Genomic DNA, 48586 nt, shown 5'->3' with positions numbered 1-48586 from the left:
AGAGACAGCCACCCCCCTCTTCACCGACGCCAGCCGCCGTCTCGAACGTGCCCTCAAGTATGTCAACATCTCTGACGATGCCAGCGAGCGACTGCGATCGCCCAAAGCCAGCCTCAAGGTCTCCATCCCCGTCCGGATGGACGATGGCAAGCTGCGCGTATTTGAAGGCTATCGGGTGCGCTACGACGATACCCGCGGTCCGACCAAAGGCGGCATCCGCTTCCATCCCGGCGTTTCGATGGACGAAGTGCAGTCGCTGGCCTTTTGGATGACCTTCAAATGTGCGGCGGTGAATTTGCCCTTTGGCGGGGCCAAAGGCGGCATTACCCTCGACCCCAAAACGCTCTCTAAGTTTGAGCTGGAACGGCTGAGCCGGGGCTACATAGACGCGATCGCAAATTTCATTGGCCCCGACGTTGACATCCCCGCCCCCGACGTCTACACCAACGCCATGATCATGGGTTGGATGATGGACCAGTACAGCATCATCCGCCGGCAGCGCTGTCCGGCGGTGATCACCGGCAAGCCGGTGAGCCTGGGCGGCAGTTTAGGTCGGAATCAGGCGACCGGGACAGGGGCTTTTTACGTGCTTCAGGCGATGATGCGAAAATTTTCGCGATCGCCCGAGCAGACGACCGTGGCCATTCAAGGATTTGGCAATGCGGGTAGCGCGATCGCGCTGCATCTATTTCAGGCCGGCTATAAAGTGGTCGCCGTCAGCGACTCGCAGGGGGGAATCTACGCGCCTCAGGGGCTGGATATTCCCAGTATTCAGCAGTTCAAAGCCGTTAATCACAACGTCAAAGCGGTCTACTGCAAAGACAGCGTTTGCAGCATTGTTGAGCACGACACCATCACCAATGCAGAGCTGCTGAGCCTGGACGTCGATATTCTGATTCCGGCGGCGCTAGAAAATCAGATTACCGCAGCCAATGCCGACCAGATTCAGGCGCGATATATCTTTGAAGTCGCCAATGGCCCCGTTACCGCCGATGCCGACCCGATTTTAGAAGCGAAAGGCATTTACCTCTTCCCAGATATCCTGGTCAACGCCGGCGGCGTGACGGTGAGCTACTTTGAATGGGTGCAAAACCGCAGCGGCCTCTACTGGAGTGAAAAAGAAGTTAACCAGCGGTTGAAAAAACAAATCGTCACCGAAGCTGAAGCGATCTGGCAGATTGCCCAGCGGCAGGCCGTTTCTCCTCGAACTGCGGCCTATATCCACGCCCTGGAACGGCTGGGCGAGGCCCTCGATGCTCGCGGCACCCGCGCCTACTACCTGGCCTAGCTTTATCTCTTCTGCTGGAATTTAGGTCAAATCCCGCAGAAAACGAGGCTGGGATGGCGATTCGCGATTAAGCTATGTAAAAGACGTTTTGCACCCCGATCACCCATGCTAGTTCTTCCCGGCGCCCCTGTTCGCATTACCAACGTTGACGATACCTACTATGGGTTTGAAGGCCAGGTCCAGCGGGTGGCCGATGGCAAAGTGGCCGTCATGTTTGAAGGCGGCAACTGGGATAAGCTCGTCACCTTTAAGCTGTCCGACCTGGAAGTGGTGAAGCCCAAGCGCGGCAAGGGTAAGTAAGTCCATGCGCCTGCCCTTACCTCAGTTTGCGGCGGCGGCTCGCCATCCGGCTCACATTGCCGAGGTGATTGAGACTGCGACGACTGAATTTTTGGCCCAGTGCCTGGAGCCCGAGGATCTGAGCTTCCCGGTGATGCCGCCCTTTGGCAGCTGGGTCAAGTCCTATGACGAAGAAGCCCGCAACCAGATTTACGGTATCGTCTACCACGCGACGACCAGCCCGCTCGACTCGGTGCACCGAGCCCGGGCCTTGGGCCTGTCGCTGGCAGAGCTGCGGCAGCAGCAGCCGCAGATTTTTGCCATGCTGAAGACGGAATTTCGGGTGGCAATTGTCGGGTTTCGGCCTATGCAAGAGGGATATCAGGGGCTGGAGCTGGGCGATCGCATTTTTCAGCATCTGCCGCCCCGCCCGCCGCAGGTGCATCAGGCTGTGTATCGCTGCGAAGCCGACGAGGTTATCGAGTTTACCGAGGAGCTCGACTTTCTGCGGACGCTCTTGCAGGTCAGCGGTGTCCCGACGGAAAGCCTGGCGGCGGCGGCAATCCGCACGGTCTACCAGCAGCGGCATCTGGACCGCGACTGGCTGATCCGGGCCGGGCGCACGGTCAGCGTTTTGCTGAAGGATGACTACGACCGGCTGCGGATGATCCTGAGTCAGATCCACCCTTAGCCGATGCAAACCTACGACTGGATTGTGGTAGGGAACGGGCTGGCGGGAGCCGCCCTGAGCTATGAGCTGGCCAAGGTGGGACAGCGGGTGCTGCTGCTCGACGATGCCAACCCTGACAGCGGTACCCGCTACAGCTATGGCGGGATTCCCGACTGGGCAGGCACCGATGCGCTGACGCGATCGCTCTACCGAGCCGGCATGGAACGGCAGCGTAACCTCTCTTCAGAGCTGGGGGCAGAGACCCAGTTTCGCGAACTCGATCTGCTGCTGACGATTTTGCCCGATCAGGATCCCCAAGCATTGGCTGCCCAGTATGCGCATTGTGACCGACCGCCGCAGCTGATCTCACCGCAGGAGGCCCAGGCGCTAGAGCCGCAGCTTGACCCGGGCGCGATCGCGGCTGCCCTGACCGTCAGGCAAGGCCATGTCCACCCCACTGCGACGGTCGCGGCCTACAATCAGGCGTTTCGGCGGCTGGGCGGACAGCATTTCATCATCCCGGTGACCGGGCTGGTGCGGCTGGGCGCAAAGGTGACCGGGGTGACGACATCATCTCAGGCTTATCCGGCAGGCAATGTCGTACTAGCGGCGGGAGCCTACACCCGCAAATTGCTACAGGCCGTCAAGCTGCCGCTGCCGCTCTGCTTTACCCATGCTGAAATCATCGAAACGCCGCCGCTGGAGCTGTCGCTGAGGACGCTGATCATGCCAGCCTACTCGGCCCGGGCTGAGCTAGAGGAAAAAGCCAGGCAGCCCCAGCAGGCCGATCTCTGGTCAGAACCGGGACGCGCGATCGCGCCGCCAATTCTAGATACCGGCGTCATCCAGTTTTTAGACCGCAGTATTCGCATCGGCCAGATCAGCCGCCTCCACACGTCCTTAGAGCCGATTGCCGATGCCGCCACCAGCGAAGCCCTGCTGCGCGAGGCAATCTCTGCCCAGATGCCCACAATCAAAGACGTGCCTGGTACCTGGCGTCATTGCCTGGTCAGCTTTACAAGCGATAGCCTACCCCTGGTGGGGCCAGTCGCCGACGTAGACGGACTGCACGTATTTACCGGCTTTACCAGTCCCTTTGCAATGCTGCCGCCGATTGCCGAACAGTTTGCCCGGTGGACAGAGGGGACTGACTGGCCGCTGTTGGCCAACCTGTCGCCGCAGCGCCCGCTGGTTTAGAAAATTCAATACCGGCCCCAATAATTTCTCATCAATCAGTTCCGCTTTTACCGATCCCGCCTCCCTGGGTGCCTATAGTATGGGAAAAGCGATTCTAAAGGTATCTCAGCATGACGGCGGCAACCCAGGCTTCTACAGCTCCCAAATTCTGCGCAGGAATTCGCTACTTTGGCGAACCCCCAGCCGAGTTTGAAAAATACGGTCAGACCCCTGCCATTGGTGAAGGTCAGCGGGCGATCGCGTCCCCGACCGACCCCGCCGCTGTCTACCAGACCCTACTGGCTGCTGACGCGCTGCGCTACCTGACCTTGCAGGTTACCGCCAGTAAATCCTCCGGCCACCCGGGCGGCTTTGCTAGCGTCACCGAGGCGATCGCGTCCCTCGTGATGCTGGGCTACAAAAACATCGTTACTGAAGTCGGCCACCACGCCCCCGGCTTTTACAGCAACGTCTTTCTCGACCGTTCCCTAGAAGCCATGGGGATTGAAACGGTGGAGCAGCTGGGCGATCGCTTCCGGGAAACCCACGGGCTGCTGGGCCACCTTTCCGGTCAGATTCCTGGCCTGCTGAGCCCGGCTGGGCCGCTGGGGCAGGGGCAGCATTTTGCCATGGCCGGAGCCAAGCTACACCGCGACCAGCTCTTTCCCGTCACGATTGGCGACGGCGGCCTGGGCGAACCCTACATCGCCAGCAGCCTGGCCCACTTCCATACGGCCTACCCAGAGATTACTAACTTCCTGCCCATCCTGGTTTGGAACGGCTTTTCCCAGGAGCACCACAGCATGGTCTCCACCCAGTCGAACGAGGCGATGATCGCCTACTGGCGGGGCAACGGCTTAGAAGATGTGATCTTAGTAGACGCTAAAGACTATGACGATGCCGACCAGCCGGGGCCCTATGTCGATAGCACCGCCTTTTCGATGCCGCAGCGGCTGGCCTTTACCCAGGCCGTGCTAGAAGCCACCGACCGGGCCGCCAGGCAGGCCCTGAGCGGCACCTTCACCGTGCTGATTATCAAGCAGCTGAAGGGGGCGGGCGTTCACAAGCGCGGCGCTCAGGCCCATAACCTCTATGCCGGTGACACGGTGGAGAAGGACTATATTAAGTCGGCGCTGGAGGCGCGATCGCTCCCCCCTGAAGCCTGGGAGCTGGTGCGCACCAACTACGTCCGCTCCAACGGTGGACCGGCGGCGAAAACCGCTGTGACCGAGTCTGAGCTACCGCTGGCGGACCTGGGTCAGCTGCCGCTGAACGAGTTTTCGGTGGAGGGCGACAAGCAGGTGGCGACCACCGCTATGGGGCTGCTGGTGGCCCATGTGGGGCAGCAGGATCCGAACTTTATCGTCACCAATGCCGACGGCAATGCGGCTTCGGGGATTAATAACATCAACCAGGCGCTGAAGATTCTGCATCCTACGGTAGACGAAACCTACTTCCAAGGCCCCGGCGGACAGGTGTATGAGCCGCTGAGCGAAGATGCCTGCGCCGGGCTGGCGGCAGGGCAGGCCCTGTTTGGGGCGCGATCGCTCTGGTGCTCCTACGAATCTTTTGCGGTCAACGGCCTGCCAATTTGGCAGACGGTAACCCAGGCAATGGCCGAGCTGCGGCGTCCGACTCCAGCCACCGTCACCCTGTTTACCGCCGGTGCCCTGGAACAGGGCCGCAACGGCTGGACCCACCAGCGTCCGGAAATCGAGAACTACTTTGCCGCGATGATGCGCAATGGCAATATCTTTCCGCTGTTCCCAATTGACGCCAATAGCATTCAGGTCTGCTACGACTGGGCGGTGACGCAGAAGAACAAGGGCATCACCATCACCGCCAGTAAGTCACCGCTGCCGATCCGGACGACCTTTGCCCAAAACCGTGAGGCGCTGGAGCGAGGCGCGATTGAGCTTCAGGAAACGCCCGGAGATAAAACCGTCGTATTCGCAGTGGTTGGCGACATGATGCTGATTCCGGTGCTGGATGCAGTGCGGCTGCTGGCTGAACAGGGCATTGGTTCCAAAGTGACCTCGGTCGTCAATCCCAGACGGCTCTACCGCGCCTCAGACGTGGCCTGGGAGACCTGCGCTGAAGCCGATGGCAAATTCCTGGACGAGGCTGAGTTCCAAACACTGTTTGACGGCGATGCGCTGGTGGGCGTCACCGGCGGGGCCAGCGCCATCCTAGAGCCAATTATGCTGCGCAGTTCTTTACCCAGGGATGTTGCCGCCTGGAAACGGGGAGAAACCGCAGCTAGCCCTGGCCAGCTGTTTACGCTCAACGGCCTGACGGCTGAAAAGCTGGCAGACTGCGCCAAGCGTCTGCTTTGAGTGATTCTCTGCACGCCGGTTCGGTCTAGGCTGCGGACAAGGCAAAAGGGGGCTGCGATCGCGTCCTCACTCCGGCTCGCAGCGAAGTCATCATGTAAAAGGAGTCATCCGGCTCGACCCCTTTACCCAAATCCTGGCGCTTCAGCATGGTTGAGCCAGAGGCGTCATAGTCAATACCCAGCTCCTCCAGCAAAACCTTGACCAGGTCGCCCAAGACTATTTTGGACTTTTCATGACTGAATAGCGGTGTCGCAATAGTTAAGGTTTCGTCACTGTAGGCAATCCGAGTGCTGCGGCTATTGCCCAGCTCTGCCAAAATTTCCTCAAGCTCCTGCCAGCCAACGTTTTCTAAATCAACGCGCTGACCGGGTGGCACTTTGATCTGCCTAATCTGAAGCGTAACCATAAATGCCGAGAAGATGCTTCATCTAACGTAATTCTGTGGCAGAATTTTACTCTAAATATTAGCATTGTCAGCATCAGCTTGATTTTATCAGGAGCGGCATGGCAGTTGTGATCTCAGACGACGTCCTCAAAAATGCTCGGATGACAGAGTCTGAGCTGCTTCAAGAAGTGGCCGTATTACTCTTTCAGCGAGAAAAACTAACTCTGGCCCAGGCCAGCCGACTGGCTCAGCTCCCTCGTATTCAGTTTCAGCATCTGTTAGCTAGCAGACAGATCCCGGTTCACTATGGCATAGCCGAGCTAGAGTCAGATATTCAAACTCTCAAGGAACTAGGAACTCTGTGATTGTTGTTTGCGACACTTCGGCAATCACAAACCTAGCGGCGATTGAATACTTGAACCTTTTGCAGGCGCTGTACGGGGAGATCGTTATTCCTGAAGCCGTTTTCAAAGAATTGGTAGATATACCAGAGCAGGTGCCGGGTGCCGCTGAAGTTCAGTCTCATGATTGGATCAAAACTCAGCCAGTTTTGAATACTGAGCCGTTAGAAAGCCTTTTGTTTGACCTGGATATTGGCGAGGCAGAAGCTATTGTGCTCGCACTTGAGCTGAAGGCGCAGTTATTGGTGATAGACGAACGCAAAGGCTATCAAATAGCTTCTGGCTTAGGGCTTAAAGTCATTGGCATTTTAGGAATTTTATTAGCAGCTAAAGCCCAGGGTATTATCCCAGCAGTTCAACCAGTAATGGATCGGCTAGTTGGCCAGGCAGGTTTTTGGATGAGACGAGCAGTCTACCGCCAGATCTTACAGCTGGCTCAGGAAAGCTAACTTTTTAGCAAGAAATAGGAAGAAAGAGATTTCGCCTGGCTGCCTACTGAAACTATAGCTACTCAAGTGGCATTGCTGCAAAGTGCTTTCGCAGCAAATCATGGATGGAACGATAGCGGCCACCTGTTTTTTGAATAAAGCGGTGCTTTGCAGCGTGTTCAAGAAAAAGTGCATAATTCCAAGGTGCGTAGCCATTCTTAGTCAAAAAGATGCGTAGAATGAGGTGTTTAATAACTTCCGTTAGCCCACCAATCAGCCCCCCATTATCCCAAAAAACAGACCGTAATTCAGCACGAAACTCAGATTAAAAAACGGTTCATTACTCAGACCGGCTAGCAGCCCGCCAATCAGCCCGCCAATCAGCCCACACTTTAACCCATTGTGTAGCGACTTCCAAACTCCTTGATTAGCAATTTCTTTAAATTTGATCTGCTCAGTATCCAACCCGCCAATTAGCCCACCAATCAGTCCGAAAAACAGCCCAGTCATCAGTCAGCTAAGCAACCCACTGCACATCCCACGATTAAATGACCATCCCAGCTTTTCTGCAGGTTGAATCTGTTCACTCCTTATCCCGAAAATCAACCCCTGGTCTTCCATATATAGATCTAGTTTGACTAACTCATGCAGAGAAGTAGCCAGACGACGGTCAACCTCTTTCTTGAGAATTTGAAGAAGCCTGTAGCGAATATTTTGTAAACTCTGCTCTGAAGCCCTAGCGCGTCTGAAATCCCTAGCTCCGGCAGTCGCACTTTCATAGCCATGGCATAGGCGATGCAAGCCTTACCCCGGAGATGATTGACCAGTAGCGCCGACAGATTGCCAGTGATGATTACATGCGTTTTGGTTGCGCCCGCCATGGCGACCATCTGTCCCTGGAGATATTCGTGCTTGATCGGGCTAATGCGCTCAATTTCTAAATAGTCTTCAGGCGTAAAGTAGGCATGGCTTTTGGCAATCATAGGCTTATCCCAAAGTCTGCATGAGCCAGCGGGTAATCGCGCCATCATCTTCGGTGACAGAACGCCTCAGGGCCGTTTCGACTCGGCTCAGCTCCAGACCTGGCAATGCTTCAGAGATTTGGATTTGTCCACTGCGCCCGGCTGCGACGGAGAACGCGATCGCCCGCCGCGCTTTGACGTCGATGACCCAATATTCTGCTATCCCCAACCGTTCGTAAAGCAGGCGTTTGGGACCTAAATCGTCGCTGAGCGAGCTAGCTCCAATCTCAATCACCAGAGTCGGCGGGCCAAAAAGCTCAATATTAATCGGCTGATTGTTCTGAGGGGGGAGCTGAAAGTTTTCTCCCACGTAATAGGCAGCGTCTGGCTGGCATTCTTGCTCTCCGGCTTTGCGAAAACTACAGTTAATAAACCCAACTATCCTCAGCTGGTGCAGCGCTGCATAGAGATCAACGACCTTGAGCACAACCGAATTTTGCCGCCCGTGACCCGCTCCCAATGCAGCCATTTCAATCCTCATGTTGCCAGCATCAAAGTAAGCTCTGCCATCTTTGTAAACAGGCGCATCTGTAATGGCTAAGAACTCATCCCAGGAGGTGCTAACCCAGGTGTCTGTCAGAATTTGCGGCGGAGGAGAAGTGACCATAGCGCTGGACAGGCTAAAGGCGAGTTTGACTCTAGTTTAGCGCTGAGGTTCAGCGCAGTCACGACGACCGCGATACTGAGGCTCGTCAGGGAGAGGATCGCCAGAGATCAGCTGCCAGAGTGCTAGGTGGCGATCCTCAGCAGTGAGCAGCCTGGGCTGATAGGCCGGTTCCAGGCGGGCATTAGTCGGCAGGTTCGTCTGTAAGGCAGCGGAAGGGCTGAGTAGAAAGGTCGGTCGGCAAAGATCCAGGTCGGTAGGGAGCTGGGGCATTGGCAGAATTCGGATGCCGATTGGGTCCCGGAGGCTGTGGCTGAGGGACAGCAGGTCAAAGGTTTGGGCAGATTCGGCAATGAGCAGCGGATTGGAGGCTTGGCCGAGCCGGGCCGCGATCGCACCGTTGGAGCGGCTGCGCGTTTTCAGGTAGTCCGGCGTGTGAGCAAGGCCAACCCAGCAGGAAACCAGGCTGAGGCCAATCAGCCCCGCCGCCAGCCGCCGTCGCCAGGGGCTTGTCGTCAGCCAGTGGGCAACCGCAATCAGCCCGCCGAGCTGGGCCGGAATCAGGTAGCGGGGCGTGGCTGAAGCCTGGCCGCCGGTGATTAAATCGATTAGCGCTAAAGGCACCAGCGTTGAGAGCGAAAAGGCAATCAGCAGCAGCCAAACCCGGCGGGGAGCGGTTCTACACAGGTGAAAAAAGGCTGCCCCAAGTAGCCCCAAAACTGCCAGCGCGATCGCGGCTTCCACCGCCAGCGCTACCGACGGCTCGGGCACGACGGGACAATCAAAAAATAGGATAACCAGACTGTAGAGCCAGGTGCCGACAATCAGCGCCGGAGACAGGGGCTGCTGCATCCAGACCACGTTGGCCTGAAGCAGCGATCGCTGCTGGTAAATCACCCAGAGCCAGGGAGAGAAAAGCGCGATCGCGCTGCCAACCACCAGTAAATAGTGAGAAACGCGATCGCCCAAGACTAAACTTTGACCCTTACTCCGAGGCCACCTCAGCAACCCGACATAGAGTCCTTGGGCTAGCAGCACTGGGGTAGTAAGAATCGACGTATATAGGCCCAGCGTTGCCGCCAGCGCATAGGCTAGCCAGTCCAGGGCGCGATCGCGCTCCAACGCGCTCAGTAATGAACCGCAGGACAGCACCAGCAGCAATGTCCACAGGCTATAGGGACGGGCCTCCTGGGCGTAAGCAACAAAGAAGGGCGAGACCGAGAACAAAGCGACTGCCATGCCGCCTACCGGGGCTGAAAACAGCCGCTGGCACAGGCCATAGAGGGCAGGCAGCACCAGTAGACCAAAGCCCACCGACAGACTGCGAATGGCAACCACCGAGCTGCCAAACCACTCCGCCCAGCCCCGAACGATCAAAAAATACAGCGGCGCATGTTCGGGATTTTGGCTTAGGGCAGATAGCGTGTCGGACCAGGTGCGCTCGGGACTTAGCCGCTGATATTGCAGCAGGTCGTCCCGGCTGAGCTCAGCCCCTGTCGTCACCTGCTCCACCACGGTCGCCAGCGGATAGCCCGAGGCCCGCACGGAGGTCGCAACTTCATCTACCCAGTAGACCCGCTGGTCCAGCGTCGCAATTCGAAAAAAAACGCCGACGAGCATCAAGCTGACGATTAGCCAGCGGGCTAGCGGCCAGCGAGATGAAGCAGACTGGACTGGAGGTCGGGCCTTCATCAACTGTTGTCTGGCGCAGGGATTACAGATCCGCCTTCGGCCTGCGCCGCCCGAGTAATGCAGGTCGCATCCAGCAGGATCAGATCTTTCTCCTCAAAAACGGTGCAGTCATCGATTATTCCAGCTAGCGCTGGCGTCTGGCCGGCCTGAAGCTGGTTAATTTGCTCAGCGACCTCAGCCCGAACGCTGGTATGCATCAGCCAGTCGCGATCGCGCAGATACCCTGCCTGGTCAAACTGACGGCCGAGCAGCCAGAAATCGACGCCGTAAGTTTTAATCACCTCGCTGACCTGCGACAGCTGGGGACTGTATTGAGCCTCAACAATATCTCGCAAGCGCGCCAGCATTGGGGCGTAAAAGCTGGGATGGTAGGGCAGCGCCAGTTCGCGGCTAAATAGTACCGACCGCTGGGCAAAGGCGGGCAGATTGTCGGCCTCGCGGCTAAGGGAAGCCACCAGGCTGCTCTTGGGCTGCCGCGCCAAAAACTCATACAGGCCAGGGTACTGGCCCGCCACCCAGTTATGGCCAGTGAGGAACAGCGAAGGAATCAGCGGCACCGTCACTACCATTACCAAAGCCAACCCCACTAACCCAGCAGTTACTCCTTTGATCCACGGAACGCCGCGAGAACGCCGCCACCAGCGCCAGAACTGCTGGAAGAATAGCGTTATCAAAAGGCCGGTCGCGATCGCCATCACCACTCTGGCGCTGTAGTAGCTGTAGCGGCTGGGCAGGTAGAGCCGGGAGAAGGTCAAATGGGCTAGGCCGAAAAGTCCTATCGAAGCCAGCGATACATCGCGCAGTAGGGCAATCTGAGACGTGATTTGCTTGGTTGGTCGCCAGCAATAGAAGAGCACCGGCAGCGCCAGGCCAGTCAAAATAATCGGCGGAAATAGCGGTATCCGCATGCCACTCGCCCCTCTAAACCAAAAGTAGATGGCCGGAATGCCAAAATACTCCGACCGTCCCCCCAGCTGAAACTCGGGCAGGGCTCGTATCTGTGCCGCCGTAGCGATGGAGCCATACTGAGCCGAGACAGCGCTAGAAAAGACCACCGCTACTATCCCGGCCATAGCCAGGCCGGTTAACCAGAGGGCGTAGTCCTGCCAGCGGCGAGAGAGCCGCGGTCCGCCGCGCCATAGCCGCAGGGTAAGCGTACCGACGCTAACTAGCAGCAGCTGGGGATACACCAGCCCCTGGAGCACTAGGGTCACGCCGCAGCCCAGGTAGGCCCGCCGGGCCAGATAGTAGAGAAAGGCGGTAAACAGCGGGTAGACAAAGGCCCGGGGCGTAGCCGAGATCAGGTCGTCTTTAATCCAAATATTTTGATTGAAGATCAGCGTCACCCAAAAGCCAGCGGCGGCCAGCGGCAGCAGCAGCTGCGCTAGCCGAAACAGATAGACCGTCGCAATCAGGCTTAAAACCGTCGGTAAAACGCTCGCAGTCATCATCGGCCCGATGCCTAGCTGGGCCAAGCCGCCGTAGAGGGCCTGGAAGCCGGGGAGCTGAATGGTGCTGAAGTAGTCCGCGATCTCGTCGTTGGCAAACAGCTGCGGGTCAACCCACCGCTGCATCCAGATCAAATGCAGCCGGGCATCGTCCTGCACGATATAGGCCGCGCTGTGGGCGTAGCGCCATGACCAGAAGCCGTAATGCAGCGGCACCAGCAGGCTGAGGGCCAGCCAACCCCAATGGGAAAAGCCCTTTGGATATGTTAAATTCATCCGCAATTGACTGCTGTGGGTCTGGGGAGAGTCAAAGGTTGAAACTGTCCGTGATTGTGCCGGTCTACAACGAGCTTCATACCCTGGATAGCGTCCTAGCCGAGGTGGCGCGATCTCTTCCCCAGGTGGCCAAAGAGATTATCGTTGTGGATGACGGCTCCACTGATGGTACACGAGAGTGGCTGGCCCACACGATCCAACCCGCGACTGCTGAAGCCGAGCTGCCATCGATGGCGCTGCCGTCCCCTCCACCAGCAGAGTTTAGACCGGTGGTACCGACGATGCCGCTATCCGCTGGCAGCTCAACCGTCACGGAGCAGCGCGATCGCCTGCCTGCCCCAGTTATCATTAGAGCTCTCTTTCATCCCCGCAACCAGGGCAAAGGGGCAGCGCTGCGGACCGGGTTTGCCGCCGCTACGGGCGAGGTGATTGTAATTCAGGACGCCGACCTGGAATATACGCCCCAGGACTGGGAGCCAATGTGGCGGCTGATGGCCGAAGGCCGGGCCGATGTCGTCTATGGTTCACGGTTCTATGGCAACCCCCATCGGGTGCTGTACTTTCATCATTTTTTGGGCAACAAGCTGATCACGCTGCTGGTCAACCTGCTGTGCAACACCATGTTTACCGACATTGAGGTGTGCTACAAAATGTTTCGGGCTGAAGTGCTAAACGGCCTAGCGCTGCGCTGCGATGGGTTTGGCTTCGAGGTGGAATTTACGGTTAAAGTAAGCCGCTCTGCCCACCGCTGGCGGCTCTACGAAAGCGGCGTTTCCTACTACGGGCGAACCTACGATGAGGGCAAGAAAATCAGCTGGAAAGACGGCTTCAGAGCGCTGGGTTATATTATCTGGTTTCGGCTGATGGGCTAGAGATTGAACCGGACGATTCGTTCAGCAGATCAAGAAAGCAGGGAACCCCGTGGATAATCGAGCCCAGACCTTTTGGCTAAATCAGCTCCAGCAGGCGAGCAACTATAACCGGTGGATTTTCTCGCAAATTTCGCCACATCTGGGCCAGCATGTCCTAGAGGTCGGCTGCGGCAACGGCAACTTTACCGAGCTGCTGCGACAGGGCCGTCAGGTTGTGGCAATTGATCTCGATGCGGCCTACGTTGAAGCGGCTCGGGAAAGGCTACAGGGCAACGACGTTAAAATCTACCAGCTCGATGCGACTCAGCTGGCGGCCCAGTCGCAGTGGCACGGAGCCTTCGACAGCGTCGTCTTGCTGGACGTACTGGAGCACATTGCTGATGACTGCGACCTGCTTCAGCAGCTGCGACTGGCCCTAAGACCCGGCGGACGGCTGATTCTGAAAGTGCCTGCCCTGGAGTGGCTCTATAGCCCGATGGACAAAGCAATTGGACACCACCGCAGGTATACGCCGCAGCGACTCAAGTCAGTCATACAGCAGGCCGATCTGTCGCGTTCTCAGGTCTGGTACTTCAACGCCGCCGGGATTCCGGGCTGGTGGCTGAATGGCAGCTTGTTAGGACGGCAAACGCCTCCCCAATCGCAGGTTTCCTGGTTTGACCGCTGCGTTCCGGTGCTGCAAGCTTTGGAGGAGAGGATGCCGCCACCAGTGGGGCTGTCGCTGTTTGGGGTGGGGGTGATGGGGTGATGGAGTATTTAATCATGGGCAGGGACTATGCTGAAATCATCAGTGCTTGATTTAGCCCGGCAGATAAATTTATCTATGGAATTTATCTATGGAATTTCGGATTGGGAACGGCTACGACATTCATCGTCTGACTCGCGATCGCAAACTCATTCTGGGTGGTATTCATATCCCCCATCAGCTGGGCCTGCTGGGCCATAGCGATGCCGATGCGCTGACCCACGCGATCATGGATGCGATGCTGGGGGCGCTGAGCCTAGGCGATATTGGCCTTTACTTTCCGCCTAGCGATCCCCAATGGCGCAATGCCGACAGTCTGGTGCTGTTAGCGCAGGTGCATCAGCTAGTGCGGCAGCGGGGCTGGCAGATCGGCAACATCGACAGCGTGATCGTCGCCGAGCGACCCAAGCTCAAACCCCATATCGAGGCCATGCAGCAGCGGCTTGCCCAGGTCCTGCAGCTGCAGCCTGACCAGGTCGGGATCAAGGCGACAACGAATGAAAAGCTAGGACCCGTGGGTCGAGAAGAGGGAATTGCCACCCATGCGGTTGTTCTTCTCCAGCGGGGAAGCGTGTAAAGAACATTCAAAGCTTGGCGTAGAAAGATAAACATTTTGCAAAGAAAAGTGGGCAAAAGGTCGCAAGGGATACGTAATTTTGCGGGTAATTTTTATAAGATTTGTCAATTGCTGCGGAAGAAACCCCAAAACCACCGAAGTTTTAATGAAGCTCTCGTGAGGGCCGCAGCGCTTTAATGGGAATCTTTTAAGACAATCAATGCTGACCATTATTGCAAGAGGAGCTTGCAAGAGGGACTTGTTTGAAGGTTACTTTTGAGCGCCACTTGTTTTGAGACAGCCGAATTTTTAGGTCAGTCAAGCGTCTTGGGCTGGGGTCAGCGGCGGATTTTGTATTTTTGAGAACCCCAGGCGGCGATCAGTTCAGAACTACGTTGTGAGGTAATTGCTATGGGTGTGTTAGGTCAAGCTGCCATGGGAGCCGTCCCAGTCAAGCCCCAGTTTTCTCTAGGGTCATCCGACCTCTGCTTTCAGACCCTGGGCTTTAGATCCAGCCCGCCTGAGCGGATTGGTTTGTCTGGGGAGTACGACTACTACGGCTTAGCGAATCGGGTGCGCCACGCCTTCCAGTCAATGGCCGACGATTCGCAGCAGTCGCTAAAGGTGCGCCAGCGCGGGCGCGTTATCATTCTCAGCGGCTATGTCTTTTCGCCTGAGCTGCTCGACCGGCTGATTAATCAAGCCATGCAGCTGGAAGGGCTGGACTGGGTAGAGCTGCACGGGGTGACCTTTGCCGATTAAGCGGATGAGTCAGCAGATACCCAGGAGCAGCGCGATCCCAGGCTCATTACAGCAGCGTTTCGGGTGACGCTGGGGCACATTTCAACCGAATTAGAGAGAGCGCCAGGATCACGAGGAATAGCACTAGGCCGATGGTGCAGGCATAGCTCATATCCAGGTCTTGAAAGGCCTGCTCGTAAACGTAGTAGACCACGGTCTTAGAGCTGCTGCGGGGCTCGCCGCGGGTCATGATGAAAACTTCTTCAAACACTTTGGTCGCCGCGATCGCAGAAATCACAGCCACCAGAAAAATATAGGGCCGCATCAGCGGCAGGGTAATGTCCCAATGGCGCCGCCAGCCGTCTGAGCCATCGATCGCCGCCGCTTCGTACAGGTCGTTGGGAATGCCCTGCAGCCCGGCTAGGTAAATCACCATGTAGTAGCCCAGCCCCTTCCAGACGGTCACTGCCATGACGCTGTAGAGGGCAAAGTTGGGGCTGGTCAGCCAGGGTAGGCTGAGGTTGCTACGGGTGACCCATTGCAGCAGCTGATTGAGCAGACCGTTCTCGGCATAGAGCCAGCGCCAAGCAATCCCCGCGACCACCATGGAAATTACCACGGGCGTATAGTAGGCCACCCGAAACCAGCGGACGCCTCGCAGCTTTTGGTTTACTAAAATAGCTAAGACGAGGGGCGCGATCGCTAAAATAGGCACCACCCCCACCAGATAGATCAGCGTATTTTTCAGCGTCTTCCAAAAGATTCTGTCCTTCAGCAGCAGCTGAAAATTTTCGAGCCCAACCCAGTCTGGCGGCTGGGTGATGTCGTAGCCATAGCGGGTAAAGCTTAGGTAAAATGCCTGCGCCGCTGGCCAGAACACCGTGATCCCCAGCACCAGCAAAGCCGGGGCCAGAAATAAGTAGGGCGTCAGCCAGCGTAAGTTAGCCTTCATCGTCCGTGCTCCTGCCTCTAGCTGAGAAATAGCGCCCGCTCTGCGTTACGCCGCCGGGTCAGCCCGGCTAGCACCCGCCCGCCGGCCCGATTCCAGCGGGGAAACTGATCGGCCGCGGCAGCATAGTTACCTTGGTTGAGTCGTTTCAGCAGGGTTGAGCTGCGAAGGGCGCTGGCGCCCACATTGTAGGTAAAGGAGACGAGGGCCGAAAACTGATTCTCGGTGAGCGGTACTTCTACCGCTTCACTGATGGCCTGCTCAAACCGAGTTAAATCACCTTGCAGCAGCGACTCTGCCTGCTCTGGGGTCACTACCATGCCCGGCTTCACACCGCGAGTCGTGCCGTAGCCAATCGTCCAGATTCCGACCGGGTCACGGTAGGCATTCAGGCGCAGGCCCTCGAACGACTTGACCAGCTGGAGCCCGCTGGCGTTGGCCTGTCTGGGTTTGGAGACGATAGGCGGGGGATCGAAGCTGGGCATCGGCTGGGGCTCGAACCCCCCAGGTGAGACGGTCATCCCCCGGGGCGCATCCTCCCGGGCAAACCAGGCTTTCATCCCGACGATATTCAAGACCTTTTCGGTCGGATTGCGCTGAGAAGGATATTTTGAGATTTTTGAAATGTAGTACGCCCCTTCCATTAGGTAAATCGCTTCATCTGTTTCCTTAATCCACGTGGCCATACCTTCCCACTCTGCTAACGGCTCTTTTTACGGACTGTAACCTGGGTGATTCTGTCAAACAGCAGTGTAAAGCAGTCAGCCTGATCCAACGCTGACAAATTCAGGTATTTTGCATCAAACTCTAGCAAATTCAGGTAATTTGCCCCTGCGGCTGGGGGGTGTCGCCCTTTACAATGGAGCAAACTTAACATTGTTTGAACCTATGCCGTCTACCCTGACGTTACCTCAGCTCGCCCTGTCTGCTCCGACTGTTCGCCACCTGCCTAATGGGCTGTCTATCGTAGCTGAGCAAATGCCGGTTGAGGCGGTGAATTTAGATATTTGGTTGAATATTGGGTCAAGGGTCGAGCCGGACGAGATCAACGGTATGGCCCATTTTCTAGAGCATATGATTTTTAAGGGGACGCCGCTGATCGGCTGCGGCGAGTTTGAGCGCCTGATCGAGGAGCGGGGCGCAGTGACCAACGCTGCCACCAGCCAAGACTACACCCATTTTTACATCACTACGGCACCCCAGGATTTTGCTCGCCTGGCACCGCTCCAGGTCGAGCTGGTGCTGAACCCCAGTCTGCAAGCTGAGCACTTTGAGCGCGAGCGTCCGGTCATTTTGGAAGAGATTCGCCGGGCTGAAGACAGTCCCCAGCGACGAACCTTTCGGCATTCGATGCAGCTGTCCTTTAGCCAGCTACCCTACCGTCGGCCGGTGCTGGGCTCAGCTCAGGTGGTTGGGCAGCTGACGGCTGAGCAGATGCGGACGTTTCACCAAACCTGGTATCAGCCCCAGCGGATGACGGCGGTAGCGGTGGGTAATCTGCCGGTGGAGGAGCTGCTGCAAGGGGTTGAGGATAGCTTTGACCAGGCGATGCAGCGCCAGCCGATACCGCCCGCGATCGCGTTTTCCCCGCTGCTGCCCTCAGAACTTCCCTTCGACCAGATCTGCCGGGTGGACTATACCGACAGCGCCCTCCAGCAGGCTCGCCTGATCCTCTGCTGGCGCGTTCCCGGCATGACTGCGCTAGCCGACACCCACGGGCTCGACGTACTGGCGTCGATTTTGGGCCAGGGGCGGACGGCTCGACTGATTCGCGACCTGCGCGAGGAGCGCGGTCTGGTCAACAGTATCTCGGCTAGCAATATGACCCTGGCCCAGCAGGGCGTGTTCTATATCGCCGCTCAGCTCTCCGTTGAAAATCTGGAGCAGGTGGAAGCCGAAATTGTCGCCCATCTTCAGCGGCTGCACGATCAGCCAGTGACGGCGGCGGAGCTGCGGCGGGTACAAACCCAGGTGGCGAATCGTTTTGTCTTTGGCAGTGAAACGCCTAGCGATCGCGCTGGTCTCTACGGCTATTTCCAATCCGTGACGGGCAGTCTAGACGACGCCCTCAGCTATCCTGCGAAGATTCAGTCAGTCACGGCAGAGGACATTCAGGCGGCAGTCCAACAGTATTTGCCGACGGCAGCTTACGGCGTCGTGACGCTGCGGCCAGAGGCGGCATGATCTGGGAGCGAATCGCTGAGCAAATCAGCCAAACCACCGGTCAGCCGTTTGAGATGAGGGATCGCCGCACTATTGGCGGTGGCAGCATCAACCAGGCCTATGCCGTTGGGGATCGCGATCGCACCTTTTTCGTCAAGCTCAACCAGGCCACCCGGCTAGACATGTTCGAGGCCGAGCAGGCGGGCCTACAGGAAATTTACGCCAGCCAGACGATCCGCGTACCCCAGCCGCTCTGCTGCGGCACCGCTGGTGATACCGCTTACATTGTGATGGAATGGCTGCCGCTGGGCCGGGGTAACGACAGCGCCTGGGCACAGATGGGCGAGCGGCTAGCAGCGATGCATCGGGTGACTCACCCGCAGGGCTTCGGCTGGCATCGGGCCAATACGATTGGCGAAACCCCGCAGCAGAATACCTGGTCTGAAAGCTGGCTACAGTTTTATCGCCAGCAGCGGCTGGAATACCAGTTTGAGCTAGCCCGCCGGCGCGGCGGGCGGTTTCCCCAAGCAAAGCAGCTGCTGGCGCATTTGCCGAATCTGCTAGCGGGTCACGACCCAGCCCCAGCCCTAGTCCATGGGGATCTGTGGTCGGGCAATGCGGCCGTGGCGGAGAACGGTGAGCCCGTAATTGTAGACCCGGCGACCTACTATGGCGATCGCGAGGTCGATCTAGCCATGACGGAGCTGTTTGGCCGCTTTTCCAATGCCTTCTATCAAGCCTACGAAGCCGCCTATCCGCTTGACCCCGGCTATGCTCGGCGCAAAACGCTGTACAACCTCTATCACATCCTCAACCACTTCAACCAGTTCGGCGGCAGCTACCAATCCCAGGCCAATGGCATGATTGAACGCCTGCTGACCTAGCTAGAAAACTACCCGATAGCTGCCGTCCAGCTTGGCCTGCAACCGCTCTAAATCTTTTACAGTCAGCGTCATTGAGACCTCCTGAGATTGGCGATAGGCATCGTTTTTTTAATCCTATGCGATGGCCTGAGGGGGATCGCAGCGCGATCGCAGCCTCACCTAGTAGCCGATGCCCCCATTTCAGGCTGACTAGATAAGCGAGCGCGGGCTGAAGGCAGATGAAATTTGGTATATTAGGTCTTCGGATGGCGGCATGGCCAAGTGGTAAGGCAGAGGATTGCAAATCCTTTATCCCCAGTTCGAATCTGGGTGCCGCCTTTAGGGATATAGCCGGTTTAGCGATCGCAGTCGTAAGACGGGCTGTAGGGCTGGGGCGACGACAGCGGCGGCGGTAAAAAAGCGGGCGCCTGGTAGGAGCGATAGGCTGGCGTAGCGGTAGGGGGCGGCATTGGGCTGGGACCGAGCCATCTGGTCGGTAAGCCGATCGATCAGGTCGCGCTTTTTGCGGCTTTGACAGCAAAAAGGCGGCGGTTCCTGAGAGAACCACCGCCTCATGTCGAGCTAGCGCTTGAGCATGGGCCTATTCGACGATGATCTTGCCGACCATGCCGGCACCGCGGTGAGGCGCACAGTAGTAGGTGTATTCACCGGCGGGAACGTCGAACGTGGAGGAGTAAGACTCACCCGGCGAGAAGGTCAGTTTGTCGTGGGATAGCTCATCGGCCGTCGCCTTATCGGCGGGAATATTGTTGGGGTCGAAGATGACGTTATGGGGGGCCATCTTGTTGTTGACCCAGGTGACCGTATCGCCCTGCTGAACCGTTAGCGTAGCGGGTACATAGACGAGCAGTCCGGCATCCGAGCCCATTTTGACTTCATAATCAGCCGCTGCCGCAGGAGAAGCCATTAGGATGCAGCTGCCGATGACCAGAGCAGTCGTTAGGAAAACGGCCCCTAGGCGACGGCATACTTGAGAAATAAAGTTCATAGAGTGACCTCGATTAATAGATGTAATAGGCTTACGTCAGTAGTACTATATCTCGATTTGAGGGCGTTTCACGTCCCTACTAGGGTAGGTTTTCCGTACTTTTCCATACCGATACCGTCAGCATTTGAGTCCATTCCTAAACCCGGCTGACCCGATCCCCATCCGATCCCCGTTACCTTTCTACAGATAAACGTAATAAAGCTTAAATGATTCAGGAATAACGCCGCAGAACCCGATGAAAGTTTCTAGGATTGAAGCTGTCAATCATCAATCTAAGTGAATTCCTATGGATATTTTGCAAGCCCAGGTCCGCGACCTGACGGATAAGGTCGATTCGCTTTACAGCCTCATGCAGCAGCTGAATGACAAGGTTTCGGGCCTGGAGGGATTGCCCCCGAGTGTCGCTCAGCCCATCCCGGCTGACGCCGGTGTCCAGGGCCTAGCCGTTCGCCGGGGCCTAGACCGGGTCCTAGAACACAAGGATGTGCTGCTCGACGATGCTCCAACCGAAGATAAGACCAGCCCCTATCCCACTCTGTCGCCCGAAATTCAGATTCAGCGCCTGACGGCACAGCTGACCGCTGCCTATAACCGGATTGCAACCCTGGAAGAACAGCTGTTGACCCACCGCAGCTATTAGGCTAAAGCATCGGGCCAAAGCATCGAGTAGCTTCATCGACAGCTGGCCAACACGGCTTCGACGGCGGCTAATAGCTGCATCAGCGTCCAGCCGCGATAGAGCTGGGCCGAGATCGCGCAGCCCCCTGCCCCAACGCCTTCTTTTACAAATCCCTGCTCATAGGCTCGCAGCTGCGGATAGCGAGACGGGCCAAAGCTAAGCTGGCTGGCGATTAGAGGAACGTCACCGATCGTCTCAGCTAGCCCCACTGCCTGACTGCTGGGGTCTTCCGCTACCCAGCGGGTGGTGCCGACCACAATTTGCGCTGGCTGCCAGGTCAGCGCCTGTTCCTGGGCAATCGCCCGGGCGATCGCGAATACGGCCAGCATCTGACTGCCGCCCGCTAGCATCACCCCGCCGTAGCGACTGGCCGCGATCGCCATCCCTGCCGCCACTGCCTGCATGGGGTCGCCAACTGCCGCGATCGCGGCTAGGGCCGCTTGCCCGGCGGGAACATTCGGGCGATAGCCGGGCCAATGGCGCAGCCCCGCCGTGACCAGAGCTGCTTTCTGAGCGTGATTGCATACCGCATGACTGCTGCCCATACGGCCGCTGACGGCATAGCCCAGCGCGGTCAGTACGGCCTGAGCCGTTGTCGTTCCACCTACTACACATTCGCCCAAGATCAGATAGCTGTGGGGATTCTTCTGGGCGAGCAGCGCGCCCCATTGCAGGCCCTGGGTAAAAAGCGCTTCAACGCGATCGCGCGGCAGCGCCTGACCGGTTTGGAGCGACCGGGCGGGCAGACCGGCCAGGTCGATGTGGGGCACGACCGGCGGCTGCGGCAAACCCGCATTAAACAGATAGAGTGGAATTTCCTGACCCGTCAGCACCGCCCGCGAGATCATCGCTGGTGATGCGCCCGCCGTCAGCGGCGGCAGGGCATGGTGGGGAGCGGGATAGGCACCGTCGTAGAGAAACTCTGCATCCGCGATCGCGGTATAGCGCCGCTGGTCAGGCGTCGCCCCGGCGGCGGAAATCTGGGGCAGCAGCCCGGTCTCGGTAAATCCTAAAATGCAGGCAAACAGCGGTCGCAGGCCGCAATAGTGCTGAAGCCAGGTTTGACCTGTCACGGTAGCCGTATAGACCTTAACCGCAGCCGCTAGCGGTGGGGCTAGCCTCACGGGCTCATTCATCGAGAATCGCCTGCACCCAGTGGGGCGGCCCAGGCATCGATTCACCCAGGCGAGACAGCACCAGCCAGGCCGCCAGATGCACCGTAAATAGATAGACGATGCTGCTCAGCAATACCGACACCACAGCCAGTGCCTGAATCACCGTCAGGCTGGGCTGCCCGATCGCCCCTAGGCCCACCAGCCCCCAATCCACCAGCCGGTTCGTGCCCCAAGCTAGAAATTGCGTAATCTGTGCCGTCAGATAGCCCCAGAGGTCTTCTCCGGCCATCAACGAAAGTAGCCAAATGCGAAAGAAGACGCCTAGCGAAACCACCAGTGCGCCTAGCCCAATCGAGATTGCCCAGCTCGCCCGACGGCGCCAGAGAAAGCCCAGCTGCACCCCTAGCAGCCCGTAGGGCATGACAAATAAAAGGCTGCGGGGCGGCCCCATCAAAATCGCCAGCAGCAGTCCCGCGGTCAGCGCCGACATCCAGGCCGCCCGCTGGTTCCAGCGCAGATAGACGAGCGCAATAGGAAGGGGGAAAAGGATACGCAGTAGCGGACCGGGGGGAAAGTAAAAGTTGACCAGCCACATTAGGCTAGCCGCACTGGCCAGAAACGCCGTTTCGACCATCGCTAGCGGTCCCTTATGTGTCCGCACCGGGCGGCGAGGCGAACCGACTTTGGCGACCGGGACTGGCGGGTCGTCCTCAATCCAAGGCGCACTGTCACCGACTTCTGAACCAGAGGCCGAGGCAGGCAGATTGTCGGGTGGAATAGTCATGCGGGGCTAACTGGAGCGCTAAATCAAAAAACGTTCTAAAGCGGTGAGGTCAAAAATTCTTAGGACGGCGCGATCGCGCTCAATCAGGCCCTTTTTTTCGAGCTTGCTGAGCACCCGGGTGACCGTCTCGCGAGCTAGGCCGCTGAGGCTGCTCAGTTCCCGATGGGGCAGGTTAGGAATCTCAGTTCCGCGCTGCGCTGCTCGCCCCTGACCCTCGGCCAGAAAAAGTAAAATATCGACCACCCGGGCCTGACTGTCTGATTCGCGCAGCCGCAGCCGCCGGTTCACCTGCCGCAGGCGTCGAGCCATCAGCTTGGCCAACCGAATGCCCGCTAGGGGCTCTGATTGCATCAGCTGCACAAAGCTCCGGGCTGGCATGCTGCCGATTACAGTCGATGACAGCGTAATCACGTCGGTTGAGCGGGGCACCTCGTCGAGCGGGGCCATTTCACCAAACAGCTCGCCCTTACCCAGAATGTTGAGCGTAACTTCTTTGCCGTCCAGGTTGTAGGTGCAAATTTTGACCCAGCCGTCCAGGATAAAATAAACTGAGCTGCCCCAATCATTTTCGCGCAAAATCACCTGATCGGCTGGATGGCGGAGAGTCACGACCTGAGCCACGGCCCGATCGATTACCTCATCCGTCAGCTCAGCAAAGAAAGGAGCTGAGCGAATCAGGTCGCTTTCGGCGGCGCGATCGCCAGAGCTGTAACGGACGTCCATAAGCAATACTAGGCTGTATCGGGCCGCATTGGGTTGCTCACTCAAGATAACCGCTAGCGCACCAGGTCGGGAACTTTCGGAAAATTGCCTACATCTGAGTGATTTCGTCTAAGATTCGGTCAAATTCAGAAAAGAACGGGAATCTTGTCGCGAGACTATGACTTTTTGGCCTGCCTATCCTAAACTTTGAGCATTCGACCTGGAGATTGCCTTTTTTCTTCAAACATGTTATCTGAGCTATCCTTATCGGGCTATCGAAAATTGACAATCTTAGGCACAATCCCCAGATTAATCCCAGCGTACAAACCAGAGTACAAAAGACCGCTTACTCCCATCGCTAGCATCAAGGGCATTTATTGTGACTTCTCAGAAGGATCAAATTCAGACGCTGATTGCCGAAATCAACGCGGCCTTAAGCAGCCAGGCCAATCCTCGCTTACCGTGGGTAATGTCCAGCGAGACCACGCAGCAGCAGGAGGTTTTAGCCCATACAAAAGAGTACCTACAGTCGCTTCAGCAGGTCCTCGAGACGCCGGGGGGCTGGGGGCCGATCAATCCCACGACTGGTCAAATCGCTTCTCCATCCTCGACGGCAGGTGCCAATGCGGTGACGCCCGGCGATACGGCTGAGCATGTGCTGCAAGCGCTGCTAGTTGAGATGCAGCATCTGAAAACGCATACGCTACAGCCGCTGCGATCGGAGATTGAGTCTCTGAGTCAGCAGCGAGATGCGCTTCAGGCCGAACTCAGGCAGCTTGCTGACCAGCGCACCCAGCCCAGTGCTACGGCAGGCATGGGCGAAAGCGTCAATCAGCAGCAGCTCAACCGCTTCTTAGAATCTCTGATGGCCCGCCTGCAGGCAAACCTGTCGGCCCAAGTCGCAGGGACCTTGGCCAAGCTAGAGGCAGGTCGAGCCGATGATTTACTGCTGGCCCCCAACGCGACTGCAGCCGAGCTTACCGCCGCTGAACTAAGGCTGCATCCGGCCCAGCGCTTAGAACAGCTGCGGCTGCTCCAGGCTCAGTCAGACCAGCTCCTACTCAAGCTAGATTCGACCCTGCAAGTCGTGTTTGAAGCGCTGCAAAAGAGCGTTAGCAGCTATCAGGAGTCTCTGGCTGAGGGGTTGGAGAGTATGCACGGCCTGGGTCGTCAGGGTGAAGGCGTGGTGCGCGCCCTGGTCAGCTATCTGGCTCAGCAGCTGGGTCAAGAAGCTTCAATTTACCTGGCTGCTGAAACCGCTGAAGCGGCTAATGCGGTCACCGTCAGCTCCCGGCCGCTCCAGCCGCCCGCCGCCTCAGGCAACATCCCAGATGAAACCTCGTCTGCGCCTGAGCCGCCTGATCCGGACAATACGCTCAGCGCTGCTGAGGCTAGCCTAGCCGCCGACCTCGATATTGGCCCCGATCTTGATCTGGCCGATGACGATATCGAAATGGAGACCTTCGATTTTGACCTTGACGACGACTTTGATGAATCTCTGGATGAGCCAGTCCAGCTAGAGAACGATGATCCGGATGCCGGCCTTAATCTAACCGCGGCGGAGTCTGATAACCTCGACGCTGAGATCCTTGACCTGGACCTCAACGCCGGCTTTGACGAGAGATTCGACCCACCCGATCCGCTCGACGACGATCTGGATTTTCTCGAATTTGATCAAGAGACAGCGGCTCAGTCTGAGCCAGCCGCCGCTGCTCCAGGGGCAGCAGCTCCCGCTGAACCGCCGGTGACGACAGCACCGGCAGCGGATGCCGATGATGACGTACTCGAGCTGCTCGATGCCTCTCTGGCTGATGACGCTGACAGCGAACTGCCCAGCAGCAGCGATTTGCCGGGGTCTATCACCGGTGAGCTGGACAGTGACGAAGGCGCCGAAGGGGAAGATCTAGATGCGCTCTACCAAAACCTGTTTGAGGCTGAGGCCGCGGATGATTTGGCCGAGAATAGTCTGGCTGACGATCGGGCCGCTGCTGCAGGGATTGCCCCTCAGCTGAAACGGGACGAGCCGGAAGCAGCCGTAGAATTTGAGCAGGCCGTGCCTAAAGTTGAGCGCAGCGATGATGCCAATCAGAGAGGGGCTGAAGCCTCCGACATCGCTACTGATACTGCTCCAGAGACCGCAGATTCCGATCTGGCTGAAGCCGAAACCTGGCTGTTTGGTCTAGAGCCTGACTCTGCGATGGCAGTCTCGCCGACGCCCGACTGGCTGAATCCTGAATCTGATGACAGCCCCGACCCGGTTGCTGAGGACGCCGACGAAGATGCGCTGGAAGCCCTTTTTGGACCCGATTTGACGATGCCGTCAGAGCCACCAGAACCGGCGGCTGAAACAATAGAGTCGCTATCTGAGCTGCTACCCGATCCGAATCAGGCCGCCTCGGTAGAATTCTCTAGCGTCAATGATAGTTTTGAATCGGTTAGCGAAGCGGATGAAGCAACGCTGGACGACGTCTATATTGCCGCTCCGGCGGGTGAAGATCTACTCGGCTCCGAAGCTGCTGGGGGGGATGAAGAAAATAGCCTCGATTTTGAATTTGGCCAGGACTTATCCAGTCAGCTCGATCAGGATTTACTCAGCCTCGACCCGGTTCAGCCGCCCGAGCTTGACCCAGAACTCGATCCAGCCGCACTGGCAGACTGGTATCAGTTTCGCGCTGACGATGAGAACCCCGCCGCGATTCCCGAGCCGGAATCGATCGCTGAGCCGGTTGCTGAGCCAACCCAGATAGATGAACCTGACCCGTTAGCCCTCGATCTGGAAGATGAGGCCGCTACCGAGCCTCCAGCGGAGCCCGTTCAAACTTCAGCAGAGGTTTTGGAGGATGAGGCACCGCTAGCGCTGGAAGATCTAACGTTGGAGGATCTGGTCTCTGAAGTCAGCGAAGACGATATCGATTTTGAGGATGAGCCCATCGATCAGATCTTTGCAATGGACGCTGCGTCGGCCGAGCTGAGCGCCAAACCGACCAATCTGGATACAGAACTAGATGATGATTTCGACCTCGACCTGGAGCTGGCGGATGACGCCGCTTGGTCAGCCTGTTCAGATTCTGACGCAGAACGTCTGGAGCTAGATGACTCAGCCCTGGAGCCGGTTACCCAAGGTCAGGCTAGCTTTGCTGAGATGGGCTTCGAGGAATCTTTCCCGCCAGAGCTGCCTGAGTCGGCCATGGTGCCGGATGCGCCTGAACCCGAAGAATTCGATAGCGAGTCGGCTGAGTCAGCACCGCCCCCGGTCCCTGCCGATGATTTAACCCAGTCAGAGCTAGCGGGCGAGATGCCGACGGATCTCGCCGCTCAGCTAGAGGCCCTAAACCGTGAGGCGGCCCGGGCGGCCGAGTTAGAAACGGCTTCGTCGAATGTCCTCGACCAGATGCTGGCAGACTTTGAATCGCCCATTGCCCCCGCTGCGCCCGTGACAGAGCCCAGGATAGAGTCAGAGCACAGGATAGAACAGCCGGAGCCCGCTGCCGAGGTCACCGAGCAGCGATCGCCGATCTCCCCCCCTGATTCCGCCGCGCCCGGTGCTGAACCGGACTGGTTTCTGGGACTTGACCTGGGGTCAACGGGGCTATCGGCGGTGTTGATGAATCGGACCGACGGTCAGGTCTATCCGCTTTACTGGTATGAGTCTGGCGACCCGGCGACGAAGCGCTTTCGACTGCCGACGGTGGCCTGGCTCTCAGCAGACCACCAGGTTTTAGCGGTCGGAGCGGCGGCCTGGAATCAGGCCAGCCAGATCCAGTCGTCTGACCCGACGCAGGGCAGCTACGCCGTGCGACAGCTGAAGCCGCTGCTCAAAGTTGGCGTACCGCATCGGACGGCAGACGCTGATGAGCCCTTAATCCAATGGACGGAGCAGCGATCGCTGCCCTTAGTCGCGGTGCAGTCGGCCCTGGAAAAACTACTGTCAAGCCTGGTAGACCAGGGACAGTCCGATCAGCCCCAGTGCGGAGCAGTCGGGTTAGAAGCGGAACAGCTCCAGACCGTGATCGCCGCCCTGCAAGGGGCGATTGTTGGCTATCCTACTAACTGGCCCGATACCTACAGCTTCAATATTCGTGAGGTGCTGCTGACGGCTGGGCTGGTGGACCATACAGAGCAGATTTTCTTTGTGGAAGACGCGATCGCGGCTGTTCTGTCGGGGCTGCCCGATCCGCAAACCGGCGCGGCTGACCCCGGTACCCCATCGCACCAGCCCAGTCTCTATAACTGCGACTGGCAAGGCGGTACGGCGATTATCAGTGCTGGAGCTGTGCTAAGTGAGATTGCCCTGGTCGATCTGCCCGAGCGGCTGAGCGACCTGAGCTATTCCGCCTTTACGCTGCGTAGCTTTGCCTACGCTGGTAATAGCCTTGACCAGGATATTATCTGTCAGCTGCTGCATCCGCCGGAAACGAATCAGTCCCTGGTGCCAGCGCCTTCCTCAGCTGACCCTAATCAGGACTGGCACTGGCACGCCGACCTGCCCGACTGGGCCGATCAGGACTGGCAGAGTCTGGGGCTGGATCAGCTGACGTTACCCCAGCCAGGCGAGTCAGATATCGCTAACCGCTACCGGCTACAGCAGCGGTTGGAAAGCTCTCCCCTCGGCCAGAGCCTACTGGAAGCAGCCCACTATCTCAAGCTAGTCCTCCAGCATCAGCCCCAATGCCAGCTTGATTTGGGCAATCATCGCTGGCTGGTTAAACGGCGAGAGTTGGAAAGCCGAATCTTCCTGCCTTACATCCAGCGGATTAAGCGGCATTTGAACATTCTGCTGAGCCAGCAGGGGCTTTCGGCCCAGGCGGTTAAGCAGGTGATCTGCACCGGTGGTTCAGCCTCGCTGGCGGCGCTGGCGCGGTGGCTACGGCAGAAGTTTCCCAATGCCACCATCATTCAAGATACCTACAGCGGCAGCTTCCCCAACAGCTGTAGCCGCGTTGCCTACGGCTTGGCCAACCTGGCTCGCTATCCCCAGGTGCTCGACGTTCACCGCCAGCAGTACAGTGACTATTTCCTGCTCATGGAGCTGCTGCGGTGCTTTCCCCAACAGCCTCAGCCGGTCAGCAGGATTATGCAGCTGCTGGAACAGCGCGGTATCAACACGCAGGTCTGCCAGCTACATATTTTAGCGCTGCTGGGCGGCCATCTGCCGCCGGGACTGATTCCCTCTGGTGCTGACCGGGTACTGATTAGCCCACAGTCCCAAGAACTAGGGCTCTACCAGGCCTTCGCTGAAGCGCCGCTGTTTGAGCGCCAGGACGGTCAGATCTATGTTCCTAATCTGGAACAGCGCAAGCGGCTGCGCGCTTACCTAGAGCAGATTCTTTCAACTAAACATCAGCAGCTGTCGGAGCCGCTAATCTCTCAGCTGGCGCCGACAGCTGAAGCGGCATCCTAAGCCACTGGTAAGCTAGGATGCTGCTGGTCCAAAATAATCAGGCGTATAGCTGCCGTGCAGTCCGTAAGGAATATGGTGCTTCAGCAACAGCCGGGTGACCGGGCCGGGAGTGATGTCCCGGGCATCGAAGATCGCCAGGTCTGAGCAGCGGCGTTCGGCATTGTAGAGCATGAGCAGCACCCAGCCGTCGTCTTCGGCGCTGCTGCCCGGCCTCGGTACGAACAGCGGCTCGCCCGAAAATCCCCGGGGAGCCGCGCTCCACAGCTGCTCCTGACCCGTATGCAGGTCTTGCTTTAGCAGGGCCTGGAGCGGCGCATTGCCCTGAGCCGAATGGGCCGCTCCAATGTAGAGATAGCGATAGGGCTGGCCCACCCGCTGCGGATGGATGTGGGGAAACTCACAGCAGCGCTCAATCAGCACCTCAGTCGAGACCTGACTGTTGTCTAGGTTGGCCCTAAATCGCCAGAGCTGTCCCGCTGGAACATGGTCAAAATCGACTTCGCTATAGTCAGCCGAGTCGTCCAGGCTAGGAAAGCGGTCATAGCGAATCGAGTCGAGCACCAGCTCACCATCGGCTTCGTAGGCGTTGGCATGGTGAAAGACAAAGCTGGCGTCGGTCTCGAACCGGCGCACCGGGCTCTGACCGTCCCTCGGAATGGCAAAGATTTGGGTCGGCTGTTTGGGGTTAAAGCCAATACATTCCCCAGCCCCTTTTAGACCCAAAATGAAGGGCAGCGGGTTAAAGCTGACCGGATTCTGGACGAAAATTGCGTAGTCGGGGGTGATGGCAAAATCGTGCATAAAGGCAAAGCCTGGAATCGTATGGCTGCACTGATGCACCAGGCGACCCGCCGGGTCGAACTCATACAATATGATTTTGCTTGAAAGGCCGGTCTTAACAGCGAAGTTGACCAGGCAGGGCTGACCCTGAGCGCGATCGCAGCTCGGGTCAATTTTGGGATGGGCTGCAAACGGGTCGCCCGCTTGCAGCAGGCCGTCCAGGTAGTCCAGTCCCAGGGTCTCTAGGGTATGGGGGTCGAGCCGGTGGGGCTCAGCCGCCTCCCACAGGGCCAGCAGCTTGCCCCCCCAGTAGATAATGTTGGTATTGGCAATATTTTTGAGCCGCAGGTCGAAGGCATTGGCCAGCGGGCCGCCCGGCTTCTGGGTACCAAAGACGCCGCGGTAGAGCGGCTTACCGGCGGCCTGCTCAGACACGTAGCCCGCCGTCCGCACAAAGCGGCTGCGGTAGAAGGCCCGCCCCTGAGAAAAGGCAATAGAGCTGATCAGGCCGTCCCCATCGAACGGATGCCGCACCGGGTAGCCGCCGATGTCGAGCAGCCCTGGCCCGTTACGAAAAATCGTTCCGCTGAGCGCTGGAGGAATCGTCCCTTCGACCTCGTCAATCCAGTAGGCAAACTCCTGGGGTTGGGAGCGGTAGCCGCTGCGCCAGTCGTCCATGGCGTAGGCGGTAGCAGCTGGATTGGTATTGTTGATCGTCTGCATGGCTTTAGCGGGTAGTTTAGGCGGTCAAAGCTGATTCAGTTCGGGCTCTTTCAGGTCGGCGGAGCCGACGGTCACGGTGGTTTCCTGAAGGCCCTTCAAAGCAGCGCTAGTCTCGTCTTTTGGCGATGGAGCGGTCTCCTGCTGGGCTGTCGAGTGGGGCAGCAGGCGCAGCAGCGGCAGCGGCAGCAGCGTTGTCAGGTTGGTGATCACCACCAGCAGCCAGAGATTGTCAAACTGGGTATCGGTGACGTTCAGCCAGTGGGTCAGCAGCGCTCCCAGCTCATGGGAAAGCAGGCCAGCCAAGTTGACAATTGACATCAGCAAGGCGAACAGGGTGGCTTCGACCCCCGGCGGGCAGAGCCGGGCTGAAAGCACCAAAACCGGCATAAAGGCAATCTGACCCATCACCGTCAGCACCAGGCTGTCGCCCAGGCTAAACCAGCGATCGTCAATTCCCAGCTGGCGATTGGTATGGGTCACCAACAGCAGCGCCGTCATCCCCAGCAGCGCTGACAGCACCGTAGACCAGGCAAAAATTTTCCGAAAGGAAACCGACTTGAGAAACCGCTGAAAAATCCAGATCCCTACCAGCGCCGCCAGGCTCGTGACGAGCCGCACCCGGCCTAAAAACTCGGGCTCAAATCCCAGCTCGTTCGTCGTGAAGAAAAAGAAGGCGGAATCCGCTGTGGGCGTCGCCTGCCAGAGAAACAGAAACAGGGCAGGCATCCAGATTGCCTTCTGACTTACGGCGGCCTTGAGCTGTTGTACCTGCTGCCAGATCGCCTGAAAGTTCGGTCGCTCAGTGATTGGCTCTTCGGCAATCAGCCAGGCGACGCCGGAAACCACCAGCGGAAAGGCGGCGGTGACGGCGAAAACGAACTGGGTACTGGTCTGCTCCAGCAGCAGTCCACCTAGATAGGCGGTAATTAGGCCGCCAAAGGCAGAGGCCCCCCAAGCCAGCGATTGCAGCGTGCCGGCGTCGCTTTGCGACTCCTGCCGCGCCCGCTCGACCACCAGCGAATCTACAATCACATCGGAGACGGCCACCGACAGCGACGTCAGGACAATCGCCGTAATCGCGGCCCAGGCGGTATTAACCACTGTCGCCAGGGCCAGCCACGCGATCGCGCCCAGCAGCCCCGACAGCACTAGGTAGGGCCGCCGTCGGTATTTGAAAATTGGCAACCCGTCTGATAGAAAACCAAACAGTGGCTTCACCGTCCAGGGCAAAACAGCAATCCCCATCAGCGCCGAGACTTCCGCCGGGGTCAGGCCGATGTCGTCTTTAAGAAAAAAGCTGACCGCTAGCCTCGCCAGGCCCAAAACGCCTTGGATAAAATAGACCAGCAGGATGGCGACTAGCTCAGTCGTTAGAGGCTGACCCAGCAGCACCCTTTTCTCAATGAACTGCTTAAAAGCGGATTCAGAAGTTGCAGACGCTGTCATATTAAGAAATATCAACTTCCCCTATGATAGCGACCTGCTCCATGCGGTCACACCTGGCCGCGCCGGTTACTACCCAGCGACCGAAGCTGCGGTCTACCCTTGGGGATAGTCTGATTTGAAATTGAACAAAATCTAAGCGGGCGGGCGGAATCGAACCCCCATCATCAGCTTGGAAGGCTGAGGTTTTACCACTAAACTACGCCCGCAGTTGAACGATGCATTGCACATCCATATCTAGACTAAATTAGCACATTTGCTATGACTCCTGAACCGGTGGTCGAGTTCGACCGCGTTGACTAGCCCGGCGCAGTTGGGGTTACCTGCACATCGATCAGCAGGTTGCCATCATAAACCGGCTGTCCATCGGCTCCCCGGGCTGGCTCAAAGCGCAAATTCGCCGTGGGTAGCAAGCAGGCCAGCGCATCCTCGGTTGGGCTGGGGGCAGCACCGGTTTCATCCCAGGGTACTGCCCCAATCAGCTCCCCCGTTGCTGAAATATCGACTCGAAAAGTAAACGTCCCCGGCTGGCTGGCATCGATGTCACCACAGTTTTCCTGCTGCGGGTCGAGGATAATGCTCGCAGTTGGGCTACCTGGCGGGTTGGCCGCACTGGGCTGGGGCGGCTCTGGATGAACATCCGTGGCGAACTGGTCCGGCACGTAGCCATGGCCGATCAGACTCATAAAAACCGAGCTGGCCGAATCGAACCGATCGCCGCTCGGGATAGCTTCCTCAATCGGTTGCCCGGCCAGCGTCGGCAGTTCGGTCGGAGCGTCGGTCGGCGCAGCTGTTCCCGCCGCGGCTGAGTCTGGCCCGTTATCTGTCGGGTCGTCTGGCGCATTAGCGGATGGATTGTCTGGTGGCGGGTTGACGGGTGACGGGGCTGGCGTTGCGAGTGGATCCGGTTCGGGGAGTTGAGTTGGCGGCGCTGGGCGAAACGGGTTGGGGGCGGGGGAGCGACTCGCGTCTTCAGGATCCTCAGGCTGCACCGGTGGCGGCTCGGGTTGGGTGAACAGGGACGGGGCCTGCTTTGACGGCTTGAGCAAATCGGCACTGGGCTGGGTGGCAAGCAGGCTGGGCGCAGACGCTGTTTGCGGCTTCAAGCTTCCGTCTGGGGAATTCGCTATTCCCGCTAAGGGCTCAGCTAGAGTCTCAGCTGGAGCTTCAGCCGGATTGTCGCCCGGCACCAGCTCAATGGGTACGGTAAAGCCGCCCGCCTGTGATTCTGAAGCGGGCCGCAGCCGCATCATCATAGGCAGCACCCAGCCTAGCAGCACCCCATGCACCAGCATCGACAGCCCAGCGAGTAAAGGCCATAGTCTGGGCGGATCGCGATGCTGTCTCTGCTGAAGGGACTGAGCCACGAACATCTCAACCAAAAAAGCTTCTTTAAGCTAGCACTGACCCGCCTAATCCCCCAATTAGGGGAGCCAACTGGGAGACGGATACCCTACACTAAGTCCAATGAAGTGACTGGTTTCCAGCTCCTATCGCCGCTTTAGCCTATGCCCTGGTCTCGTATTATTAGTGGAGCCGCCGCGATCGCGATCGCGGGCAGCATGATCGTCCTGGGGGGTTGGTATTTCACCATCGGATTGGGGATCATCATTTACCTGGGCCAGCTAGAGGTGTTTGAACTGGTCAGAGCAAAAGGCGGCAACCCGGCGGGTAAGACGACGCTGATTGTCACCCAGGTACTGCTAATTTCGGCCCATATCGCCCCGCCGCTGGCCGATGCCGTCCTGTCCTTAGCGGGCACCTGCATCTGCTTTTATCTGCTGTTTCAGCCTAAGTTTGCCACGATTGCCGACGTTGCCGCCTCGATTATGGGCCTGTTCTACGGCGGCTATCTGCCCAGCTACTGGATTCGGCTGCGGGACATCGACACCGCTGGGACTACCAATCTGCCCCTGTCTGGCTATTGGCCCCACAGTCTGGAGTTTTCGGCGCTGCCGCTGGGGCTAGCCACGACCTTTATTGCTTTTGCCTGCATCTGGGCAGCGGATATTGGGGCCTACGTTTTTGGCCGGGCCATTGGCCGCACCCCGCTCTCCAGCATCAGCCCCAAGAAAACCGTCGAGGGGGCGCTTTCTGGCCTGGCGCTAAGTCTAGCTGTCGGCGCAACTGGCGGCTGGGCGCTGGGCTGGCCACTCTGGTGGATCAGCGGCATTGCCTTTGGGTCGGTGATTGGCGTTTCTAGTCTGCTCGGCGACCTGACCGAGTCGCTGATGAAGCGTGACGCCGGTGTGAAGGATTCAGGAACGCTGATTCCCGGCCACGGCGGTATTCTTGACCGCACGGATAGCTATGTTTTTACCGCGCCGCTGGTCTACTACTTTATTACCCTGCTGCTGCCGCTGCTAAAGCCGGTTTAGCACCTGCACAGAACCTACAATTACGGGGTTACCTGCACCTGCCCCCGGCAGTAAACCGCGTCTGCCAGCAGCTCAAACGCTTCAAACTTTGCTTGCGAGCCCAGGTCCCATTGAAAATTTTCCAGCGTGGCGATCGGGTCTCCTGCTGGCGCTGTGAGCGTTGCCAACCACTGGGGCTGCTGCAAAACCAGGAGATGCCCAGACTGAACCGTGAGCCCGGTGGCTATGACAATCTGTGGGATAGAAGGTTCTGCTGAGGGAGCTTGGGGATAAAAGCTGAGGATCAGCTGGCCCGGTCTCAGGCTGACCTGGGAATGATGGAGCTGACCTAGCTCAGTCCAGCCATATCGAGCTGCCAGCTCGGCCTGAAAGCCGGGCCTCGCATATAAGCTGGCCCAAAAATCTTGCAGGCCTTCCTGCAACAGCGGCGACTGCCAGGAGTCGTTTAAATTAGCTCGGCTGAGGCGGATTTCGCCCCGCACCGGAAAGGCCGCCAGCAGCCGCAGCGGCCTGCCTTGCAGCACCTGACCCAGATTGATCCGAATCTGGTCGGCTGCGATCGCAACCGCTTGCACGTGAATACCCCGGTATACCGCCTGGCGAGCCGATAGAGAGACAGCCGGGAGGTAGCCTGAAAGAATTTCGCGATCGCTTCCCTGAAGCTCAAAGCTGAGCCCTTCGATCTGCTCGACCTGGGATTGCAGCCATAGCCTTACTGCCACAGGTAGAATGCGGCCCAGGAAACGGCTACCCCGGGGCGCTGCGGGGGTTTGCTCAGAATTGGATTGGGTCATTGGGCCTCCTGGGCTAAAACCGCTTTTTCATCATGTCATAAGCGGGATTTCCCCAAGAATGTTATGGAATTCGGTAATATGTCCGATCCCAAAACCGCTTATAATGTTATGAAAACATGACTTTACGATCCCCGGAACGCCCAATAGCCCAATAAATCAATATAAATAGCGCTCGACAGACTTGATCCCCAACGGGATCTTTGTCATAGTGATCCCCAGCGCCTATGCAGTCGTTTTATGGAGAACACCTATGCCTAACCCACCCCGCATTCCGCTCGAAGAGATGACCCTGCGCCAGCTCCGTCGGGTTGCCAGCGACTATGAGGTCTCCCGCTACAGCCGTATGCGGAAGGTTGAACTGATCGCAGCTATTCAACAAAAGCAAACGGCGGCGGGAGCTGCCCCGATTCCGGTCTCGACGATTACAGCGGTCGATGGTCAGACCGAGATCGAAGCGTCTAAATTCTCGACCCCGGCTGAACCTCAAGCCATGCAGCCTACGGTTGAAGAGCTGGCTACGGTTGACGATGGCTTGGGCGAGCTGCCGAGCGGCTATGGTGAGAGCCGAATCGTGCTGCTGCCTCGCGATCCGCAGTGGGCCTACGTCTATTGGGACGTTCCCAACGAGCATAAAGAGCAGCTGCGTCATCAAGGTGGCAGCCGTCTGGCGCTGCGGTTCTATGACGTCACCGATGTAGACCTCAACTACCAGAGCCCCCACAGCCTGCAACAGTACGAATGCGATGAGATGGCGCGGGAATGGCACTTGCCGATTCCGGTCAGCGATCGCGACTACATTGTCGAAATTGGCTACGTTTGTAACGACGGACGCTGGCTAATTTTGGCCCGTTCGGCCCCGGTGCGCGTACCGCCGGTCTATCCCTCTGACTGGATGGAAGACCACTTCATGACGATTGACTTCAATGAAGAGCTGAGAGGGAGAACCTTCATGCAGCTGGTGCCGCCGAGCCATCGCGCTGCCGCTGCCGCTGCCGCCGCTGCCAGAGGCGACAGCAGCAATCCCCTCTACGATGAGATCTTTGCCCAGACCCGTTCAGCCGAAGCGATGCGGGTTGCTGGTTCGCTGTTTGGCTCGATGCAGCAGGCGCAGATGCCGGAGAGCGCCGTCAGTTCCTATGTCTTTCCTTCTGGGGCGGGTCTCTGGGCGCTACCGACCGCCTCTGGAGTCAACATGTCGGGGGCAGGCTTCTCGGCCTCGGCACCGCCGATGCGCCCTCGTAAATTCTGGCTGATTGCCGACGCCGAGCTGATCGTCTATGGAGCAACCGAGCCCGATGCCACCGTGACCGTCGGCGGCAAGCCGATTAAGCTCAACGCCGATGGCACCTTCCGCTTCCAGATGTCGTTCCAGGACGGCGTCATCGACTATCCGATTGAGGCCGTGGCCGCCGACGGCGAGCAGACCCGCTCAATCCATATGAACTTTGAGCGCGAAACACCTTCCCGCCATACCAATACCAAGGATGAGGCGGTGGAGGAATGGTTCGCTTAGACCCAGCGAGAATGTCTGAGTCGTAAAGCGGCTGAACGATAAAGCCCCATGGGACGCTCATCAGCGTCCCTTTTTTATGCCGTCAATTGGTTAATGTCCGCTGCGGTTGGGCTGCCGCCGGCTCAGGCGATAGCCGAGCGCCGACTGCCGATGGATTGGCCCTGATCGTCTTGCAGCTCCAAGAGGTCGCCTTGCTGAGCCTGGACATTAGCTGCCATCGCCCTTTGCTCCTCTGCTGTCCGGTGTTCCCAGTATGGCAGTCGGCCCCGGCGGCGTCAGCGGGTTACGAAATTTGATACCGAACAATAAAAATAGCAAGCGACTGGGTCACCTGCTATGAGGGGGAGCTAACGGATTGGAATGTTGCAGGGCTAGTAGGCCAGCGTCTCTAGGGTTTCCCGCAGATAGAGGCGAACCAGCGGGTCGAGGGGAGTGGTTTCGAGCAGGTCAGCGGGCTGCTCAGACCGCCAGCTGCGAAAGCCGGAGCTGTTTGCGATCGCAGACTTCAGGTTTTGCCAAAGCTCAGCACTGTCTGACGAGGAGCTAGGGGGTGTGGAGGACGGACGGGCCATAGGAACCTCTGACTTGGGGCGTTGTACTGTCACTCTCCATAGAATACCTTAGGTATTTTTGGGGTGCTGTGTGAATTGCCACAGTTTTGGGAGTGGATGGAAGAAGCGGGGAGGGGAAAGAGTAAAGAGTAGAGAGTGGGTCAGACTTCGTGAGATTCGTTGACTGGGGGGTCGGTGACCGATGTGGGTTCGATTGGTTCGGACTCCATCGCTATGGGTGTATCAGTAGCAGAAATTGGCGCTGGTTCGTCGGTTGAATCGGCTGGAGGCGCTGGCGGTTCTTCCGGCTCGAACGCCTCCTGCTCGAATGTTTCAGACGCGCTCATAGCCTGAGCTGGCCGGATTGGTTCCGGCTTAGAAGGGGCCTGAGAAGGGACCTGAGAAGGGACCGGAGAAGAAGCCGGTACCGGGTCTGCAATCTCGGGCAAAATCCAGTTCACCCGCAGCCCGATGATCGAGAAGTCGGTTGCAATCGCGTCGGCCTCGTAGGGCGTGGCGTCGGCCAGCTGCTTTTCATCCGCCAGCAGCACCCGCAGCACGCTGAGCGGCACCTGGAGAAAAAGATTGAACCCCAGAAAGCTCAGGGCCGCCACCAGCAGTCCGACCAGATGGGGCTGCCCCGCCAGCGGAGTCGATTCCGCTGCCAGCGGGGCTAGCCGATAGAGCTGCCAGAGCAGAAAACCAGCCAGGACAGCGCCGCCCAGGGTCAACAGCTTTGTCAGCCCCGAGCGAAATAGAGGCAAAAGCTGCCGCCGTTCGAGGCTGAGCTCAGCTGGCCGAATCGCCAACAGTACCAGGCTGAAAATGTAGAACGGTCGGCGCCACTGCATCCAGACGACTGGAACAATGCCCGTGATCGCCACCCCTGCCAGCTCAGCCCGCGCCGGTAAAACCGGTCGGCCCGTGGCCAGGCCCGCTAAGCAGAGCTCCAAAAAGAGCGGAACTGCCGCGAGCCCGGCCAGGTGAACCCAGAGGTAAGGATCGCGTCGAGCTGCCATCGGACTAGGCAGGCGTGAGGGTACGGCGCTTGGTCACCAGCCGGAAGGCGTCGATAATGTCGCCCTCCTGCCAGTCGTTGAAGCCGTTTACGGCAATCCCGCATTCAAATCCGGCATTCACTTCCCTGACGTCGTCTTTCATCCGCTTCAGCGAATCCAGGTTGCCTTGGTAGAGGGTCTCGCCGCCGCGTTCGACCCGCACCCGGCAGTTGCGGGTGACTTTGCCTGATAGGACATAGCAGCCCGCCACCGTGCCCCGCCGCGCCGGGAAGATAGCCCGCACTTCGACCTGGCCCAAGGGCTCTTCCACCTGTTCCGGATCGAGCAGACCTTCCATCGCGCCTTCGATATCTTCCAAGAGCTTGTAGATGATCTCGTAATCGCGAATGTCAACGCCTAGGCGGTCTGCCGACTGCCGCGCCCCCGGTGCCAGCGTAGTATTGAAGCCAATGATCACGGCGCTACTGGCTGCGGCCAAATCCACATCCGTTTCCGTAATCTCACCCGGTGCTGCCATCAGCACCCGGATCTGGACTTCATCCTGCGGCAGCTGCTGCAGCGAAGCCAGAATGGCCTCCAGCGAGCCCTGCACATCGCCCTTGAGAACCAGGTTGAGCTCCTTGAGATCGCCCTCCTGGGCCTTAGCCGAAAGCGAGTTGAGCGTCACCCGACGCGATGCCATGGCCTGCTGTAGCCGCGACTGCCGCTGTTCGACGGCGCGCGCATCGGCTGCCGCTCGGGCTTCTTTTTCGTCGGCGTAGACTTCGAACTCTTCGCCAGCTGGCGGCACATCATTCAGCCCCAGCACCTCTACCGCAAAGGACGGCAGCGTAGACTCAACGCGATCGCCGCGGTCATCGATCATGGCGCGCACTTTACCGAAGACCGCTCCGGCGACAATGGCGTCACCGACGTTTAGCGTTCCATTTTGGACCAGCAGCGTGGCCACTGGGCCTCGAGCCTTGTCCAGATGAGCCTCGATTACCGTCCCACGGGCCAGTCGGTCGGGGTTGGCATGGAGGTCTTCCACTTCGGAGACTAGCAGCAGCATCTCCAGCAGCGTATCGACGCTCTCACCCGTGATAGCGCTGACTGGCACCATAATGGTATCGCCACCCCACTCTTCGGGAACCAGGTTGTGTTCCATCAGCTCCTGCTTTACCCGGTCAGGCTGGGCCGTTTCCTTGTCGATCTTATTAATCGCGACGACAATCGGCACCCCCGCCGCCTTGGCGTGGCTAATCGCCTCGATCGTCTGGGGCCGAACGCCGTCATCGGCGGCGACCACCAGAATGGCAATATCAGTGACGCGAGCACCGCGAGCCCGCATGGCGGTAAAGGCCTCGTGACCCGGCGTGTCCAGAAAAACGATCTGACGGCTGCCAGACTCCTGCTCTAGGTCAACGTGGTAGGCCCCAATATGCTGGGTAATGCCGCCCGCTTCGCCCTGGGCCACCTTGGCCTGACGGATATAGTCCAGCAGGCTGGTCTTACCATGGTCAACATGACCCATGATGGTGACCACCGGCGGTCGCTGGTGAAGATTTTCTAGGTCGGCTTCGTCCAGCATCTCGGTGACTTTTCGCGCTTCTGACTCTTCTTCAGTTGTCTCAACCTCAATGCCAAACTCTTCCGCCACCATCTTGGCAGTAGGCAGGTCTAGCGTCTGGTTGACGTTAGTGGCAATTCCCTTAAAGAAAAGCGACTTAATAATCTCAGTCTGGGGAGTCGCCATCCGGTCAGCCAGGTCGTTGACGGTGATGCTGCCGGTCAGCACGATCATCTCTGGCTGTTCTGGCTCCTCCTCCTGCCGCCGCTCGCGTCGCTGGCTGCGAGAAGTCTGACTGCCGCGCGGGCTAATTTTCTTAGCGGTCGGGGCCGGTTTGGCCTGGGTTTGCTGAGATTTTGGCTTGGGGGGCCGTACGAGAGAAAGGCTCACCTGCGGCATTCCAGCGCTGCTGCCGCTGCCGTCATCAGTAAAGTCTTCTTCTTCGTCGATGACCACCTGGGAGCGACGTCTAGCCTTGCTTGTCTTAGACTTAGGACGAGACTCCGTCCGCTCTTCGTCCTCTTCTTCGCGGGCCTTGTGCTTGGGTGGTCGGGGCGAAGGACGCCGCAGATCGGCAATTTCGCTACCGCTGTCTGAGAGACCGCCGTCGTCATTGTCCGTAACCGTATCGGTATCCCGAGGCGACTCTCGGCTGGGGCGAATGGTATCGCGGGAGACCGGCCGCTTGAGTTCAATTGACGGTTTGGGACTGAGCCCAGGTTTAGCTGCGCCGCCGACTTCACTGGTGTCTCGGCCAGCATCTCGGCCGCTGTCGCGTCTGGCCTCTTCGCGATCGCGCCGCTTCACCGGCAGCTGAATCTGCCGAGCGTCATCGTCGCTTCGCCGAGCGGATGGCTTGGCGGGTCGTGACGGCGGCTGTACCAGCTTAGGACGCAGATACGGGGTTTCGGGAGCATCGTCGGCCGTTAGGTCATCCGAGTCAGAGCGGCTGGTCGGCTTCGCCGCTGAGGCAGGGGCCGCAGCCGAGCTAACCGGGGCTGGCGCAGTTGGACGCGACGGCCGGCTCGGTGGCGACAGTAGCTCATCTGACTCGGACCCGTTAGCCGCTACCTGACCGGTTTCTGGCTCGCTCGACGGTTCATCTGGCTGTGAGTCCGGGCTAGCATAGCGGCGAATTTCTAAGATTTGCTGCTTCCGCACGGGCCGATTGGGCCCTTTTGTCTTCTCGTTTGCCTTTTTAGGAGCTACCGCCTTATCCACTGGCCTGTCTACCGGTCTCTTGATTTTGGTTTTGGCGCTGCTGCCAGCTTTGCGGGCTTCAGCTCGAATCCGATCCGCATCGTCTTCGCTGATGGTGCTGCTGTGGCTTTTAACCGCAACCCCTAGCGCTTCACAGATCGCCAGAATGTCTTTGTTATCTAGCTTGAGCTCGCGTGAAAGCTCGTATATTCTGACCTTGCCTTTGCTCATCCACTTCTCCCTCTGGAAAAAATTATTACATATTCATAAGACCTGCTGCTCTAATCACAACAACATTTCAGCCTAAGCGTAGGACACTATGCTACTCGTTTTTCAGGGTTGAGGCGCTGCTGCACCAGCAGAAACCCCGTTAGCGGACCCCGAAGTCGCTCCAGCAGAAGCCTCTTCAGACTGCTCCAGTCGCTGTTCTAGCGTCTGGTAGAGAGTTTCAGGCACCTGTGCCTTAAGCACTCTTGCCAGCCTATTTTTTCGCTTTGCCGCCGTGAGACAATCTGCCCTGGGGCAGAGGTAGGCCGAACGGCCCATGCCCTGATCTAATTGTACCTGTCGGCTCGGATGTACTCGAACAATCCGCCAAAAGTTTTGTCGATGATCGATCCGACGACAGCTCATGCAGCGACGGTAGTTGGGTTTTATTGGGCTTCACCTCCTGCGGCATCGGGGCTAAGCGAGTCGGCCTCAGGATCAAACCCCACAGTCTCAGCGGAAAGCGTTTCGGCTGGGGCAGCGGTCTCCACATCAGCAGCGGCAGCTGGGTCCGCCACCGCGATCGCTTCGGGCGCAGCTTCGACTGCGGCCGAAATCGTTGCGGCGGCATCCTCGTCATCCATCATCTCGACCGCCGCTCGCTCGGCTGCCTGTTCAACAGAGCCGACCTCGCTGCCGACTGCTGCCTCGGAAGTCCCGGCCTCCGGAAAATCCTCAACTTCTGACAGCGCTTCCTCCGCCAGGGCCATCTCCTCAGCTTCTAGGGCAGCCTGCTCCTCTGCCGCTAGCCGCCTGGCCTCGGCGAGCTCCTCCATCTTGCGGGCTTCACCTTCATAGTCGTACTTAGCGGAATCTTTAATATCGATTTTCCAGCCGGTCAGCCGAGCCGCCAGGCGAACGTTCTGGCCTTCTTTCCCGATTGCCAAGCTAAGCTGGTCTTCGGGTACCAGCACGTGAGCCTGGCGATCGTCTGGGTTCATCAGCCGCACTTCGTCCACACGGGCGGGGCTGAGCGCATTGGCAATATAGGTTGCCGGGTCGGGAGACCAGCGGATGACGTCAATTTTTTCGCCCCGCAGCTCGTTCACCACGACCTGAATCCGCGAGCCCCGCGCGCCAATGCAGGCCCCCACCGGATCGACGTCCCGTTCTAGGGTGTCAACGGCAATTTTGGTCCGGGGACCGACCGACCGAGACGGGGGATTGGCTTCGCGAGCGACCGCCACAATCCGCACGACTTCGTCTTCAATTTCAGGTACTTCGTTGGAAAACAGCTCGACCACCAGACCCGCATCGGCTCGAGAAACCAGCAGCTGAGGCCCCCGGTGAGAGCCTTCCGATACCCGCTTGAGGGCCACTCGAAAAGTAGCATTAGCCCGGTAGTTATCGTTGGGCAGCTGGTCCCGCTTCAGCAGCTCGGCTTCGACATCAGGCTGGCCCAAACCGCTGCTCACCGCCATAATTACCGACTGCCGCTCAAACCGCAGCACCCGGGCTGACAGAATCTCGCCTTCCAGATCTTGAAACTCTTCCTGAATCAGGCGGCGCTGCTGGTCGCGCAGCTTCTGGGCCAGCACCTGCTTGGTCTGAATTGCCGCCATCCGGCCAAAGTCGCCCTGCTCGGGGGTGACATCGAGCACGACCGTATCGCCGATCAGGGCCTCAGGGGCTACCTCTTGTACCAGCTTTAGCTCGATTTGATGGTCTGAGTTGTCTACGGCTTCGACAATCGTCTTGTTTGCCAGCACTCGAAAGCCTTCTTCTTCGGTATCGAGCTCGACGTAAAAGTTGTCGAAGTATTCTTCATCAAACTGATTGCTGTCCATCTGCTGGGTGCGCCGATAGCGCTCATATCCCTTCAGCAGCGCCTCTTGCAGCGCCTCTTGGACAGCCGTCTTGGGTAGATTGCGCTCCCGGCTGATGCTGTCGATCATGTCCTGAAGACTCGGCAAGCTCACCATTGACATAGGCGTATCCTCCTAAAAATTCTATTCGTCTACCTGATTGCTGAGCTGTACGGTTTGCACCAGCTCGCGGGGAATCGAGATCGCGCGTCCTTTCTGATTCAGCGCCAGCTTTTGGTCGTCGCGCCGCACCAGCCGGCCTACCCAGGTGCGCTTGCCCTGGTGCGGTTCGGCCAGCTGCACCTCGACCATGAACCCCTTGAAGACAGAGAAGTCGCGATCGCTCGTCAGCTGCTCAGACACCCCCGGGCTCGACACCTCTAATACATAGGCATCGGGAATAATCGCAGAGCCGTCTAGCACGTCCTCCAGCGCCACACTCATGCGCTCGCAGTCCTCCAGGCTCGTATCTTCAGCCTGGGGATTGCGCACGTCAATGCGCAGCACTGGCGGGCTTTGGTTCGTCTGAAAAACGGTATCCACCACTTCTAAGCCCAGCTCATCGGCGATGGGCGTCGCCAGGGCTAAAACTTCGGGAATCAGGGGATGCGTCATGACAGTTCCAGGTAGGCCAGGATTCAATCCAATAAACCAATAAAAAAAGTGGGCTCGCAAGCTCCCACCCTTCGTAGATCGACGAATTGGGACAGCAAACGGAGGTTTACTGCATAAGCCAGTCTAGCGCATCCCCCACCCGTCCTGCAGAGCCCCCCTTAATCTCTATCCCGCTCAATCCAGTCCTAACGCCTACGGCGACGCTTCGCGATCACCCGATCACCCCATCACTCTTCCCTTTTCCCTCTTCACCCACTACCCACTACCCACTACCCACTACCCACTACCCACCACCCACTACCCCTTCTCCCCCTGCCGTGTCGCATCATACAGCCGATATCGCGAGGCATCCAGCTGCTCAAAGTCCTCAGCCGACAGCCGCTCGACGTAGTTAATTTTGATTTCTTCAAGCAGAACATTGACGAGGGACTGAATTTCGCTGAGAGTATTGTCCTTGCTTATTTCCGTCCGCAGCGATGCGCTAAACTGGCTGACCAATTCCTCAGTCAAAGCCGCACCGGTTTCATCTGAGAAAGCATTCTGTAAACCCTCGTACAGGCTTTTAGACAGCTCGGTCGCCAGCTGGTGAGAAATCTGGTCAGATAAAGGCGCTACCCCTGGCAGCAGCTTCAGTCCCTGATAGGCGGGGGCCTGGTGGAGGGCGCTGGCGACGCTGTGCTGGAGCAGCGCGTCAAGCTGGGGCTTAATCTGGGGCAGCACCTGGTAAAGAATGACGCTGCTGACTCGCTGGGTGATGGTTTGCACCTCATCGACGCCGTTCAGATCGATGTAGCGACGCTGATCGGCGGCAGAGAGCAGCCATTCGCTGATCTCACCTTTGCGCACCAGGTTTTGGGCCTGGTCGATCACCCGCAGGATGACAATTTCGGTCAGCTCTACCGCAAACTGGCTAATAAAAATTCGGTTGAGCCGATTGCGCAGCGGATCCATGTCTACCAGATTGGACTGGTTTAGCCGAACGGTGACCGGAATCACCCGCAGCCAGCGCCAAAAGCCCAGAAATAGCGGTACGTCGTAGAGCCGCCAGAGCATGGCGTCGAACCAGGTGACGTTGTCATGACGGCGGCTAAGGAAATAGGTACGGGCGACAAACTCGCCGGCAAATAGGGCCATAAACCAGATGTCAATCAGCCAGAACCGATCGATTGGGCCGCCGGTTTCATCGATCCCCCGGTAGTAGTTGGTCTCCATTAGGGGGCGAATTTCATCGTTGAAAAAGCCAATCTCGTCGGTGAATCCCTGCCGCCGCAGCCAGGCCACCCGCCAAAAATCCTGAAACGACTGCTTGGCCGACTCCTCGCCGATGCGATCGCGTATTTCGTTCTTAATCTGCTCCAGCGTCCCAGACTTGTTCGCCAAGGCAAAGGGATCTTCGTCGATTATCTCGACGCTCTGCTGCCGCAGGTCGGCCAGGATTTCCTGACTCTCACTAGCCTCCAGGCCGCTGGTTTCAACCTGGCTAATCAGGCTGTCCACCGTTCTCAAATAGCTAACGGTGGCGCGCTCTGGCTCAATTCCCTTCAGCTGCTCGCCATACCAGACGGTCAGCTCGGGAAAAAAGCGCAGGTACTGGTCGCGAAAGCGGATATAGCTGAGGTCAAACAGCACCAGTATCAGGTTTACCAGCGCAATCACGGCCATGATCCGCTCAAACCAGTAGGCTTTGCGGGGACGGCGAGACGAGCGTTGGGAAGAAGTGCGTTTGGAGGCGGGGCGAGTCAGAGCAGACATAGATTCAGAAGGGGCACACAGTCAAAAAGGGGAGCCGGTGTTCTCCAGCCTAGCCGGGAAGCGATCGCGCGGGGATAGGCGGCGCGATAACAGCCTGCTGCAAATAGCCACGATAAACTGAGGAAGCATGTTTTTAACAATAATTATTGATCCCCATGACCGTCGCAGTTGAATCGTCCACCGGCCGCCACTGGCAGTGGCAGGGCTACCAGGTCTACCTCGTCCGAGCGGGCAGCGCCCCCGACCGACCGCCGCTGCTGCTGGTCCACGGCTTTGGTGCGTCAACCGACCACTGGCGCAAAAATATTGCTGAGCTAGAGGCCGACTTTGAAGTTTGGGCAATCGACCTGATTGGCTTTGGCCGGTCGTCCAAGCCCGACCGGGGCTATAGCGCCGACCTTTGGCGGGACCTGGTTCACGACGTGATTACCAAGCAGATTGGCCGACCGGCGGTGCTGGCAGGCAACTCCATCGGGGCCTACACTTGCCTTTCGGTCGCCGCCGCCTATCCCCAGGACGTAGCTGGGGTTTGTCTGCTTAACGGCGTCGGGACCTTTAGTCAAACGACCGTCGTCAATCCGCCCAATCCCTTCCAAAAAGCCATTGGCGACCTGATTAAAGGATTTGTCCTCTCTCCCCTGCCAAGCTGGGTGATTTTTCAATACGTGCGGCGACGGTCGGCGATTCGTAAAACCCTGGAGCAGGTCTACCTCGACCGGACCGCGGTCACCGACCAGCTAGTGGAAGATATCTACCGTCCAGCGACTGAATCTGGTGCCGCCGCCGCCTTTGCCGCCCTGTTCAAAGCGCCTCGGGGAGAGTCGGTGGACCGGCTGCTGGAGACAACCACCTGTCCGCTGCTGCTGCTCTGGGGCGAGGGCGATCCCTGGATGGATACTCGCCAGCGCAGTCAGCTCTATCGTCAGTACTACGTCAACCTGGAAGAGCACTTTCTTAAGGCGGGTCACTGTCCCCATGATGAGGTGCCGGAGCAGGTGAATGGGCTACTGCGGGAGTGGGTTTTGGGGACGGTGGTGGGTGGTGGGTAGAGTGATCGGGTGATCGGGTTGGGGGGTGAAGCGGGTTGGGGTTGTATCCCGTCGGACATACAGGGGATGGCGGGGGTGGCCGGTGCGGTTGCGGCTGAGGCAGAAGAGTTTTTGGTGATGGGTCAGGAGCAGGTTTAGGACGGCGCGATCGCGTTCCCATAAGCCGCCTTCGTTGCCCCAGGCCAGTACGATCCGGTCGGCTGCTTGCGCTGCGGCCAAGAGATAGCGGTCGTTTTCTGGGCCAATCGGTGCCGCCGCAGTCTTGAGCAGGCGCGGATGGGGCGTCCGGTAGGCGAATAGGTTGACTACCGTGAGGGAACCGTACTGCCAGCGCTGGGCGAATTGCGTGCAGGCTCGCAGGGTGGGATCGTCCTGTTGGGCGTCGGCGCGGCTGGGGTTGAGCATGATGAAGGCCACGTTTGGCCCGGCTGCGGCCCAGCGGCGATGGAGCGAATAGCGGTAGGTGCCGGTGGCGTCGAATTGGGCCGAGCCCGAGCTTAATTCATGGCCAGTTGTTAACATTTCTAAATAAACAGATAGTGTCCGGTCTTCGGCTCAGTCACCGAAAGGCAAGGAACTCAGGAGCGGGGTTTTGAAACTATTTTTAAGCTTAGAGGCAGGGCTGCGCCGGAACCTAGCCATTCTATTCGTGGCGGGTCTCTGCTTTTGGGCGGGGCTGGCGGGGCTGCTGCCCAATCTGCCGCTCTATATTGAGACTTTTGGCGCGAACGGGCAGCAGATTGGTCTGGTGATGGCCTGCTTTGCGGTGGGGCTGCTGGCCTTTCGGCCGGTGATGGCTCGGCTGACTGACCGGCGGGGCCGTAAGCCGGTGCTGATGATCGGGATTAGCGCGATCGCGTTAGCCCCCATTGGCTATCTGGCGGTCCAGTATCTGCCAACGACGACGCTGGACCTCCCCAACGGACCGGTCAACTCAGCGGTTTTGCTGCTGATGCTGGTGCGGGCCTTTCACGGCCTCAGCATCGCTGCTTTTGCCACGGCCTACAGCGCTCTGATCGCTGACCTCGCGCCGCCGGGACATCGCGGTGAGCTGATTGGCTACATGAGCCTGGCAAATCCGGTGGGGATGGCGCTGGGGCCTGCCCTGGGGGGATATTTTCAGGGAAATTTTGTTCTGGCCTTTCTGTCGATGACGGCGATTGGCGGCGTTGGCCTGCTTTGCGTGCTGCTTTCCCGTGAACCCGATCGCGAGCCCAGCCCAGCAACTGAACAGAATTTACCAAACAAGTCTAAAAAAGCCTTTTGGAGTCTGATTTTCACCCCGCCGATCCGGATTCCGGCATTAATTCTGCTGCTGGTGGGGCTGGCCTTTGGGTCGCTGGTCACGTTTGTGCCGCTGTATGCCCGCGAGGCCGGGCTGGCCGTCAATATTGGGCTGGTCTATACGATGAGCGCGATCGCTAGTTTCGCGATTCGGCTGCTGGCGGGCCGAGCGTCTGACCGCTACGGTCGAGGCCGGTTTATCAGCCTGGGGCTGCTGTTTTATTCCCTATCGATGCTCACCCTGTGGCTAGCCGACAGCGTGCCAATGGTGCTGCTAGCGGGAGCGCTCCAGGGCGCGGGGGGCGGCACGCTGATCCCAATTATTGGCGCGCTGATGGCTGACCGCTCTCGACCGAATGAGCGCGGGCTGACCTTTGGCCTGTGCCTCACCGGCTTTGACGTGGGCATCGCGCTGGCCGGGCCGCTGGCTGGACAGATTGCCGACCTCAGCAGCTACCGCACCGCTTTTGGTTTAGCCGGGCTGATGACCCTGCTGGGATTGATTATTTTCATTACCGCTTCGAGCAAAGATCTGGCCCACTCGGTTCGCTTTGCCCTGGGCGGCGGCAGGGACGTCTATGCGATTTCTTTAGATCGGTAGTGCCATATTCTAAAAGCAGACCGTAGCAAAAACGACGCTGGGTCTGTCCAACGTCGTCCCTTGTGCCCCTTAGGGGATGGTCATAAAGCGGGCCTGGAGGGATTCGAACCCCCGACACCGTAGTCCGTAGCCACGTGCTCTAGTCCACTGAGCTACAGGCCCTCACCGGCTCCTAATATTAGCACAACCCATTAAACATCGTAGAAACTTTATGGAAATCCCCTCCAGCCTTACCCACCTCGACCCCCAGGGCCAGGCTCAGATGGTAGACGTGTCGGCTAAAGCCAAGACTGCCCGTCAAGCAGTGGCTATTGGCTATGTGAAAATGGCACCGGCTACCCTCACGGCGATCGAAACTGGCAACGCTCCCAAAGGCGATGTACTGGGTACCGCTCGCATTGCCGGGATTATGGCGGCTAAACAAACCGCTTCACTGATTCCGCTCTGCCATCCCCTGCCGCTCAGGCAAATTGAAGTCCTTCTGGAATCCGATCCTGCCTTACCGGGCTACCGACTACAGGCAAAAGTCAAAACGACGGCTGAAACTGGGGTTGAGATGGAGGCTCTAACAGCTGTCTCTGTGGCCGCACTGACGCTCTACGACATGGCTAAGGCGTTGGAAAAGACGATAGAGATTGGCGGTATCCGCGTGATTCAGAAGACGGGGGGGAAGTCGGGG

At 58.4% G+C, this 48586-nt stretch carries 43 protein-coding genes, 3 tRNA genes and 1 pseudogene; 21 read left to right on the top strand and 26 right to left on the bottom strand.

Annotated features, from left to right (window positions below):
- The first annotated feature begins 67 nt into the window (after positions 1-67).
- The 5 genes from IQ241_RS16390 to IQ241_RS16370 all read left to right on the top strand — a co-directional run bounded on the left by IQ241_RS16390 (position 68) and on the right by IQ241_RS16370 (position 5749).
- Positions 68-1288, top strand: a complete 1221-nt coding sequence (locus tag IQ241_RS16390) for a Glu/Leu/Phe/Val family dehydrogenase (protein ID WP_193909122.1) — start codon at positions 68-70, stop codon at positions 1286-1288.
- Between the two features lie 105 nt (positions 1289-1393).
- Positions 1394-1588, top strand: coding sequence for an NAD(P)H dehydrogenase subunit NdhS (locus tag IQ241_RS16385; protein ID WP_193909118.1), 195 nt, complete (start codon positions 1394-1396; stop codon positions 1586-1588).
- 4 nt (positions 1589-1592) lie between these two features.
- Entirely contained in the window at positions 1593-2258 is a 666-nt protein-coding gene (locus IQ241_RS16380) for an HAS-barrel domain-containing protein (RefSeq protein ID WP_193909109.1), read from the top strand.
- A 3-nt stretch (positions 2259-2261) separates the two neighbouring features.
- Positions 2262-3434 (top strand): NAD(P)/FAD-dependent oxidoreductase, encoded by a 1173-nt coding sequence (locus IQ241_RS16375; protein ID WP_193909107.1) that lies wholly within the window; start codon positions 2262-2264, stop codon positions 3432-3434.
- A gap of 110 nt (positions 3435-3544) precedes the next feature.
- A complete protein-coding gene (locus tag IQ241_RS16370) occupies positions 3545-5749 on the top strand; it encodes a phosphoketolase family protein (protein ID WP_193909105.1) in 2205 nt (734 codons plus the stop codon).
- Positions 5750-5774: 25 nt separating this feature from the next.
- Here the strand turns inward: IQ241_RS16370 and IQ241_RS16365 are convergent, their stop codons facing one another.
- A complete protein-coding gene (locus IQ241_RS16365) occupies positions 5775-6155 on the bottom strand; it encodes a hypothetical protein (protein ID WP_193909103.1) in 381 nt (126 codons plus the stop codon).
- Positions 6156-6253: 98 nt separating this feature from the next.
- Between IQ241_RS16365 and IQ241_RS16360 the strand changes: the two genes are divergently transcribed.
- The gene (locus tag IQ241_RS16360; protein ID WP_193909101.1) at positions 6254-6499 is read left to right on the top strand and encodes a UPF0175 family protein; all 246 of its coding nucleotides are present in this window, start codon (positions 6254-6256) and stop codon (positions 6497-6499) included.
- Positions 6496-6984, top strand: a complete 489-nt coding sequence (locus tag IQ241_RS16355) for a DUF3368 domain-containing protein (RefSeq protein WP_193909100.1) — start codon at positions 6496-6498, stop codon at positions 6982-6984. Before IQ241_RS16360 ends, IQ241_RS16355 begins: the two co-directional genes overlap by 4 nt.
- Positions 6985-7712: 728 nt before the next feature.
- Here the strand turns inward: IQ241_RS16355 and IQ241_RS16350 are convergent.
- From IQ241_RS16350 to IQ241_RS16335, 4 genes and pseudogenes are all read right to left on the bottom strand, one after another.
- Positions 7713-7946, bottom strand: a pseudogene (locus tag IQ241_RS16350) (Uma2 family endonuclease); the annotation flags it as partial.
- 4 nt (positions 7947-7950) lie between these two features.
- A complete protein-coding gene (locus IQ241_RS16345) occupies positions 7951-8592 on the bottom strand; it encodes a Uma2 family endonuclease (protein WP_193909098.1) in 642 nt (213 codons plus the stop codon).
- Positions 8593-8628: 36 nt separating this feature from the next.
- Positions 8629-10281, bottom strand: a complete 1653-nt coding sequence (locus IQ241_RS16340; RefSeq protein ID WP_193909096.1) for a glycosyltransferase family 39 protein — start codon at positions 10279-10281, stop codon at positions 8629-8631.
- On the bottom strand, positions 10281-12005 hold the full coding sequence (locus IQ241_RS16335; RefSeq protein WP_193909094.1) for a hypothetical protein: 1725 nt from the start codon (positions 12003-12005) through the stop codon (positions 10281-10283). Before IQ241_RS16335 ends, IQ241_RS16340 begins: the two co-directional genes overlap by 1 nt.
- 38 nt (positions 12006-12043) lie before the next feature.
- Between IQ241_RS16335 and IQ241_RS16330 the strand changes: the two genes are divergently transcribed.
- From IQ241_RS16330 to IQ241_RS16315, 4 genes are all read left to right on the top strand, one after another.
- Complete coding sequence (locus IQ241_RS16330) at positions 12044-12877, top strand: glycosyltransferase family 2 protein (RefSeq protein ID WP_193909091.1); 834 nt, start codon at positions 12044-12046, stop codon at positions 12875-12877.
- 49 nt (positions 12878-12926) lie between these two features.
- Positions 12927-13625 (top strand): class I SAM-dependent methyltransferase, encoded by a 699-nt coding sequence (locus IQ241_RS16325; RefSeq protein WP_193909089.1) that lies wholly within the window; start codon positions 12927-12929, stop codon positions 13623-13625.
- An 88-nt stretch (positions 13626-13713) separates the two neighbouring features.
- Positions 13714-14199 (top strand): 2-C-methyl-D-erythritol 2,4-cyclodiphosphate synthase, encoded by a 486-nt coding sequence (gene ispF, locus IQ241_RS16320; protein WP_193909087.1) that lies wholly within the window; start codon positions 13714-13716, stop codon positions 14197-14199.
- 390 nt (positions 14200-14589) lie between these two features.
- Positions 14590-14940 (top strand): phospholipid-binding protein, encoded by a 351-nt coding sequence (locus tag IQ241_RS16315; RefSeq protein ID WP_193909085.1) that lies wholly within the window; start codon positions 14590-14592, stop codon positions 14938-14940.
- Between the two features lie 46 nt (positions 14941-14986).
- On the opposite strand, the gene IQ241_RS16310 is transcribed toward IQ241_RS16315, so the two are convergent.
- Positions 14987-15871, bottom strand: a complete 885-nt coding sequence (locus IQ241_RS16310) for a carbohydrate ABC transporter permease (RefSeq protein WP_193909083.1) — start codon at positions 15869-15871, stop codon at positions 14987-14989.
- A 17-nt stretch (positions 15872-15888) separates the two neighbouring features.
- Positions 15889-16554 (bottom strand): lysozyme, encoded by a 666-nt coding sequence (locus IQ241_RS16305; RefSeq protein WP_193909081.1) that lies wholly within the window; start codon positions 16552-16554, stop codon positions 15889-15891.
- Between the two features lie 202 nt (positions 16555-16756).
- Between IQ241_RS16305 and IQ241_RS16300 the strand changes: the two genes are divergently transcribed.
- The 3 genes from IQ241_RS16300 (at position 16757) to IQ241_RS16290 (ending at position 19233) form a co-directional block, all read left to right on the top strand.
- Positions 16757-18052 (top strand): M16 family metallopeptidase, encoded by a 1296-nt coding sequence (locus IQ241_RS16300; protein ID WP_193909079.1) that lies wholly within the window; start codon positions 16757-16759, stop codon positions 18050-18052.
- Positions 18049-18915: a fructosamine kinase family protein gene (locus tag IQ241_RS16295; RefSeq protein ID WP_193909078.1), complete on the top strand. Its 867-nt coding sequence runs from the start codon at positions 18049-18051 to the stop codon at positions 18913-18915. Before IQ241_RS16300 ends, IQ241_RS16295 begins: the two co-directional genes overlap by 4 nt.
- Positions 18916-19162: 247 nt before the next feature.
- Positions 19163-19233, top strand: a tRNA-Cys gene (locus IQ241_RS16290).
- Here the strand turns inward: IQ241_RS16290 and IQ241_RS16285 are convergent.
- Both IQ241_RS16285 and petE read right to left on the bottom strand, forming a co-directional pair.
- Complete coding sequence (locus tag IQ241_RS16285; protein WP_193909076.1) at positions 19234-19470, bottom strand: hypothetical protein; 237 nt, start codon at positions 19468-19470, stop codon at positions 19234-19236. It abuts the tRNA gene before it with no gap.
- A 25-nt stretch (positions 19471-19495) separates the two neighbouring features.
- Entirely contained in the window at positions 19496-19903 is a 408-nt protein-coding gene (gene petE, locus IQ241_RS16280; protein WP_193909074.1) for a plastocyanin, read from the bottom strand.
- A gap of 286 nt (positions 19904-20189) precedes the next feature.
- On the opposite strand from petE, the gene IQ241_RS16275 reads away from it, so the two are divergent.
- On the top strand, positions 20190-20543 hold the full coding sequence (locus IQ241_RS16275) for a hypothetical protein (RefSeq protein WP_193909072.1): 354 nt from the start codon (positions 20190-20192) through the stop codon (positions 20541-20543).
- A 32-nt stretch (positions 20544-20575) separates the two neighbouring features.
- Here the strand turns inward: IQ241_RS16275 and cobT are convergent, their stop codons facing one another.
- From cobT to IQ241_RS16260, 3 genes are read right to left on the bottom strand one after another with little or no spacing between them, the layout of a single operon-like run.
- Positions 20576-21718 carry a nicotinate mononucleotide-dependent phosphoribosyltransferase CobT gene (gene cobT, locus IQ241_RS16270; RefSeq protein ID WP_193909070.1) on the bottom strand — a complete coding sequence of 381 codons (1143 nt, stop codon included), beginning with the start codon at positions 21716-21718 and terminating at the stop codon, positions 20576-20578.
- On the bottom strand, positions 21711-22481 hold the full coding sequence (locus tag IQ241_RS16265; RefSeq protein ID WP_193909068.1) for a DUF2232 domain-containing protein: 771 nt from the start codon (positions 22479-22481) through the stop codon (positions 21711-21713). Before IQ241_RS16265 ends, cobT begins: the two co-directional genes overlap by 8 nt.
- An 18-nt stretch (positions 22482-22499) precedes the next feature.
- Positions 22500-23204: a Crp/Fnr family transcriptional regulator gene (locus IQ241_RS16260; RefSeq protein WP_193909066.1), complete on the bottom strand. Its 705-nt coding sequence runs from the start codon at positions 23202-23204 to the stop codon at positions 22500-22502.
- Between the two features lie 358 nt (positions 23205-23562).
- Between IQ241_RS16260 and IQ241_RS16255 the strand changes: the two genes are divergently transcribed.
- Positions 23563-28584: a hypothetical protein gene (locus tag IQ241_RS16255; protein WP_193909064.1), complete on the top strand. Its 5022-nt coding sequence runs from the start codon at positions 23563-23565 to the stop codon at positions 28582-28584.
- 12 nt (positions 28585-28596) lie between these two features.
- Here the strand turns inward: IQ241_RS16255 and IQ241_RS16250 are convergent, their stop codons facing one another.
- From IQ241_RS16250 to IQ241_RS16235, 4 genes are all read right to left on the bottom strand, one after another.
- Positions 28597-30087 (bottom strand): carotenoid oxygenase family protein, encoded by a 1491-nt coding sequence (locus IQ241_RS16250; RefSeq protein WP_193909062.1) that lies wholly within the window; start codon positions 30085-30087, stop codon positions 28597-28599.
- A gap of 24 nt (positions 30088-30111) precedes the next feature.
- Positions 30112-31533, bottom strand: a complete 1422-nt coding sequence (locus IQ241_RS16245) for a folate/biopterin family MFS transporter (protein WP_193909060.1) — start codon at positions 31531-31533, stop codon at positions 30112-30114.
- A 135-nt stretch (positions 31534-31668) separates the two neighbouring features.
- A tRNA-Gly gene (locus IQ241_RS16240) sits at positions 31669-31739 on the bottom strand.
- A 90-nt stretch (positions 31740-31829) separates the two neighbouring features.
- Positions 31830-32912, bottom strand: coding sequence for a hypothetical protein (locus tag IQ241_RS16235; RefSeq protein ID WP_228021780.1), 1083 nt, complete (start codon positions 32910-32912; stop codon positions 31830-31832).
- A gap of 126 nt (positions 32913-33038) precedes the next feature.
- On the opposite strand from IQ241_RS16235, the gene IQ241_RS16230 reads away from it, so the two are divergent.
- A complete protein-coding gene (locus IQ241_RS16230; protein ID WP_193909057.1) occupies positions 33039-33908 on the top strand; it encodes a phosphatidate cytidylyltransferase in 870 nt (289 codons plus the stop codon).
- A gap of 20 nt (positions 33909-33928) precedes the next feature.
- Here IQ241_RS16230 and IQ241_RS16225 read toward each other — a convergent pair whose 3' ends face one another.
- Positions 33929-34702 carry an LmeA family phospholipid-binding protein gene (locus tag IQ241_RS16225; protein WP_193909055.1) on the bottom strand — a complete coding sequence of 258 codons (774 nt, stop codon included), beginning with the start codon at positions 34700-34702 and terminating at the stop codon, positions 33929-33931.
- A gap of 250 nt (positions 34703-34952) precedes the next feature.
- On the opposite strand from IQ241_RS16225, the gene IQ241_RS16220 reads away from it, so the two are divergent.
- Positions 34953-36215 (top strand): DUF4912 domain-containing protein, encoded by a 1263-nt coding sequence (locus IQ241_RS16220; protein WP_193909053.1) that lies wholly within the window; start codon positions 34953-34955, stop codon positions 36213-36215.
- A 371-nt stretch (positions 36216-36586) separates the two neighbouring features.
- On the opposite strand, the gene IQ241_RS16215 is transcribed toward IQ241_RS16220, so the two are convergent.
- The 7 genes from IQ241_RS16215 to IQ241_RS16185 form a co-directional block, all read right to left on the bottom strand.
- On the bottom strand, positions 36587-36787 hold the full coding sequence (locus IQ241_RS16215; RefSeq protein ID WP_193909051.1) for a hypothetical protein: 201 nt from the start codon (positions 36785-36787) through the stop codon (positions 36587-36589).
- 140 nt (positions 36788-36927) lie between these two features.
- Entirely contained in the window at positions 36928-37785 is an 858-nt protein-coding gene (locus tag IQ241_RS16210) for a low-complexity tail membrane protein (RefSeq protein ID WP_193909049.1), read from the bottom strand.
- A 4-nt stretch (positions 37786-37789) separates the two neighbouring features.
- Complete coding sequence (gene infB, locus IQ241_RS16205; RefSeq protein WP_193909048.1) at positions 37790-40765, bottom strand: translation initiation factor IF-2; 2976 nt, start codon at positions 40763-40765, stop codon at positions 37790-37792.
- Between the two features lie 102 nt (positions 40766-40867).
- The gene (locus IQ241_RS16200) at positions 40868-41191 is read right to left on the bottom strand and encodes a YlxR family protein (protein WP_193909120.1); all 324 of its coding nucleotides are present in this window, start codon (positions 41189-41191) and stop codon (positions 40868-40870) included.
- On the bottom strand, positions 41188-42729 hold the full coding sequence (gene nusA / locus IQ241_RS16195; protein ID WP_193909046.1) for a transcription termination factor NusA: 1542 nt from the start codon (positions 42727-42729) through the stop codon (positions 41188-41190). The genes IQ241_RS16200 and nusA overlap by 4 nt, the downstream gene beginning before the upstream one ends.
- A 21-nt stretch (positions 42730-42750) precedes the next feature.
- The gene (gene rimP / locus IQ241_RS16190; protein WP_193909044.1) at positions 42751-43221 is read right to left on the bottom strand and encodes a ribosome maturation factor RimP; all 471 of its coding nucleotides are present in this window, start codon (positions 43219-43221) and stop codon (positions 42751-42753) included.
- 297 nt (positions 43222-43518) lie between these two features.
- Complete coding sequence (locus IQ241_RS16185) at positions 43519-44973, bottom strand: hypothetical protein (protein ID WP_193909042.1); 1455 nt, start codon at positions 44971-44973, stop codon at positions 43519-43521.
- Between the two features lie 155 nt (positions 44974-45128).
- Between IQ241_RS16185 and IQ241_RS16180 the strand changes: the two genes are divergently transcribed.
- Positions 45129-46022: an alpha/beta fold hydrolase gene (locus IQ241_RS16180; protein ID WP_193909040.1), complete on the top strand. Its 894-nt coding sequence runs from the start codon at positions 45129-45131 to the stop codon at positions 46020-46022.
- Here the strand turns inward: IQ241_RS16180 and IQ241_RS16175 are convergent.
- On the bottom strand, positions 45978-46544 hold the full coding sequence (locus IQ241_RS16175; RefSeq protein WP_193909038.1) for a DUF1643 domain-containing protein: 567 nt from the start codon (positions 46542-46544) through the stop codon (positions 45978-45980). The genes IQ241_RS16180 and IQ241_RS16175 overlap by 45 nt on opposite strands.
- Before the next feature lie 70 nt (positions 46545-46614).
- On the opposite strand from IQ241_RS16175, the gene IQ241_RS16170 reads away from it, so the two are divergent.
- Complete coding sequence (locus tag IQ241_RS16170; RefSeq protein ID WP_193909036.1) at positions 46615-47907, top strand: MFS transporter; 1293 nt, start codon at positions 46615-46617, stop codon at positions 47905-47907.
- 88 nt (positions 47908-47995) lie between these two features.
- Here IQ241_RS16170 and IQ241_RS16165 read toward each other — a convergent pair.
- A tRNA-Arg gene (locus IQ241_RS16165) sits at positions 47996-48069 on the bottom strand.
- Positions 48070-48118: 49 nt separating this feature from the next.
- Here IQ241_RS16165 and moaC point away from each other — a divergent pair.
- The coding region (gene moaC, locus IQ241_RS16160; RefSeq protein WP_193909034.1) for a cyclic pyranopterin monophosphate synthase MoaC at positions 48119-48586 on the top strand (468 nt) is incomplete at its 3' end.

The organism is Vasconcelosia minhoensis LEGE 07310 (assembly GCF_015207255.1).
GTDB classification, from domain to species: Bacteria; Cyanobacteriota; Cyanobacteriia; order Phormidesmidales; family Phormidesmidaceae; genus Vasconcelosia; species Vasconcelosia minhoensis.
The sequence above is the reverse complement of the archived record's forward strand: the minus strand, read 5'-3'. Positions and strand labels throughout refer to the sequence as shown.

Bases quoted from the DNA above. Each gene is read 5' to 3' on its own strand.
- IQ241_RS16385 (WP_193909118.1), top strand. From the start codon at position 1,394: ATGCTAGTTCTTCCCGGCGCCCCTGTTCGCATTACCAACGTTGACGAT.
- IQ241_RS16380 (WP_193909109.1), top strand. From the start codon at position 1,593: ATGCGCCTGCCCTTACCTCAGTTTGCGGCGGCGGCTCGCCATCCGGCT.
- IQ241_RS16375 (WP_193909107.1), top strand. From the start codon at position 2,262: ATGCAAACCTACGACTGGATTGTGGTAGGGAACGGGCTGGCGGGAGCC.
- IQ241_RS16370 (WP_193909105.1), top strand. From the start codon at position 3,545: ATGACGGCGGCAACCCAGGCTTCTACAGCTCCCAAATTCTGCGCAGGA.
- IQ241_RS16365 (WP_193909103.1), bottom strand. From the start codon at position 6,155: ATGGTTACGCTTCAGATTAGGCAGATCAAAGTGCCACCCGGTCAGCGC.
- IQ241_RS16360 (WP_193909101.1), top strand. From the start codon at position 6,254: ATGGCAGTTGTGATCTCAGACGACGTCCTCAAAAATGCTCGGATGACA.
- IQ241_RS16345 (WP_193909098.1), bottom strand. From the start codon at position 8,592: ATGGTCACTTCTCCTCCGCCGCAAATTCTGACAGACACCTGGGTTAGC.
- IQ241_RS16340 (WP_193909096.1), bottom strand. From the start codon at position 10,281: ATGAAGGCCCGACCTCCAGTCCAGTCTGCTTCATCTCGCTGGCCGCTA.
- IQ241_RS16335 (WP_193909094.1), bottom strand. From the start codon at position 12,005: ATGAATTTAACATATCCAAAGGGCTTTTCCCATTGGGGTTGGCTGGCC.
- ispF (WP_193909087.1), top strand. From the start codon at position 13,714: ATGGAATTTCGGATTGGGAACGGCTACGACATTCATCGTCTGACTCGC.
- IQ241_RS16315 (WP_193909085.1), top strand. From the start codon at position 14,590: ATGGGTGTGTTAGGTCAAGCTGCCATGGGAGCCGTCCCAGTCAAGCCC.
- IQ241_RS16310 (WP_193909083.1), bottom strand. From the start codon at position 15,871: ATGAAGGCTAACTTACGCTGGCTGACGCCCTACTTATTTCTGGCCCCG.
- IQ241_RS16305 (WP_193909081.1), bottom strand. From the start codon at position 16,554: ATGGCCACGTGGATTAAGGAAACAGATGAAGCGATTTACCTAATGGAA.
- IQ241_RS16300 (WP_193909079.1), top strand. From the start codon at position 16,757: ATGCCGTCTACCCTGACGTTACCTCAGCTCGCCCTGTCTGCTCCGACT.
- IQ241_RS16295 (WP_193909078.1), top strand. From the start codon at position 18,049: ATGATCTGGGAGCGAATCGCTGAGCAAATCAGCCAAACCACCGGTCAG.
- IQ241_RS16285 (WP_193909076.1), bottom strand. From the start codon at position 19,470: ATGAGGCGGTGGTTCTCTCAGGAACCGCCGCCTTTTTGCTGTCAAAGC.
- petE (WP_193909074.1), bottom strand. From the start codon at position 19,903: ATGAACTTTATTTCTCAAGTATGCCGTCGCCTAGGGGCCGTTTTCCTA.
- IQ241_RS16275 (WP_193909072.1), top strand. From the start codon at position 20,190: ATGGATATTTTGCAAGCCCAGGTCCGCGACCTGACGGATAAGGTCGAT.
- cobT (WP_193909070.1), bottom strand. From the start codon at position 21,718: ATGAATGAGCCCGTGAGGCTAGCCCCACCGCTAGCGGCTGCGGTTAAG.
- IQ241_RS16265 (WP_193909068.1), bottom strand. From the start codon at position 22,481: ATGACTATTCCACCCGACAATCTGCCTGCCTCGGCCTCTGGTTCAGAA.
- IQ241_RS16260 (WP_193909066.1), bottom strand. From the start codon at position 23,204: ATGGACGTCCGTTACAGCTCTGGCGATCGCGCCGCCGAAAGCGACCTG.
- IQ241_RS16250 (WP_193909062.1), bottom strand. From the start codon at position 30,087: ATGCAGACGATCAACAATACCAATCCAGCTGCTACCGCCTACGCCATG.
- IQ241_RS16245 (WP_193909060.1), bottom strand. From the start codon at position 31,533: ATGACAGCGTCTGCAACTTCTGAATCCGCTTTTAAGCAGTTCATTGAG.
- IQ241_RS16230 (WP_193909057.1), top strand. From the start codon at position 33,039: ATGCCCTGGTCTCGTATTATTAGTGGAGCCGCCGCGATCGCGATCGCG.
- IQ241_RS16225 (WP_193909055.1), bottom strand. From the start codon at position 34,702: ATGACCCAATCCAATTCTGAGCAAACCCCCGCAGCGCCCCGGGGTAGC.
- IQ241_RS16220 (WP_193909053.1), top strand. From the start codon at position 34,953: ATGCCTAACCCACCCCGCATTCCGCTCGAAGAGATGACCCTGCGCCAG.
- IQ241_RS16215 (WP_193909051.1), bottom strand. From the start codon at position 36,787: ATGGCCCGTCCGTCCTCCACACCCCCTAGCTCCTCGTCAGACAGTGCT.
- IQ241_RS16210 (WP_193909049.1), bottom strand. From the start codon at position 37,785: ATGGCAGCTCGACGCGATCCTTACCTCTGGGTTCACCTGGCCGGGCTC.
- infB (WP_193909048.1), bottom strand. From the start codon at position 40,765: ATGAGCAAAGGCAAGGTCAGAATATACGAGCTTTCACGCGAGCTCAAG.
- nusA (WP_193909046.1), bottom strand. From the start codon at position 42,729: ATGTCAATGGTGAGCTTGCCGAGTCTTCAGGACATGATCGACAGCATC.
- rimP (WP_193909044.1), bottom strand. From the start codon at position 43,221: ATGACGCATCCCCTGATTCCCGAAGTTTTAGCCCTGGCGACGCCCATC.
- IQ241_RS16185 (WP_193909042.1), bottom strand. From the start codon at position 44,973: ATGTCTGCTCTGACTCGCCCCGCCTCCAAACGCACTTCTTCCCAACGC.
- IQ241_RS16180 (WP_193909040.1), top strand. From the start codon at position 45,129: ATGACCGTCGCAGTTGAATCGTCCACCGGCCGCCACTGGCAGTGGCAG.
- IQ241_RS16175 (WP_193909038.1), bottom strand. From the start codon at position 46,544: ATGTTAACAACTGGCCATGAATTAAGCTCGGGCTCGGCCCAATTCGAC.